The organism is Kineococcus sp. TRM81007 (assembly GCF_022669155.1).
Taxonomy (GTDB): Bacteria; Actinomycetota; Actinomycetes; order Actinomycetales; family Kineococcaceae; genus Kineococcus.
The window spans coordinates 1-56,483 of the sequence record NZ_JALBVB010000059.1; the positions used below are offsets into that span (position 1 = coordinate 1).

Genomic DNA, 56,483 nt, shown 5'->3' on the forward strand with positions numbered 1-56,483 from the left:
GGAGGTGATCAGCTTGACCACGTCGCCGATCTCGCGGGAGGACGCGCTCAGGCGCTCCAGGATCGCGGAGGCCTCCGAGGCGGAGGCCACCGCGGCGGAGGCGACCTGGGAGGCCTCGGCGGTGGAGGAGGCGATCTCGCGGATCGCGGCGGTCATCTCCTCACCGGCGGCGGCCACGGTGCCGATCGAGGTGGAGATCTCCTCGGTGGCCGCGGAGACGACCTGCGACTGGCTGGAGGACTGCACCGCCCCGGCCGAGAGGCCGTCGGCCACCGTGCTCAGCTCCTCGCTGGAGGCGGCCAGTGTCTGCGCCGAGGCGGTGATGCGGCGCACGGTGCCGGTCAGGTTCTCCATCGTGGTGTCCACTGCGCCGGCCAGCCGGCCGACCTCGTCGGTGTTGACGTAGTCCACCCGCTGGTCCAGGCGGCCGGTGGCCAGGCCCTGCACCACGGTGAGCGTCTTGGCCAGCGGACGCGCGATCGAGCGCGAGACGGCCACGGCCACCACCACGGCCACGGCGACCGCGAGGGCGCCGATCGTCAGCAGCAGCGTCACCGCGGCGTGGAAGTCGCTGTCGCTCTTCTCGGCGAGCTCCACGGCGGCCCGGGTCTCCGTCTGGCTGATCGCGTCCAGCTGGCCGGTGATCTGCTGGCTCAGGGGGGTGACCTCGGCGTCGCGGACCGCGATGTACGTCTGCGTGTCGTTGGCCTCGGCTGCGGTGACCAACCCCTCACGCACCGTGCGGTACTGCGCCAGCAGGTCCTCGACCACGCCGTGGTCCTCGGCGGTGGCCGCCGGGGAGGTGGCCAGGTAGGCCTGCCACGCCTGGTCGTAGGCCTCGTCGTCGCCGGCCATGATCTCCAGCTGCTCGGTGGTCTTCTCCGGCGTGGGAGCCAGCGCGGCGCTGGTGACGGACAGGCGCATCCGCAGGAAGGCGGCCTTGACCTCGCCCACGGTCTGCACCGACGCCATCCCCCTGGTCGAGATCGCATCCGTGTTCGCCTGCGAGCTGTCCAGGCGGCTGATGCCCACGCCGACCACGACGGCCAGCAGCAGGCAGACGACGCCGAACCCGGCGAACAGCTTGGAGGCCACGTTCAGGCCGCGAAGTCGAGTGAGCACACCACCTCATCGGCACCCCCAGCAAGGTGCTTGAGCGCACCACTCCTCCTGCCTGCCCCCGGCTCGGGCTTCACGGCCCCGGGGTCGGAGATCACCGCTCCAGAACCGGGCGTGCTGCGTGTGGACGGGCCGCCACGGCCAGCTCCACCCCCGATCGCGACCGGCAGCAGCCGGGACCACGCTCGTGCTCTGCGAAGCGCGAGCCTGCACCGGCCCGCCGAGTGCCTCGGCAGCTCACGCCGCCTCGCCAACGGTCGTTCCCGAGACGGCCGACCGCTCGGCACCAGCGCCCTGAGCGGTCGGGGGTCGGGGCATCCGGTTGAGCACTCACCCTGACGGGCGCTGCGGCAGCGACCCCGGCGGGCCGATGACCACAGCGCGGGGACGTCCACCGGTGCGGCCGGTGCCCCGCGGGGTGGACGGGCCGGCAGGCACCGCCCGGTGAGGTGGTGAGGTCCATGGCGGCTGGAGGAGACCGGCTGCGCACGCGGCGGTGGTCACGACCCGCACAGCTCGTGGAGCAGACGCGGTGGCTGTTCTTCCTGCTCGCGCTGCTGTCGGCGGCGCTGACGTTCCCGGCCTACGCGCGCAGCGCCGAGCCGGTCACCGCGCTGCTGGTCGCGGCGGCCACCGGGCTCCTGGCGCTCGCGTGGACGCACCGCTACGTCACCCGCCGCGCAGCGCTCGCCACCGACCTGGCCGAGGCGCTCCTCGTCGGCGCGACCGTCGCCCTGACCGCACCGCCCACGATGGTCCTCGGCGTCGCCTTCCCCGGCCTGTGGTTCCGCGCCGTCTACGGCAGCTCCCGGCGGGCGGTGCTGCACTGCACGCTGCTGGTCGCCGGCATGGTCGGCGGCCTGGCGCTGTGGGGTGCCGTCCCCGGCCACGACGGGCCCAGCAGGGGGGCGGAACTGCTCGGGTGCGTGCCGCTGATGTACGCGACCATGGCCGGTGCCCGGCACCTCTCGAACGCCCTGTTCGCCCGCGAGCAGGCCCAGCGGCGCGACGCGGCGCTGGCGGAGTTCGGCCGGGGCCTGCTCGGCGCCCTCGAACGCGAGGAGGTCGTCGCCGCTGCCACCCGCACCGCGGAGGCCGTGTGCGCGGCGACCCCCGGGCTGGTCAGCGTCCTGGTCCTCGACGGGCCCGACGGCACCCACGTCGTGCACGCCGCCGGCGCCTGGCGCGGACCGCTGCCGCAGGTGCTGACCGGTGGACGCCGCGCGCCTGGACGCCTTCACGGCCGGCGCCTGCCGGTGGGTCGCCGTCCCGCACCCCGCGCTCGCGGGTGGCTGGGTGCTGGCCGGAGCTCCCGACCGCGTCACCGCCGAGGGCGTCTCCGCGCTGCGCTCGATCCTGAACCAGTCGTCGCTGGCGCTGCGCAACCTCGACGCGCACCGCGCCCTCGCCGAGCAGGCCCGCACCGACGCCCTCACCGGCCTCGCCAACCGCGCCGCCTTCACCGAGGCCCTGGAGCGGGCGGCGGCCGACCCCGCCACCCGGTTCAGCGTCGTGTTCGTCGACCTCGACGACTTCAAGGTCGTCAACGACGGGCACGGCCACGCCGCCGGGGACGAGCTGCTGCGCTGCGTCGCACACCGCCTGCGGCAGGTGGTGCGCGAGGAGGACCTGTGCGCGCGCCTGGGCGGCGACGAGTTCGCGGTGCTCGTGCGGGGCCTGACCGGCACGGCCGCCACCGACCTGGCCGGGCGGCTCGTGGAGTCCGCGGTGCTGCCCGTGGACGTGCCGGGCGGGCGGGTGCGCGTCGGCGCCAGCGTGGGGGTGGCCCACCGCTCCCCCGGGGAGGACGCCGAGCAGGTCGTGCAGCACGCCGACGTCGCCATGTACGCGGCGAAGGCGGCCGGGAAGAACCGCGTCCGGGTCTTCGCCGCCTGACCCCCACCCCTCTCACCCCTCCCCGCCCCCTCCCCGCGGTGATCAGGGAAGTGGCACCACGCACGATCACGGTGGTCGAGGAAGTGGCAACTTCCTCGACCACCGCGGGAGGGGGGACGCTCGGGAGGGAGGGGCGGGAGGGTCAGGACTCCGGCTGCTGCTGGGACTCCGGCTGCTGCGCCCACCACGCCAGCAGCTCCTCGCGGGCCACCTCCTCGCCCAGCGGGCCGCGCTCCATCCGCAGCGACAGCAGGTGCTGGTACGCCCGCCCCACCGTGCGCGAGGGGCCGATGCCCAGCAGCTCCATGATCGCCGTGCCGTCCAGGTCGGGCCGGACCGCGTCCAGCTCCTCCTGCTCCCGCAGCCGCGCGATGCGCGCCTCCAGGTCGTCGTACGCGGCGGCCAGCCGGTTCGCCTTGCGCTGGTTGCGGGTCGTGCAGTCGCTGCGGGTCAGCTTGTGCAGGCGCGGCAGCAGCGGGCCCGCGTCGGTGACGTAGCGGCGCACCGCCGAGTCCGTCCACTCCCCGTCGCCGTAGCCGTGGAAGCGCAGGTGCAGCTCCGTCAGCCGCGCCACCGCCTTCACGGTGTCGTTGTCGAAGCGCAGCGCCTTCAGCCGCTTCGCGACCATCTTCGCGCCCACCACCTCGTGGTGGTGGAAGCTCACCCCGCCGCCCTCCTCGAACCGGCGCGTGCGCGGCTTGCCCACGTCGTGCAGCAGCGCCGCCAGCCGCAGCAGCAGGTCCGGGCCCGGCACGTCACCGTCCGGGCCGTCCTCCCGGTCGATCGCCTGCTGCAGCACCGTCAGCGAGTGCTCGTACACGTCCTTGTGGCGGTGGTGCTCGTCGATCTCCAGGCGCAGCGCCGGCAGCTCCGGCAGCACGTGGTCGGCCAGGCCCGTGTCCACCAGCAGCCGCAACCCCGCCAGCGGGTCGGCTGCCACCAGCAGCTTCTCCAGCTCCGTGCGCACCCGCTCCGCGGAGACGATGGTGATGCGGCCGGACATCGCCGTCATCGCCTCCAGCACGTCCGGGGCCACCCGCAGCCGCAGCTGCGCGGCGAAGCGCGCCGCCCGCATCATCCGCAGCGGGTCGTCCGAGAAGGACTGCTCGGCCGTGACGGGGGTGCGCAGCACGCCCGCCGCCAGGTCCGTCAGCCCGTCGTGCGGGTCCGCGAAGTCCAGCGACGGCAACCGCAGCGCCATCGCGTTCACCGTGAAGTCGCGCCGCGACAGGTCGCCCACGAGGTCGTCGCCGTAGGAGACCTCCGGCTTGCGGGAGTCCGGGTCGTAGCTCTCCGAGCGGTACGTCGTCACCTCCACCACGACGTCCACGCCGCCGGAGCGCTTGCGCGCGCCGATCGTGCCGAACTCGCGGCCCACCTCCCAGTGCGCGTCGCCCCAGCGCTTGAGGATCGCCACCGTGTCGTCGGGGCGCGCGTCCGTGGTGAAGTCCAGGTCCGCCGAGCGCCGGCCCAGGAACGCGTCGCGCACCGGGCCGCCCACCAGGGACAGCTCGTGACCGGCCTGCTCGAAGCGGCGGCCGAGGTCCACCAGCACCGGCATCACCGGTTCCAGGGCGCGCACCGCGCGGGCGCGCGCCTCGTCCAGCGCGCGCTCCAGGGCGGCGTCGGGTCCTGCGGGTCCAGCGGGAGGGAGCACGGGGTCCAAGGGTGCCAGAGCCGGGCGGCGCGCTGGATACAGTGAGGCGATGGTCAGACCTGCCCGGGAGCCGCGCCGCCGGCTGCCCACCGTGCAGGAGACCTCCTCCGGCGGGCTCGTCGTCGACGTCAGCACCGGTGAGCCGCGCGCCGCCGTCATCTGCCGCCTCAACCGCGCCGGGCGCCTGGAGTGGTGCCTGCCCAAGGGCCACCCGGAGGGCGCCGAGACCCTCGAGGAGGCCGCGGTGCGCGAGATCGAGGAGGAGACCGGCATCCGCGGCGTCGTCGTGGAGACCCTCGGCAGCATCGACTACTGGTTCTCCGCGGACGGCCGGCGCATCCACAAGACCGTGCACCTGTTCCTGCTCAAGGCCGTCGGGGGGCGCCTGACCGTCGAGAACGACCCCGACGCGGAGGCGGTGGACGTGGCGTGGGTGCCGTTCCGCGAGCTCGACGAGCGCCTCGCGTTCCCCAACGAGCGCCGCGCGGTGGAGGCCGCCACCCAGCGCCTCGGCGAACTGGCGTGAGCGGCCGCGACGCCCCCCACGGCCCCGGCCGACGCGCGGTGCTGGCCGGGCTGGCGGGCGCGGCCGCGCTCGCCGGCGCACCCGCACCGGCGGCCGCCACCACCACCCCCTCCCCGGCGGGTGCGGACGACGCCCTGCCGCTGCACGTCGCCGTCGTGGACGTCACCCCCACCACGTACGCCGCGGACGACCCCGCCCGTTCCCTGATCGCGGTGCGCGCCCGGGTGCGCAACGACGGCGGCGAGGCGCTGGAGGGCCTGCGCGCCCGGCTCGTGGCCCAGCGCTCCCCCGTCGTGGCGCGCTCCTCCCTGGACCGGTGGGAGTCCGCCGACGCCGACTCCTCCCTGGGCCGCGCCGTCGTCTCCTCCGACGACGCGGACGTGACCGCCGGCGGGCTGCGGCCCGGCGAGGAGGCGGAGGTCCTGCTGACCCTGGAGGCGTCCGAGCTCGGCGGCGGCGAGGGCGCCCACCCGGCTGCCGTGGAGGTCGTCACCGGCGACGGGGAACGGGCCGGGCTGGCCCGCACCTTCCTCGTCTCCACCCCGGCGGGGGTGCGCACCACGCTGCTGACGCTGCTGCTGCCGCTGGTGGCGGGCCGCGTGCGCGAGGCCGACGGGCTCGCCGAGGAGGTCGCCGGCCGGCTGGGGCGGCTGGTGGAGGCGTCCGGCGACCCGCGCACCTCCTGGGCGCTGGACCCCGCCGTGCTCGCCGACGTCTTCACCCCGCCGTTCAACGGCACCGAGGCCGGCGACGGCACCGCCGTCGGGGAGGCGGCGCCGCTGCCCCCCGCCGTCGAGGTCCCCGCGCAGGCGGCGGCCCTGCCCCCGGGCACCACCGACCCGGCCCGCACGATCGTCGCGCTGGCCACCTGGCGCGAGCGGCTGGCCGCGGCCGCCGCCGGGCGCTGCGTCGTCGCCCTGCCGCACGGCGACCCGGACCTGACCGCCCTGACGGCCGTCGCCGCCGGTGCGGAGCTGCTGGCGGAGGCGGGCGCGGCGGGCGTCGACGTGGCCACGTCCCTGGACGCCGCGACGGTGCTGACGGGCGTGTCCTGGCCGGTGGACGAGGACGCCGGCACCGAGGTGCTCACCCTGGCCGCGCGCGCCGGCGCCACGACCGTCGTCCTCGACGACGAGGCGCTGCCGACCCGGGACGAGCTGACCTACACCCCCACCGGCCGGGCCGACGTCGAGGCCGGGACGGGGGCGGGCACCACGCTGACCGGGCTGATCGCCGACAGCGCCCTGTCGCAGCTGCTGCAGCGCGCGGCCGTCCCGGCGAGCCCGGAGGTGGAGGACGTCGTGGACGACGAGGTCGCCGGCTCGCTCGTGCAGCGGGTCCTCGCCGAGGTCGCCACGATCACCCTGCAGCGGCCCAGCGACCCGCGCAGCCTGCTCGTCGTGGCGGCACGCTCCTTCGACCCGCGACCCGCCGTGGTGCAGCGCGTCGTGGCCGCGGTGGAGGCCTCGGGGTGGGCGTCCTGGCAGTCGCTGCCCGACCTGCTGGCCACGCCCGTGCCGGACGTGGAGCGGGCCGCCGCGCCCGAGCCGGACACCGTCTCGCTGCGGCCGGCGCTGCCCGGTGCGCACGTCGTCGCCGTGCGGGACGCGCTGGCCACCCTGGCCGAGCTGCGCGAGGCCCTGGACGGCACCGCGCCCGCCACCGGTGCCGCGCAGCGCTCGGCGCTGATGCTGCTGGCGGCGTCCTGGCGCGGGCACCTGCCGGAGCTGCGCTCCGCCCGCGCCGGCCTGCAGGAGGACGCCGCCGCGCTGCTGCGGGCGGTGCACGTGCTGCCCGGCAGCGTCCTCAACCTCGCCGCCACCCGCACAGAGCTGCCCGTCACGATCGTCAACGAGCTGTTCGCGCCGGTGCGGGTGGAGCTGGTCCTGCGCCCGCGCAGCCCCCGCGTGCAGCTGGAGGCGGTGCCCGCGCAGACCGTGCCGGCCCGCGGGCAGGTGCGCGTCGGGGTTCCCGTGCGGGCGCTGGCCAACGGCAGCGTCGTGGTGGAGGCGCAGCTGCGCACCCCCTCCGGGCTGCCGCTGGGCGAGCCGGTGGGGCTGGACGTCAACGTGCGCGCCGACCTGGAGGGCTGGCTGACCGGCCTGGTCGGCGGGGGCGCGGGTGCGCTGCTGGTGGTGGGCCTGGTGCGGGCGGTGCGGCGCGGGCGGCGGCGCGTGGACGCCGTCCCGCACGCGGACGTGAGCGGCGACACCGACGGCACCACCGACGGGCACGAGCCGCCCGGCGCGGCGGGCGACGGCGAGCGCCGGGAGCGGCCCTCAGCTCCGACCGGGCAGGGGTAGCCGCCGCAGCAGCGGCGCCACCAGGTCGGTCAGCTCGCGCACCCGCATGGCCCGGCACAGCGCGACGAACAGGCCCAGCAGCACCAGCCCGCCCACCACGACGACCGCGAGGGCGACGGCGCGCGAGTCGCCCAGCCGCGCGATCAGGAGCGCCAGCCCGTGCGCGGCGCCGCCGGCGAGCAGGCCGATGATCAGCGCCCGCACGAGGGTGCGCAGCACGAGGTGGCCGTCGATGCCGCCGCCGTCCAGGGAGCGCAGCCGGCGGCGCAGCAGCGCCAGGCCCAGCACGACGCCGACCACGTTGGACAGGCTCATCGCCAGGGCGATGCCCAGGACCGTCCACCGCGGCGGCAGCAGCAGCCAGCAGGCGAGGTCCCCGGCGGCCATGACGGCCGCGACGACGGCGGAGACGGTGAACGGGGTGCGGGCGTCCTCGTAGGCGTAGAACACGCGCTGCACCAGGTAGGTGACGCTGAAGGGCACGAGGCCGAGGGCCATCGCGGCGGCCACCCGGCCGACGAAGAAGCCGTCGTCGCCGAACAGGGCGATCCCGATCCACGGCCCCAGGGCGACCAGCGCCGCTGTGGCGAGCACGCCCGCCACCAGGACGGTGCGCGCGCCGGAGGAGAAGTCGCGCCGCACCGCGGCGGTGTCGCCGTGCGCGGCGGCGGAGCTGATGCGGGTGAACAGCGCCGTCACCAGGGAGACCGCCACCAGCGAGTGCGGCAGCATGAACAGCAGGTACGCGGGCGTGTAGGTGGCGTTGGTGGCGCCCTCCAGGTCGTTCACCGTCAGGTACTCGCCGGCGTCCGTCGCGATCTGCGTGGTGAGCACGAACACCAGCTGGCCGACCACGACGCCCGCAAACGTCCAGCCGGCGACGCGGCCGGCGGTGCCCAGGCCGGAACCGCGCAGGCCCCAGCGCGGCCGGTAGCGGAACCCGGAGCGGTGCAGCGGCCACAGCAGCACCAGCGCCTGCGCCACGATGCCCAGGGTGGCGCCGCCGGCGAGCACGGCGATGGACGTGGCGTCGAAGCGCTCCGCCGACCACGCCTGCGCGCCCGGGGCGACGAGCGCGAACACCAGCAGCGAGGCGATCGCGACGACGTTGTTGACGACCGGCGCCCACATGTACGGCCCGAAGCTGCCCTTGGCGTTGAGCACCTGCCCCAGCACCGTGTACAGGCCGTAGAAGAAGACCTGCGGCAGGCACCAGAACGCCATGAGCGTGGCCAGCGCCGTCCACTCCCCCGACCAGGACGGCGCGTAGAGGCGCACCACCAGCGGCGCGGCGAGCGTCAGCAGCACCGTGGCGCCCGCCATGACGGCCAGGGCGAGGGTGACGAGCCGGTTGACGTAGTCCTCGCCGCCGTCGGGGCGCTTCAGCGCCCGCACGATCTGCGGCACGAGCACCGCGTTGAGCACCCCGCCGGCCAGCAGCATGTAGAAGACGTTGGGCGCCTTGTTGGCGACGTCGAACGTCTGCGCGCCGACCTGCGTGCTGACGCCCAGGACCGCGCCCTGCACCGCGGTGCGCACGAACCCCAGCAGCCGCGACACCAGCGTCCCGGACGCCATGAGGGCGCTGGAACGGGCCAGCGACTCCGTCGACGCGTCGTGCGCCGGGGGGTCGGAGGGGGCGGCGGGCGCCGGGCGGCGTGTCGTGCTCACGCCCCGATGGTCGCCGATGCGGGCGCCCGGCGGGGACGCACCACCCGTCCGGGGGGTCCAGCGCTCCCGCCGCGGCGCCGACGCGCCCGCCGCGGCCACCGGCGACACCGCGCAGGACGCGATCACCGCCGCCCGCACCCGCCTCGGCCCGCCCTACGCGTGGGGCGCCACCGGCCCCGGCGGCTTCGACTGCTCCGGGCTGACGCAGTGGGCCTACCGGCAGGCCGGTACCGCGATCCCCCGCACCTCCCGTCAGCAGTACGCGGGACTGCCGAAGGTGCCGCTGGGCGCGCTGCGCCCCGGCGACCTGGTGTTCTACGCGAGCGGCTCGTCCCCCTCGAGCATCCACCACGTCGCGCTCCACCTCGGCGGTGGGCGGGTGCTGCACGCCCCCCACACCGGCGACGTCGTGCGCGAGGCCGGTGTGGCCGTGCCGGGCCTGTACGGCGCGGTCCGCCCGGCCGGGGCCTGACACCGCCCTAGCATGGTCCCGGCCCGCGGGGAGCGGGCCCGCTGGCGCACGCGCGGTGCGCCCGGGGCGGGGAGGGACCACTGGACGCGGCCGGCCGCAGCACCATCGCGGACCGCTACGTGCTGCGCCGTGAGCTGCCTCCCACCTCCGCCAGCACCGACCACGTCGGCTGGGACACCACGCTCGACCGGTGGGTGCGGGTGCGCACGATCGACGCCGCGGACCCGCGCGCCGCGGAGTTCCTCGACGCCGGCCGGCGCGCCGCGACCCTCAGCGACCCGCGCCTGCCCCGCGTCCTGGACGCCGGCACCGACCTGCACGAGACGGCGTCCGGCGAGCGGCGGGCCGTCGCCTTCGTGGTGGAGGAGGCCGTGCAGGGCTGGTCGATGGGCGACCTGCTGCGCGAGGGGACGCTGACGCCCGCCGCGGTGCGCGGGCTCGTCGGCGAGGCCGCCACCGCCCTGGACGCCGCCGCCCGCCGCGGCCTGCACCACACCCGCCTGACGCCCGAGTCGGTCGTCCTGGGCCCGGACGCGGTGGTGCGGGTCCTCGGCACCGGGGTGGAGGCCGCCCTGCAGGAGGACCCGCCCGCCGTCTCCCCCGCCCGCGCGGCGGCCCTGGCCAACCGCGCCGACGCCGTCGGCCTCGTCGCCCTGACCTACGCCGGCCTCAGCGGGCGCTGGCCGCGCGTGGACGACCTCCCGGGTGCCCCCGGCCTGCCGGAGGCACCCACCGCAGGAGGTCGCTGGGACCCGCCGGTGCCGCTGAAGGAGCTGCGCCCCGACGCCCCCAACGACCTCGACACCCTGTGCTCGGTCACGTTCGGCCCGCACGAGGACGGCCCGCGCGAACCGGCCGAGCTGGCCCTGCAGCTGGCGCCGTGGTCCCTGGACGACCTCGGCGACGCGCTGCACCGCATGCGCGGGGAACTGGCGACGGCGGAGGTCCGCGGCCGGCTGAGCAACCGCGACGAGGTGGTGCCCGAGGAGGAGCCGCCCGTCCCGTTCACCCGCCCCCGCTCCACCGGCAGGCCGCAGCAGGAGGACTCCCGCTTCGTGCTGGCCCTCGTCGGCGGTGTCGTGCTCCTCGGCCTCGTGCTGGCCATGTGGCAGCTGCGCGGGCTGAGCCCGGACGACGAGCCGTCCACCCCGCCCGCCGCCACCTCCCCAACCGCGACCGCCACGACGAGCGCACCACCGCCCGCACCCGCCCCGCCCCCGCCGCCCGCGCCGGCGCCGCTTCCGGTGGCGTCGGTCACCGCGGTGGACCCCCTCGGCGACGGCGAGGAGGGCACCGCCCCGGAACGGGTCACCGACGGCGACCCGGCCACCGCCTGGGACAGCGAGCGCTACGACACCCCCGACTTCGGCGGCCTCAAGGACGGGGTGGGGGTGCTGCTGGACCTCGGCGCCGAGGTGGACGTGACGTCCGTGCAGCTGACCGCCAGCGGCGAGGGCGGGACCGTGGAGCTGCGCACCGCGACCGGCGGCGAGGACCCCCTGGCCGGGTCCACCGTCGTCGCGCAGGCCCCCGCCGGGGGTGAGCAGACCCTCGCGCCCGCCGAGCCCGTGCGCACCCGGTGGCTGCTGCTGTGGTTCACGCAGGCACCCACCACTGACGGGGAGAACCGCGTCTCCCTCGGCGAGGTGCAGGTCCAGGGAACGCCCGCGGCGCCGTGAGCGAGGCGCCGCGGGACCCCCGCACCGACGCGGAGCTGGTCGCCGCCCACGTCGCCGGCGACCCCGACGCGTTCGGGGAGGTCGTGCGCCGCCACCGCGACCGGCTGTGGGCGGTGGCGCTGCGCACCACCGGCGACCGCGAGGAGGCCGCCGACGCCGTGCAGGACGCCCTGGTGTCCGCGCTGCGCGCCGCGGGGCGCTTCCGCGGCGAGTCCGCGGTGACGACGTGGCTGCACCGCATCGTCGTCAACGCCTGCCTGGACCGCGCCCGCCGCCGCGCGGCCCGCCCCGCCCGCCCCCTGGAGGAGGAGACCGGCGCGGGCGGTGACGGGGACCGCACCGGCGCGGCGCTCGCCGTCGCCGCCGACCGCACCGGCTCCGTGGACGCGCACCTGGACGTCACGCGAGCCCTGGCCCTGCTGCCGGAGGCGCAGCGCGCCGCGCTGGTGCTGGTGGACATGTACGACGTGCCCGTCGCGGAGGCCGCGCAGGTCCTCGACGTGGCCGTCGGCACCGTGAAGTCGCGCTGCTCGCGGGGGCGCACCGCGCTGGCGGCGCTGCTGCGCGGCGACACCCCGGACGGGAACCCGTGAGGGCCGCCGCGCGTCACAGCCACGGTCCACGACGGGTGAGCGCAGGGGGTGCCAGGTGACGCAGGCCGCCGGTCCGGCTGGTGAGCCGGACGGAGGGCGGGACGGCGAGGAGCCCCCGTCCGGGGACGCGCTGCCCCCGCAGGAGGCGCGCGTGCGGGAGCTGCTGCGCGCCGCGGCCGGTGCGGACGGCCCGATGCCCGCCGACGTGACCGCCCGCGTCGACGCCGCGCTGGCCCGCGCCCGCGCCGAGCTGGACGAGGCCGGCGGTGCCGCTCCCGGTGCCGCTCCCGGTGCCCGGGTCGCGTCCCTGGCCGGGCACCGCTCGCACCCGGCGCGCTGGCGGCGCGGTCTCGCCGTGGCCGTCGCCGCCGGCGTGGTCGCGGCCGGGGTGGGCGCGGTGCTGCAGCTCGACCCGGGCGGGGGCGCGGGCTCCAGCACGTCGGCCGGCTCCGCAGCCGACTCCGCCGCCGAGTCCGGGGCCGCTGCCGCCGCGGCGGTGGACGTGCCCGTGCTGCGCAGCGGGGCCGACTACGCCGCCGACGCCGCCGTCGCCGCGGTCGGCGCCTCACTGACCGGACCGGCCACCGGGACCCGCGACGGGACGGGCGGCACGGGCCCCGCCGAGACCCCCGGCGGCGGCGGAGACGCCCCCGACGCCCTGCCCGGTGTCGACGCCGAGCGGAACCTGAAGAGCTCCGCGCTGCCCCCCACCGGAACGCCCGACGAGTCGCAGCGCCCCGCCGCCGAGCAGGCCCTGGCCTGCGCGCGCGCCGCCGGGGTGGACGCCGCCTCCGTCGCGGCCGTGCAGGTCGCCGCGTGGCGCTCGCAGCCGGCCGCCCTCGTCGTGGAGCGGCCCACCGCCGGCGAGGCGGGCGAGGTCGTCGTCGTGGCCCTGGGCTGCACGCCCGGGGACGAACCGCTGAACCGCGTGGAGCTGCCCGCCGTCCAGGCCCCTGCCTCCCCCTGAGCACCCCGCCGGGGCGCCGGGCACCGGGGAACACCCCCGCCCTACGATCGGTTGAGGCCAGCACGCGACCGGCGCACCGGTCGCCCCCCGCGTCAAGGAAGCAGGTCCCTCGGTGAGCCCCTCGGTGGACGACGTCCGCAACGTCATCGTCATCGGTTCCGGCCCGGCCGGGTACACGGCGGCCCTCTACGCCGCGCGCGCCGAGCTCGCGCCGCTGGTCTTCGAGGGTTCCGTCACCGCCGGTGGTGCCCTGATGAACACCACCGAGGTGGACAACTTCCCCGGCTTCCCCGAGGGGATCATGGGCCCGGACCTCATGGACAACATGCGCGCCCAGGCGGAGCGCTTCGGTGCGGAGCTGGTCACCGACGACGTCGTGGACGTGCGCCTGTCCGGCGAGGTCAAGGAGGTCGTCACCGGCAGCGGGAAGACGTTCCGCACCCACGCCGTGGTCCTCGCCCTCGGCTCCGCGTACCGCGAGCTCGGCCTGCCCGACGAGAAGCGCCTGTCCGGCCGGGGCGTGAGCTGGTGCGCCACCTGCGACGGGTTCTTCTTCCGCGACCAGGACATCGTGGTCGTCGGCGGCGGCGACTCCGCCGTGGAGGAGGCCACCTTCCTGACGCGCTTCGCCCGGTCGGTGACGATCGTGCACCGCCGCGACGAGCTGCGCGCCTCGAAGATCATGGCCCGCCGCGCGCACGAGGACCCGAAGATCCGCTTCGCCTGGAACTCCGAGGTCGCCGCCATCCACGGCGAGGACAAGGTCAGCGGCCTGACGCTGCGCGACACCGTCACCGGTGCCGAGCGCGAGCTGGAGGCCACCGGCCTGTTCATCGCCATCGGCCACGAGCCGCGCACCGCCCTCGTCAAGGGGCAGGTCGACCTCGACGAGAACGGCTTCGTGCTCGTGGAGGGCCGCAGCACGAGGACGAACGTGCCGGGCGTGTTCGCCGCCGGCGACGTCGTGGACCACACCTACATGCAGGCCATCACCGCCGCCGGCATGGGCTGCTCCGCCGCCCTGGACGCCGAGCGGTTCCTCGCAGCCCGCGGTGACGTCGAGCAGCACGTCGACCCGCCGCGCGAGGAGACCGAGGTGCCGGTCGGGGCGTCCGCCGGCACCGTCGAGCGGCCGCAGCCGCGCCAGCGCTGACCCACCCACCCACCCCCGGAACACCACCGGGCACCGCCACAACCAGGAGGCCGCTCGTGAGCGCCACCACCGCCGTCACCGACGACACCTTCGAGGCCGAGGTCCTGAACTCGGACAAGCCCGTCCTCGTGGACTTCTGGGCGCCGTGGTGCGGCCCGTGCCGCCGCGTCGCGCCCGTGCTGGAGGAGATCGCCGCCGAGCACGGCGACAAGATCACCATCGTGAAGCTCAACACCGACGAGAACCCGCGCACCGCCGCGAAGTACGGCGTGACGTCCATCCCGCTGATGAACGTCTACTCCGGCGGCGAGGTCGTCAAGAGCATCCTGGGCGCCCGGCCGAAGCCGGACATCCTCGCCGAGCTCTCCGACGTCATCGGCTGACGCGACCGGCACCACCCGGCCGGGCCCCNCACCGCCTCGCGGTGCCGGGGCCCGCTGCGTCCGCGCGGTGCTCAGCCGGTCGCCACGAGCTCGACCAGCTCGGCGCCCGGGTGGGTGCGCGCGAAGCTGCTCAGGAGCCAGCGGTCGGTGAACAACGCCCACCGCGTGCCGTCGCGCAGCTGCGCGACCTCCGCCCCGCGGAAGCCCTGCACCAGCGGTTCGGTGGCGGCGTCCACGACCCGGACCACCGTGTACGGCAGGTCCTCGAAGAGCAGCGGGGCGTGGAAGTCGTGCGTCATGCGGTGCTGGACGACGTCGAACTGCAGGTCGCCGACGGCCGCCAGGACCGGTTCGCCGTCCCCGCGCAGCGCGGAGGTGAGCACGTGCACGACACCCTCGGCGTCCAGCTCGGCCAGGCCCTGCCGGAACTGCTTGCCGCGGCCCAGGTCCTGCGGGCGCACCACGCGGAACCGCTCGGGCGCGAAGACGGGCAGCGGCGGGAAGGCCACCGGCGCCCCCTCGTGCAGGGTGTCGCCGACGTGGACGTGCTTGGCGTTGACCAGGCCGATCACGTCGCCGGGCCACGCCTCGTCGACCGTGCTGCGGTCCGCGCCGAAGACCGTCTGCACGTGCTTGAGGACGAGGGGGCGGCCGGTGCGCTCGTCGTGCACGGTCATGCCCCGCTCGAAGCGGCCGGAGCGCACGCGGGCGAAGGCGAGCCGGTCGCGGTGGGCGGGGTTCATGCCGGTCTGCGTCTTGAAGACCTGGGCGGTGAAACCCGCCGTGACGGGCAGGGCGCGCCCGTCGCGCAGCGGGTGCTCGTGCGGGGCGGGGGCGAGGTCGACGAGGGCGTCGAGGACCTGCCGCACCCCGGTGTTCGCCACGGCGGCGGTGAAGAAGACGGGGGTGGTGCGCCCGGCGAGGAAGGAGGCCTGGTCGTGCTCGGCCCCGGTGGCGCGCAACAGCTCGTCCTCCTCCAGCGCCTGCGGCCAGGCGTCGGGTTCGACCTCGGCAGCGGCCGCGGCCGGGTGGCGCTCCTCCTCGGCGAGCGTCGCGCCACCGGGTGCGCGGGTGTAGCGCACGTACTCGCCGGTGCGCCGCTCCAGCAGGCCGCGGAAGTCGCCGGCGATGCCCACCGGCCAGGTCACCGGCGTCGGCTGCATCCCGGTGACCTGCTCGACCTCGTCGAGCAGCTCCAGCGCCTCGCGGCCGGGGCGGTCCCACTTGTTGACCACCGTGATGACCGGCAGGCCGCGGTGGCGGCAGACGCCGAAGAGCTTGCGGGTCTGCGCCTCCATCCCGCGCCCGGCGTCGATCAGCATGATGACGGCGTCGACCGCGGTCAGCGCCCGGTAGGTGTCCTCCGAGAAGTCGGCGTGCCCGGGGGTGTCCACGACGTTGACGACGTGGCCGCGGTGGTGCAGCGGCAGCACGGCAGAGGAGATGGAGATGCCGCGGTCCTTCTCCATGCCCTGCCAGTCGCTGACGACCCCCGCGCGGCCGGCCTTGCCGTGCACGTGCCCAGCCGTGCGCACCGCGTTGGCGTGCAGGGCCAGGGCCTCGGTCAGCGTCGACTTGCCGGCGTCCGGGTGGCTGATGACCGCGGTGGTGCGCCGGCGCGCGGCCTCGCGGGTCACCTCGTCGGCCCGGGCGGTGCCGCCGGCTTCTGGACCGGCTGCCACGGTGCTCACGGTGACCTCCTCGACCTCCTCGCGGGACGGGGCCCCACGGGACGGGGAACCTCCGGGCACCGACCTTAACGCCGCGCCGGGGCCCGCTCCGCCGCGCGCAGCGTCCGCCGCCCCGTCCCCGGGGTGCCGACCGCGGCGGCGTCCCCCACGATGAGCGGATGTGCGACGTCACACCCGCCGTCCAGCGGACCCTCGCCCCGCACGCGGAGTCCGCGCGCCAGGCGCGTCGCTTCCTGGAGGAGAACGACTGCCCGGTGCACCACTCCCGGGTCCTCGACGAGGCGGAGCTGCTGACCACCGAGCTCGTCACCAACGCCGTGGCCCACGGCGGTCCACCCATCACCCTGCGCGTGACCTGCGACGGGACACCGGGGATGGCCGTGGCGGTCAGCGACGGCAGCTCCGAGCCCCCGGTCGCGCGCGAGGCCTCCCCGGAGGCCACCTCGGGGCGCGGGGTCGCCCTGGTGGACCTGCTCAGCGACGCGTGGGGCGTGGAGACCGCGGACACCGGCAAGGAGGTCTGGTTCCGCCTGTCGCCGTGAACGCCCCGCCGCGGGGTGCAGCACCGGCGCCCGGGGTCGTCAACCGGGCGCGACGCCGCTGAGCACCGGCACCCGCACGCTGCCCAGCAACCGCTCCAGCGCCGCCTCGACGTCCTCGCGCCAGCTGATGGCGCTCTTCAGCTCCAGCCGCAGCCGCGGGTAGCGGTGGTGCGGGCGCACGACCGTGAACCCCACGGACTCCAGCAGGTGCGCGGGCAGCACGCACGGCTCGGACGTGTCGTGCGCGCAGCCGTCGTCGCCGTCGCCGCCGGGCACCAGGTGGGTGCCGCCGAACGCCTCCACCGCCTTCGCGCCGCGCTGGGTGAGGTCCTTCGCCGCGCCCTGCAGCAGCATCCGGGCCAGCCCTTGCCCGCGGAACGCCGGGTCGATCCAGCCGGTCATCAGCAGCACCGCGTCCGCGCTCACCGGTGACGTGGCGAACCCCGTCTGCCGCGGCACGTACGACGGCGGAGCGTACGTGACGAACCCTGCCGCCTGGTCGTCGACGTAGACGAGCCGCCCGCACGGGCCCCACTCCAGCAGCACCGTGGAGATCCAGACCTCCTTCTCGAAGTCCGGGTACCCGGCCTCCGCGGCGCGCTGGGCGGCCACGGTGTCCAGTTCCCAGAACACGCACCGGCGCGACGCCTTCGGCAGGTCGGCGACCGTGTCGAGCATCAACGGCGCCATGCGACGACCCACCGGAGCCGCTCCCTCCGTCTTCCCCGCCCGTCCCGGGCATCCTAGGTGGCAGTGCGGCCGGGGCGCGACGAGCGGGCAGGCTCGAGCGCAGGGAACCGCCGCACCGCCGGCACAGCGGTGTCCTCCGCTCCCGGCCGGTTGCCGGAGGACACCGCCCGGCAGGTGCCCGCAGCGGCGCGCGCCGCGCGGGTCAGGACGCCGGGGAGCGGCCGGAGGAGTCGAGGAGCCGCAGGATGCGGTCCAGGTCCTCCACGCCGGCGAAGTCCACCGTGAGCCGGCCCCGGGTGCGTCCCATGCTGATGCGCACGCGGGTGTCGAGACGATCGGCGAGCCGGGAGGCGCGCGACTCCAGCTCCGGCTGCGGCTCGGCGGGGTTCCGGCGGCGTGGCGCGGTGGTGGCGTCGCCGACCGCGATGATCTCCTCGACGGCCCGCACGGACAGCCCCTCGGCGACGATGCGCTGCGCCAGCCGCTCCATCGCCCCACCGTCCTCCAGGGCCAGCAGCGCCCGGGCGTGGCCGGCGCTGAGGACGCCGGCGGCCACGCGCCGCTGCACGAGCGGCGGCAGCTTCATCAGCCGCAGGGTGTTGCTGATCTGCGGCCGCGAGCGGCCGATGCGGGAGGCGAGCTCCTCGTGGGTGCAGCCGAAGTCGTCGAGGAGCTGCTGGTACGCGGCGGCCTCCTCCAGCGGGTTGAGCTGGCTGCGGTGCAGGTTCTCCAGCAGCGCGTCGCGCAGCAGGTCGTCGTCGGCGGTCTCGCGGACGATGGCGGGGACCGTGCCGAGGCCCGCCTCGGTGGCCGCCCGCCAGCGCCGCTCGCCCATGACGAGCTCGAAGCGCGGTGCTCCGTCGTCGTCCGTGCCCACCGGGCGCACGACGATCGGCTGCAGCACGCCGATCTCGCTGACGGAGTGGACGAGCTCCGCCAGCTCGTCCTCGTCGAAGACGCTGCGCGGCTGCCGCGGGTTCGGCACGATCGCCGTGATCGGCACCTCGGCGAAGCGGGCCCCGGGCACCGGCACCAGTCCGTCGTCGTGCTCGTCGGCCGGGGCGCTCGCCGGCTCCTGCGCGGGGGGTTCGGCGGGAGGGTCGACGGGTGCGCCGGAGGGGTCCTGGTCGGGTCCCACGACCTCGTCCGGCTCCGGCGCGGGCGGCGACTGCTCAGCACCACCCTCGGGGGCCTCGCCGACCGTCCCGGGAACCGGCGTCGCGGCGGGTTCCCCGGCCACGGCCGGTTCGTCCACGTCGGCGGGCGTGTCGGCTGTCCGCGCCGCGGGGTGCTCCTCCACCGTCTCGACCGGCTCCGCCGTCTCCGCCGGCACGTCGGTGGGGGCGGTGAGCTCCCCCGGCTCCTCCAGCGGCCGGGGCGCCCGTGCGGTCGACTGGTCGAAGAACAGGTCCACCGGGCGCGCACCGGGCCGCATCACGGGCGGTGGTGCAGCAGCCCCGCCGCGAGCTGCGGCCGGAGCTGTCGCACCGTTGGGGATCAGCGCACCCAGACCACGTCCGAGTCCACGCCGCTTCTCGCTCACGCTCCACCCTCCTTCGACGCGACACCGCGCCGGTTCCCCGTTCCATCACTCCACCGCGACCACGGGTCGACCCGTGGCGGCGCGACGGTCGCCGTCACCTGCCCGGCCGCGGGTTCGCCCTCCACCAGCAGTTCCCCGCGGTGGGCGATCTCCCGGGCGGCCTCCAGGTAGGCCAGTGCCCCGGACGAGAGCGGGTCGTACGTCATCACCGTCTGCCCGTGGCTCGGCGCCTCCGAGATGCGCACCGATCGGGGCACCAGGGCCCGCAAGACCTGGCCGCCGAAGTGCTGGCGCACCTCCTCGACCACCTGTGCTGCCAGCCGAGTCCGGCCGTCGTACATGGTGAGCAGGATCGTGGACACGGTGAGGTCGGGGTTGAGGTGCTCCTGGATGAGCTCGATGTTCGCCAGGAGCTGGCTCAGGCCCTCCAGCGCGTAGTACTCGCACTGGATGGGGATGAGCACCTCGGGAGCCGCCACGAAGGCGTTGATGGTCAGCAGCCCCAGGCTCGGCGGGCAGTCGATGAGGACGTAGTCCACGCGCCCCTGACCGCTGCGCTCGACGTCCTTCAGGTACTTGGCCAGCGCCCGTTGCAACCGGGACTCACGCGCCACCATGGAGACCAGCTCGATCTCGGCACCCGCGAGGTCCACGGTCGCCGGGGCGCACCAGAGGTCCGGCGCCTCCTCGCAGCGCTGCACCACCTCGGCCAGGGCCTTCCCCTCCACGAGCACCTCGTAGACGCCGGGGACCTCGGAGTGGTGCTCGATCCCGAGCGCCGTCGAGGCGTTGCCCTGCGGGTCCAGGTCCAGCACGAGCACCTTCAAGCCCGCGGCGGACAGGGCGGAGGCGAGGTTGACGGCCGTCGTCGTCTTCCCCACGCCCCCCTTCTGGTTGGCGATGGTCAGGACGCGAGTCTCCGCCGGTCGGGGGAAGCGCTCCGCAACCAGGGCGCGCTGCGTTTCACGTGGAACGAGTTGGTCGCCGTCGCCGAGGTCCTGCACCCTTCCGACGATTTCCAGAGCCGGCGCATCAGGCTCGGTTTCACGTGAAACGCCGGTAGCGGCGTCCTCCGCCCCCTCATCGGGGGTGACCGGAGATGCGGCGGAATCACTCTCCGCGTCGCCGGGAGCAGTCGCAGGAGCCGCGGCCGCGGCTGCGGCTGCGGCTGCGGGAGCCTGCTCGCCGGGGAGCTCGCTCGTCGTCTCCGAGGTGGCCGCGGGCGTTTCACGTGAAACCTCCGAGGGGCTGGGGTCGGCCTCTCGGCCCAACCACCCCAGTCCCCGCGAGGAGGCCGTTCGAAGAGTGCCGAACCAACCCAAGTGCGTCACGCCTTCTTCCTTCCCGTGGTTCGCGACGTCCGCGGACGGCGATGACCAGTGCCAGTCGGTGTGGAGCGCGAGGGGCGCCGACGCAGCGGCTGGCTGCCGCGCGCCACCCGGACGACCGTCGTGCCGTCCTCCCCGGGGGGACCGCAGTGGACGACCTCCGGCGTGCTCGTGATGCCGAGCCCCGCGAGCACGTCGGCTGCGGCGGCGATCTCCTCAGTGGCAGTGCGGCCCTTGATGGCCAGCAGGTGCCCGCCGGGGCGGCACAAGGGGAGCGTCCAGGTGTAGAGGCTCGTGAGGGGAGCGACCGCCCGGGCGGTGACGACACCGCCGGAGAACTCCCCCGCGACGTCCTGCGCCTTCCCGCGGGCCACCGCCACCTGATCGCCCAGGCCGGTCAGGGCGATGGCCTCACGCAGGAAGGTGTAGCGCCGCTCGAGCGGTTCGATGAGCTGAACCCGCAGGTCGGGCCGCGCCAGAGCCAGGGGGATGCCCGGGAGCCCGGCGCCGGACCCGATGTCCACCACGGTCTCATCGGCGTCGATGAGTTCCCCGAGGTGGGCGCAGTTCAGGACGTGCCGCTCCCAGAGGCGAGGCACCTCCCGCGGCCCGATGAGCCCTCGCTCCACCCCGGCCGTGGCCAGGAAGTCGCGGTACGCGGTGGCGGCGCTCAGGCGCTCACCGAAGACGTCCGCTGCGGCCGGGGGAACGACAGAGGGCGATGGCGTTTCACGTGAAACGCCATCGCCCTCGGGAACCTCGTCAAGCACGCGGCCACCCTATCCGGCGGCCGGTGCTCCACCGGTCAGTCTGCGGTGCTCTCCGCCGTGTCGGTCTCCGGCGCCAGGACCACGACGTGCCGCTGCGGCTCTTGACCCTCCGACTCGCTCGTCAGGCCCTCGTCCGCGACCGCGTCGTGGACCACCTTGCGCTCGAAGGCGGACATCGGCTCCAGGTGTTCCGCCTCACCGTTCGCCCGGACCCGGGCGCACACCTCCTTCGCGAGCGCCACGAGCGCGGTGCGCTTGCCGGCGCGGTGTCCCGCGACGTCGAGCAGCAGCCGCGTGCGGTCACCGGTCTGCGCCTGCACGGCGAGGCGCGTGAGCTCCTGGAGCGCCTCCAAGACCTCACCGTCCGCCCCTACCAGGCGGGTCAACGCCGGGGTGCCCGCCTGGTCGGCCACGACGGCCACCGAGGCCCGGCCGTTCTCGATGTCGATGTCGATGTCGCCGTCCAGGTCGGCGATGTCGAGCAGCTCCTCGAGGTAGTCGGCGGCGATGTCGCCCTCCTCCTCGAGCCGCTTCGCCGCGCTGCCGGCCCGCTGCGCGGGGCGCTCGCTCGCCGTGGTCGTCGAGTCCTCGGTACCCGCGTCCGCAGCCGTCTGCGGGTCCGTCTCCACCGCGCCGGTCGTGCCGTCCACTCGTGGTCCTCCTCGGTCGTTCGTGCTCGGTCTGTCGGCTCAGCGGTTGCCGGGGCGCTGCGTGCTGCGCGAGCCGCTGGGGCGGCGCTTCTCGCGGCTCCCGCCCCGCTTGGGCTGCTGGCGCTGGCGGCGCACCGGTGCGGCTGCGGTGGTGGGGTGGTCCGCAGCGGGAGTGCCGGCCTCGGTGGCGGGCAGGACCTGCCCGCGGCGGGCGGCCCGGCGCGCGCGACGCTCCTGCAGCTGCTTCTCGGCCACGGAGCCGGGGTTCGGCATGCGGCGGATCACGAAGAACTGCTGGCCCATGGACCACACGTTCGTCGTCAGCCAGTACAGGAGGACACCGATGGGGAAGTTGACGCCGGAGACGGCGAAGATGATCGGCAGGATGTAGAGCATCAGCTTCTGCTGCTGCGCGAACGGGTTGCCCTCCATCGACGCCGAGGAGGTGTTCTTCGCCATCAGCTGCTTCTGCGTGACGAACTGCGACAGCGACATCAGGACGATCATCACCGCGGTGAGGATGATCGTGCTCCACTCGCCGTCCTGCCCCCAGGACTGCAGGAAGATGTCGGACAGCTGCGAGCCGAAGATCGTCGCGTTGTCGGCCTGCTCCACGAGCTCGGCGTTGAGCGGGCCGACGGCCTCGCCCTTGCCGATGCCGTTGAGGGTGTGGAACAGCGCGAAGAAGATCGGCGACTGCAGCAGGATCGGCAGGCAGCTCGCCATCGGGTTGGTGCCCGAGGTGCGGTACAGGGCCATCATCTCCTGCTGCATCGCCTGGCGGCTGGCAGGATCGGTCTTGCCCTTGTACTTCTGCTGGATCTTGCGCATCTCCGGCTGGATGACCTGCATCCCGCGCATCGCCTTGATCTGCTTGACGAACAGCGGGATCAGCAGGACGCGGATGACGACGACCAGGCCCACGATGGACAGCGACCACGCTGCGCCGCCGGCCGGATCGAGCCCGATCGCGGTGAGCAGGTCGTGGAAGCGCACCATGATCCAGGCGACGACCCACTGGATGGGGTACAAGAGGTCGTAGAAGAACTCGATCATGCTGCGGCTTGTCCTCTCGAGACGGGCTGGGCCCTCATCGGTGCTGTCCCCGCCCGGAGGGGCCCCTGGGCGGAACGGGATCGACGCCACCAGGGTTCCACGGGTGGCAGCGCAGGAGCCTGCGTACGGTCAACCAGGTGCCGACGAGCGCCCCGCGGGTGCGCAGCGCCTCGACGGCGTAGGAGGAGCAGGACGGGTAGAACCGGCACGTCGGCCCCAGCGCGGGGGAGAGCGTGACCTGGTAGACCCGCACGACGGCGACCAGCAGCAGCGCCGGCCAGCGCACGGGGTGCCACCAGGGCCGCGGCACGGGATCGCCCACGGCGGTCACCGGCCGGTCAGCCCGAGGCGACGCAGCCCCCGGTCGACGTCCGCGGCGAGGTCGGCCGAGGAGGAGCCCGCGGCTGCGGGCAGCGCCCGGACGACGAGGAGCCCCCCCTCGGCGGGCAGGAGGGGGAGCCGGTCGGCGGCGAGGTGCCGCAGCCGACGCTGGGTGCGGTGGCGCACCACCGAGTTGCCCACGGCTTTGGACACGACGAAGCCCACCCTCGTGGGGTGGGCTTCGTCGGTCTGCACCCAGTGCAGCACCAGGCGACGAGTGCCGGTGCGCGCACCCTGGCGCAGGGCGGCGGTGAAGTCGCCCTTGGACCTCAGGCGGCGCGCTGTGGGCAGCACCGGGTGCCGCGAGCGGGTGAGCTGCTCAGGCGGACAGCTGCGCGCGGCCCTTGGCGCGGCGCGCGGAGAGGATGGCGCGACCGGCGCGGGTGCGCATGCGCAGGCGGAAGCCGTGCGTCTTGGCCCGCCGACGGTTGTTCGGCTGGAAGGTGCGCTTGCTCACGTCAGTTCTCCATGCTCGGAAGGGCCGGGGCTCCGCCGTCGGCCTCGACCGGTGGCGGCCGAGGTTCGGCGCACCGGAGGTGCCGCGGAGCACAATCCCCAGCAGGGTACGGTGACGGCCCCACCCCGGTCAAAGCGCGCCCGCCGCAGGGGGCCGGGCGGCGCACCACCCGTGCAGGTGACCGCCGGGGGACCGCCACTTGAACGGCGGCCACCCGCGTTGTTACGGTCCCGTCCGACTGCCGACGACCCCGCCCGTGCCGGCGCTGAGATGGGGTGCTTCGTCCTACCCGGCCGTCGTGCACAGTGTGTGGACGAAGGTGTGGACGAAGCCCGTCGAACCGACCGGGCACGACGGGAGATGGCTCGAGTGGAGACCGACCGGGGCAACTTCCCCGACGTCTGGGAGCGCGCGGTCGCGCAGCTCGACGAGGGCGGCGTCACCCCGCACCAGCGCGCGTTCGTGCGGCTGACCCGGCCCCTGGGGCTGCTGGACGGCACGGCCCTGCTGGCGGTGCCCAACGACCTCACCAAGGAGGTCATCGAGCAGAAGGTCCGCGAGCCGCTGACGCGCGCGCTGAGCGAGCAGCTGGGCTTCCCGGTGCGCCTGGCCGTCACGGTCGACGCCTCCATCGGTCAGACCCTCGCCCCGGAGCTGACCGGTGAGCACCGGGGCAGCGCCTCGGGGGAGGGCGTGAGCAGCCTGGAGCGCGAGCGGGGCGCGTCCGCGACCGCCCTGGAGGTCGAGCTGGACGGCGGGCCACCCGTGCCGGGCCCGGCGGGGCCGGCGGACGAGGTGTCGCTGGACGACTCCGACCCGGACCTGCTGTTCACCGGCTTCAAGGTGGACCGGGCAGCGGGCACGGGCCGGCAGGCCTCGCGGGCCCGCCCGGGCGCGAGGACCGAGAACTCCCGGCTGAACCCGAAGTACATCTTCGAGACCTTCGTCATCGGGGCCAGCAACCGCTTCGCGCACGCCGCGGCGGTGGCGGTGGCCGAGGCACCGGCGAAGGCGTACAACCCGCTGTTCATCTACGGCGAGTCGGGGCTGGGCAAGACCCACCTGCTGCACGCGATCGGGCACTACGCGCAGAACCTGTACCCGGGCGTGCAGGTGCGGTACGTGAACTCCGAGGAGTTCACCAACGACTTCATCAACTCCATCCGCGACGACAAGGCCCAGGCGTTCCAGCGCCGGTACCGCGACGTCGACGTGCTCCTGATCGACGACATCCAGTTCCTGTCGAACAAGGTGCAGACGCAGGAGGAGTTCTTCCACACCTTCAACACGCTGCACAACGCGAGCAAGCAGGTCGTGATCACCTCCGACCTGCCGCCGAAGCAGCTGTCGGGCTTCGAGGAGCGCATGCGCAGCCGCTTCGAGTGGGGCCTGATCACGGACGTGCAGCCCCCGGACCTCGAGACGCGCATCGCGATCCTGCGCAAGAAGGCGATCGGGGAGCGGCTGGAGGTCCCCGACGACGTCAACGAGTACATCGCCTCGAAGATCTCCTCGAACATCCGGGAGCTGGAGGGCGCGCTCATCCGGGTGACGGCGTTCGCGAGCCTGAACCGGCAGCCGGTGGACATGCAGCTGGCGGAGATCGTGCTGCGCGACCTGATCCCGAACGACGAGACGCCGGAGATCACGGCGGCGGCGATCATGGGGCAGACGGCGTCGTACTTCAACGTGACGCTGGAGGACCTCTGCGGCACGTCGCGCTCGCGCACGCTGGTGACGGCCCGGCAGATCGCGATGTACCTGTGCCGGGAGCTCACCGAGCTGTCGCTGCCGAAGATCGGCCAGCACTTCGGCGGCCGCGACCACACGACGGTCATGCACGCCGAGCGCAAGATCAAGCAGCAGATGGCCGAGCGGCGCAGCACGTTCAACCAGGTCACCGAGCTGACCAACCGGATCAAGAAGCAGGCCGGCGCCTGACCCGTCGCACGGACGCCCCCGCGCGGGGCTGACCGGCCGCCGTCCCCAGTAAGGCCCGACTCGTCCACAGGTCGTCCCCACCCTTGTGCACCCCCGTGGAGCCCCCGCACCGTCCGGTGCGGGGGCTCTCTGCGTCCGGAGTCGTGCAGAACGTCCGGAAATCGGTTTCTCCCCAGGCGCCTCCACACTCGCCCACCGGTGCGAGGTGGTTGTCCACCGCTGTCCACACGCTGGGGACATCCCTGTGGACAGCGATGTCCCCAGTCGTGGACAACCCGGTGGACAGCCCGTGGACGCCGCAGCGGAGGGCTGGGGACGCCTGGGGACGCCGCCCCGGCCGTCCACCGCCCTGTGGATGACCGAGGCCCGTCGTCCGCAGGTGCTCCACACGCCTGGAAGGGGTGTGGAAGCCCGCTGACCTGCGCAGACGTCTCGTCGTCCACAGCCTGCACAAGGGCGACGACTACGGCGGATCCCTCTCCAGATGGATCCGTCAACCCACGAGAGGTGTGGACACGGGCTGGGGACGGTCTCCTCCGGAGGACCTGGAGGAGACCGGGAAGACCTGTGGGTGGCGGTGGACGGGCGGTGGACACCGCCTGCACCGGCTCCGGGCGTCTCCACTACTGTCGGGAACCGCCCGCGGTGCGGGCTGGTTCGGACGAGGTGGACTCGGCGGGAGGCGGTGCCTGGTGGAGCTGCAGGTCGAACGCGACGTGCTGGCCGACGCCGTCGCCTGGGCGGCCCGGGCCCTGCCCTCGCGCCCGCCCGTGCCGGTGCTGGCCGGCGTCCTCCTGGAGGCGGGTGACGACGGCTCGCTGCAGCTGTCGACCTTCGACTACGAGGTGTCCGCCCGCGTCGAGGTGCCCGCGGAGGTGCGCACGGCCGGCAAGGTCCTCGTCTCCGGGCGCCTGCTGGCGGACATCTCGCGCAGCCTGCCGAACCGCCCCGTGACCCTGACGACGGAGGGTTCCAAGGTCGTCGTCACGTGCGGCGCCAGCCGCTTCACGCTGCTGACGATGTCCGTCGACGAGTACCCCTCGCTGCCCGCGATGCCCGCGGAGTCGGGCACCGTCCCGGGCTCGGAGTTCACCGAGGCCGTCGCGCAGGTGACGATCGCCGCCAGCCGCGACGAGACGCTGCCGATCCTCACGGGCGTGCGCCTGGAGATCGAGGGCGGCCGGCTGACGCTGCTGGCCACCGACCGCTACCGGCTGGCGGTGCGCGAGCTGCGCTGGAACCCCAGCACCCCCGACTTCTCCACGGCCGCGCTGGTGCGGGCCCGCACCCTCTCCGACGTCGCGCGGTCGCTGGGCAGCACGAGCACCCTGCGCGTGGCCCTGGCGGACGGCGGCAGCGACCTCATCGGCTTCTCCGCGGAGGGCCGGCAGTCCACGTCGCTGCTGGTGGACGGCGAGTACCCGAAGGTGCGGGCGCTGTTCCCCGCCGAGTCGCCCACGCACGCGGTGGTGTCCACCTCCGCTCTCGTGGAGGCCGTCAAGCGCGTGGCCCTCGTCGCCGAGCGCAACACGCCCGTGCGCTTGCGCTTCGAGGACGGCGTGCTGTCCTTGGAGGCGGGACAGGGTGAGGACGCGCAGGCGACGGAGGCCCTCGAGGCCTCGCTCGTGGGCGAGTCCATCTCGATCGCCTTCAACCCGCAGTTCCTCCTGGACGGGCTGGGGGCCCTGTCGGCGCCCTACGCCCGCCTGTCGTTCACCCAGTCCACCCGCCCGGCCGTGATCACCGGCCAGGCGGAGGCGGACGGGGAGGACGACGACAGCTACCGGTACCTGCTGATGCCGGTCCGCCTCGCCGGCTGAGCCGGCACGCACTCAGGCCCCGGACAGCCGGGGCGGGAAGGGTCGCCAGATGCACATCGGACTCGTCGGTCTCGGGAAGATGGGCGGCAACATGCGCGCCCGCCTGCGCGAGAAGGGCATCGAGGTCACGGGGTACGACCCCAACCCGGACGTCACCGACGTCGCGTCGCTGGCCGCGCTGGTGGATGCCCTGCCCTCGCCGAAGGTCGTGTGGGTGATGGTCCCCTCGGGCAAGATCACGCGCGACACGGTCGCGAGCCTCGCGCCCCTGCTGGGCGACGGAGACCTCGTCATCGACGGCGGCAACTCCAAGTGGACCGACGACACGGTCAACTCCGAACTGCTCGCCGAGCGCGGCACCGGGTACGTGGACTGCGGCGTCTCCGGCGGCGTGTGGGGCCGGGAGAACGGCTACGGCCTCATGGCCGGCGGCGCGAAGAAGCACGTGGAGATCGCCATGCCGGTCTTCGACGCGCTGCGCCCGGAGGGCCCCCGCGAGGAGGGCTTCGTGCACGCCGGCGGCGTCGGCGCGGGCCACTACGCGAAGATGGTCCACAACGGCATCGAGTACGGCCTCATGCACGCCTACGCCGAGGGCTACGAGCTGCTCGAGGCGAAGGGGATCATCAGCGACGTCCCCGCGGTCTTCAAGGCGTGGACGCGCGGCACCGTGGTGCGCTCCTGGCTGCTGGACCTGATGGTCAAGGCCCTGGAGGAGGACCCGAAGCTGGACAAGCTGCGCGGCTACGCGCAGGACTCCGGCGAGGGCCGCTGGACCCTGGAGCAGGCCATCGAGAACGCCGTGCCGATGCCGGTGCTGGCCGGGGCGCTCTTCGCGCGCTTCGCCTCCCGCCAGGAGGACTCCCCGTCGATCAAGGCGGTGGCCGCGCTGCGCAACCAGTTCGGCGGGCACGCGGTGACCGACGCCGGACCCACCTCGGGTTCCGGTTCGACGCACTGACGCCGCGCGCGTGCACGTCGCGCACCTCTCCCTCGCGGACTTCCGGTCCTACCCGGCCCTGGAGCTGGACCTGCGGCCGGGCACGACCACGTTCGTGGGCCTGAACGGCCAGGGCAAGACGAACCTCGTCGAGGCGGTCGGGTACGTCGCCACGCTCGGCAGCCACCGGGTGGCCGGGGACGCGCCGCTGGTGCGGCAGGGGGCGGAGCGTGCGGTCGTGCGCGCGCAGCTGGTGCGCGGGGAGCGCCGGGCGCTGGTCGAGCTGGAGATCACGCCCGGCCGCGCCAACCGGGCGCGCCTGAACGGCGCCCCGGTGCGCCGACCGCGCGAAGTGCTCGGGGTGCTGCGCACGGTGCTGTTCGCGCCGGAGGACCTCGCCCTCGTCAAGGGCGACCCGGACGGGCGGCGCCGCTACCTGGACGACCTGCTGGTCACCCGCTGGCCCCGGCTGGCGGGGGTGCGGGCCGACTACGAGCGGGTGGTGCGCCAGCGCACGGCGCTGCTGAAGTCCGCCGGCGCCGCGCTGCGCTCGGGGCGGGCGGACACCTCCACGCTCGACGTGTGGGACGAGCACCTGGCGAGCGTCGGCGCGGAGCTGCTGGCGGCGCGCCTGGCGCTGCTGGGCGACCTCCGCGACCCGGCGGGTGAGGCGTACCGCACCGTCAGCCGCGGGCAGGGGGAGCTGGAGCTGGGGTACCGCTCGGCCCTGCCGGTGCTGGCGGACCTCGCCACCGGAGCCGTGGACGTGGCGGCCGGGCCCTCGCGCGAGGACCTGCGCCTCGCGCTGCTGGCCGCGACGGGCGAGCAGCGCAAGGCGGAGCTGGACCGCGGGGTGTGCCTGGTGGGCCCGCACCGCGACGACCTGGTGCTCACCCTGGGCGGCATGCCCGCCAAGGGGTACGCCAGCCACGGCGAGAGCTGGTCGGTGGCCCTCGGGCTGCGGCTGGCGAGCTACGGGCTGCTGCGCCGCGACGACGAGCACACCGACCCGGGCGGGCCGGTGCTGGTGCTGGACGACGTGTTCGCGGAGCTGGACGCGGGGCGCCGCGAGCGGCTGGCGGAGGTGGTGGCCGGCGCCGAGCAGGTGCTGGTGACGGCCGCTGTGCCCGAGGACGTGCCGGACGCGCTGCGCGGCTCGGGCGCGGACCGGGTGCTGGTGACGACGGGCAGCGCCGTCCGTGGCGACTGAGCCGCCGCGGCCGCCGGGCGGCGACCCGGGCGACGCGGGTGACGCCGGCACCGGTGCGGAGCGCGCCGGTGGCGCGGACGCCGCCGGCGCCGACGGGGCGGTGGTGCTGCCGGAGCCGTCGGCGAGCGGTCAGGGCGGGGACGACCCCACCGGCGCGGACCTGGCGCGCACGGCGCTGGGGCGGGCGCGGGCGGCGGCCGCGGCCAAGGGCCTGCGCCCCGGGCGCGCGGGGCAGCAGCCCGGCGGGCGCGGGCGGGGCGGCGACCGGGCCGGCGGCCCGCGGCGCGGGGACCCGTCGGCGCGCTCGGGCGCGTGGCCGGACGCCCGTGACCCGCAGGCCCTGGGCTCGACCCTGGACCGGCTGGTGGGGGAGCGCGGCTGGGAGCAGCCGGTGGCGGTGGGCGGCGCCTTCGGGCGCTGGGACGCCGTGGTGGGCCCGGAGCTGGCGGGGCACTGCGCCCCGGAGAGCCTGAAGGACGGGACCCTGGTGGTGCGGGCGGAGTCCACGGCGTGGGCGACGCAGGTGCGGCTGCTGACGAGCGTGCTGGTGCGCCGGCTCGACGAGGAGCTGGGGCACGGTGTCGTCGTGAAGGTGGTGGTGCGCGGGCCGCAGGGGCCGTCGTGGCGGCGCGGCAACCGGTCGGCGCCGGGTGGGCGCGGGCCCCGCGACACCTACGGCTGAGCCGCTGCCGGAGCCCGGCCCGTGGACGCGCGCGAGCCGCGGAACGGCCGCTGCGCCGCCGGGGGTGTCGGCGCGTAGGTCCCCCCGCACCCGGGGGGCTCGAGCGCGAGAGGCGCCCCTGGCGCCTCGCTGAGGTGATCGCCGGCCCCGGGAGGGGTAGAATGGCGGCGAACCTGGCGGTCGTGAGGGCCTCTGGCGGAACGGGCCCCCGCGCCCGCCCGCCCGCGGGCCCGCGCCGCTCGACGCGGAGGGAGAGCACGCGCCCGTGCCAGACGAAGAGACGACCGACCCCGACCAGCAGCCCGCGCCGGAGGAGGCCCCCTCGCTCGCGGACGCGGTCACGCCGGACGGCACCCCGTCCTCGGACTACGGCGCCGACGCGATCACCGTGCTAGAGGGCCTGGAGGCGGTCCGCAAGCGCCCCGGCATGTACATCGGCTCCACTGGGGAGCGCGGCCTGCACCACCTGGTGTACGAGGTGGTCGACAACTCCGTGGACGAGGCCCTGGCGGGGCACTGCGACACCATCGGCGTGACGATGACCGCCGACGGCGGCGTGCGCGTGTCCGACAACGGCCGCGGCATCCCGGTGGACGTCATGCCGGGTGAGGGCCGCCCGGCCGTGGAGGTCGTGCTGACCGTGCTGCACGCCGGCGGCAAGTTCGGCGGCGGCGGGTACTCCGTCTCCGGCGGCCTGCACGGCGTGGGCATCTCCGTCGTCAACGCGCTGTCGTCGCGGCTGGACGTGGAGGTGCGCCGGCAGGGGCACGTGTGGCGGCAGTCGTACCGCGGCGGCGTGCCGGTCGCGCCGCTGGTCAAGGGCGAGGAGACCGACGTCACCGGCACCACGGTGACGTTCTGGCCCAGCGCGGAGACGTTCGAGACGACGACGTTCGACTTCGAGACGCTGCGCACCCGCTTCCAGCAGATGGCCTTCCTCAACAAGGGCCTGACCATCTCGCTGCGCGACGAGCGCGCCACGGCGGACGACGACGCGGAGGCGGAGGCGGAGGCCACCGATGCCGCGCCGCTGCGGGAGGTGACGTACCGCTACGACGGCGGCCTGGTCGACTACGTGAAGCACGTCAACTCGCAGAAGAAGAACGACGCGCTGCACGACTCGGTCATCTCCATCGAGGCGGAGGACCCGGCGCAGGGCATCTCCGTGGAGATCGCCATGCAGTGGACGACGTCCTACTCGGAGGCGGTGTTCACCTACGCGAACACCATCAACACCACCGAGGGCGGCACCCACGAGACGGGCTTCCGCACCGCGCTGAGCAACCTCGTGCCGGACTACGCGCGCGAGCAGAAGCTCATCAAGGAGAAGGACACCATCGAGGGCTCGGACATCCGCGAGGGCCTGACGGCCGTCATCTCGGTGAAGCTGTCCGAGCCGCAGTTCGAGGGGCAGACGAAGACGAAGCTGGGCAACACGTTCGCCCGCACCTTCGTGCAGGCGCAGGTGCGCGAGCACCTGGGCCACTGGTTCGCCTCCAACCCGGCCGAGGCGAAGGCGATCGTGCGCAAGGCGCACTCGGCGTCGGTGGCGCGGCTGGCGGCGCGCAAGGCCCGCGAGGCCAGCCGCAAGTCCCTGCTGGAGCGCAACTCGCTGCCCGGCAAGCTGAAGGACTGCCAGTCCAACAACCCCGCCGAGTGCGAGGTGTTCATCGTCGAGGGCGACTCCGCGGGCGGTTCGGCCACCCGCGGGCGCAACCCGCGCACCCAGGCCATCCTGCCGATCCGCGGCAAGATCCTGAACGTCGAGAAGGCGCGGCTGGACCGGGCGATGGGCAACCAGGAGGTCCAGGCCCTCATCACCGCGTTCGGCACGGGCATCGGCGACGAGATCAACCTCGACAAGCTCCGCTACCACAAGATCATCATCATGGCGGACGCCGACGTCGACGGGCAGCACATCCGCACGCTGCTGCTGACGCTGCTGTTCCGGTACATGAGCCCGCTGGTGGAGAACGGCCACGTCTACCTGGCGCAGCCGCCGCTGTACCGCATCAAGTGGCAGGGCGGGGCGGCGCACGAGTTCGCCTACTCCGACCGCGAGCGCGACGCACTCATCGCGGCCGGCCGCGCCGCGGGCAAGAAGCTGCCCAAGGAGAACGCCACCCAGCGCTACAAGGGGCTGGGCGAGATGAACTGGGACGAGCTGTCGGAGACGACGATGGACCCGGCCCACCGCACGCTGCTGCAGGTGACGCTCGAGGACGCCGCCGCGGCCGACGCGATGTTCTCGGTCCTCATGGGCGAGGACGTGGAGTCCCGCCGCACCTTCATCCAGCGCAACGCCCGCGACGTCCGGTTCCTCGACGTCTGAGGCGGTGGTTCCACGTGGAACGGGCCGGCCCGGCCCCACGTGCACGCACCGCCGCCCGGCGCCGACGACCTGAGAGGAAGACCCCTTCGTGAGCGAGAGCACCATCGAGCCGCCCACCGGCGACCGCGTGGAGCAGGTGGACCTGCAGCTGGAGATGCAGCGGTCCTACCTGGACTACGCGATGAGCGTCATCGTCTCGCGCGCCCTGCCGGACGTGCGCGACGGCCTGAAGCCGGTGCACCGGCGCGTGCTGTACGCGATGTTCGACGGCGGGTACCGCCCGGACCGCGGCTACTCCAAGTGCGCCCGCGTCGTCGGGGACGTCATGGGCCACTACCACCCGCACGGCGACGTCTCCATCTACGACGCCCTCGTGCGCCTGGCGCAGGACTGGTCGCTGCGCTACCCGCTGGTGGACGGGCAGGGCAACTTCGGCTCGCCCGGCAACGACCCGGCCGCCGCGCCCCGCTACACCGAGTGCCGCATGGCGCCGCTGGCCATGGAGATGGTCCGCGACATCGACGAGGAGACCGTCGACTTCTCGCCGAACTACGACGGGCACACCGACGAGCCGGACGTCCTGCCCAGCCGGTTCCCGAACCTGCTGGTCAACGGCTCCGCCGGCATCGCGGTCGGCATGGCGACGAACATCCCCCCGCACAACCTGCGCGAGGTCGCCGACGGCGTCTCCTGGCTGCTGGAGCACCCGGAAGCCTCCGACGAGGAGCAGCTCGCCGCGGTGCTGCAGCGGGTCAAGGGCCCCGACTTCCCCACCGGCGCGCAGATCCTCGGCCACCGCGGCATCGGCGACGCCTACCGCACCGGCCGCGGCTCGATCACGATGCGCGCCGTCGTGGAGGTCGAGGAGATCCAGGGCCGCACCTGCCTGGTGATCACCGAGCTGCCCTACCAGGTCAACCCGGACAACCTGGCCGAGAACATCGCCAACCTCGTGCGCGACGGCCGGCTGACCGGCATCGCGGACGTGCGCGACGAGACGTCCGGCAAGACGGGCCAGCGCCTCGTGGTCGTGCTGCGCCGCGACGCCGTGGCGAAGGTGGTGCTGAACAACCTCTACAAGCACACCCAGCTGCAGCAGAACTTCGGCGCGAACATGCTCGCGCTGGTGGACGGGGTGCCGCGCACCCTGCCGATCCACGCGTTCCTCAAGCACTGGATCACCCACCAGCTCGACGTCATCGTCCGCCGCACCCGCTTCCGGCTGCGCAAGGCGGAGGAGCGCGCGCACATCCTGCGGGCGCTGCTGAAGGCGCTCGACGCCCTCGACGAGGTCATCGCCCTGATCCGCGCCTCCGCCACGGTGGAGGCCGCGCGCGACGGGCTGATGCAGCTGCTCGACATCGACGAGGTGCAGGCGCGCGCCATCCTGGAGATGCAGCTGCGCCGGCTCGCCGCGCTGGAGCGCCAGCGCATCACCGACGAGCACGACGAGCTCATGCGCCAGATCGAGGACTACAACGACATCCTCGCCCGCCCCGAGCGGCAGCGGCGCATCGTCGGCGACGAGCTCGGCGAGCTGGTCGAGAAGTACGGCGACGAGCGCAAGACGCAGGTGCTGCCCTTCGAGGGCGACATGAGCGTCGAGGACCTCATCCCCGTCGAGGACGTCGTGGTCACCGTCACCCGCGGCGGCTACGCCAAGCGCACCCGCACGGACCTCTACCGCGCGCAGCGCCGCGGCGGTCGCGGCGTGCGCGGGGCGTCCCTGCGCGAGGACGACGTGGTGGAGCACTTCTTCACCACCACGACCCACCACTGGCTGCTGTTCTTCACGAACCTGGGGCGGGTGTACCGCGCCAAGGGCTACGAGCTGCCCGAGGGCGGCCGCGACGGGCGCGGTCAGCACGTGGCGAACCTGCTGGCCTTCCAGCCGGGTGAGCGCATCGTCGCGGTCCTGGACGTCGAGGACTACGAGCAGGCGCCGTACCTGGTGCTCGCCACCCGCGGCGGCATCGTCAAGAAGACGCGGCTGAGCGAGTACGACTCCAACCGCTCCGGCGGCCTCATCGCCATCAACCTGCGCCAGCGGCCCGGTGCCGAGGGCGAGGAGGTCGACGACGAGCTGTTCGGCGCCGCCCTGGTGGGGGAGGGGGAGGACCTCTTCCTCGTCTCCCGCAAGGGGATGAGCGTGCGCTTCGGCGCCGACGACGACACGCTGCGGCCGATGGGCCGGGCCACCTCGGGCGTGACCGGCATGAAGTTCCGCGGCGACGACGAGCTGCTGGCGATGGCGGTCGCGCGCGACGACCTCGACGTGTTCGTGGTCACGGAGCTCGGCTACGCCAAGCGCACGGCGATCGCCGAGTACCGCCGGCAGGGTCGCGGCGGGCTGGGCATCAAGGTCGCCAAGCTCGCCGAGGCGCGCGGTGACCTCGTGGGGGCGCTGACCGTCTCCGAGGACGACGAGGTGCTCGTCGTCATGGCCGGCGGGCGCGTGGTGCGCTCGCGGGTGGACGAGGTGCCCGCGAAGGGCCGCGACACCATGGGCGTGACGTTCGCGCGGCCGGAGACGGGGGACCGGATCATCGCGGTGGCCCGCAACGCCGAGCGCGTCCTCGACGAGGAGGTCGCCGACGAGGAGGCCGCGGACGCGACCGTCGAGGGCCTGGACGACCCGCTGCAGGACGCCGCGGGAGCCGGGGACGACCAGTCCGCGGCGCTCGGTGCGGACGAGGCTCCGTCGCCCGCAGACACTGCGGTGCACCCGGGTCATGACGTACGGTCTGACGGATCGGCCGACGGGGGCACCGCGGTCGACACCGACACCGATCCCGGAGGTGCTTCGTGAGTCCCGCCGAACGCACGGCCTCCTCGCCCGGCACCACGGGGGCGGGGACGCCGAAGGCCAGCCCAGCGGCGAAGGCGGGTGGGGCGGCGCAGACCCGTCCGGCCGCGCGCACGGGCCCGGCCCAGGCGGTCGAGGTGCCGCGCCGGGTGCGGTTGACGCTGGCGCGGGTGGACCCGTGGTCGGTGACGAAGCTGTCGTTCCTGCTGTCGGTGGCGGTGGGCATCGCGCTCGTGGTCGCCACGGCCGTGGTGTGGAGCGTCCTGGACGGCATGGGGGTGTTCACCGACGTCAACGGCCTGCTGCGCGACGTCGTCGGCGGTGAGGTGGACGTGGACCTGCTGGACTACCTGGGCTTCGGCAAGGTGCTCTCGCTGGCCACGGTCATCGCGGTCGTGGACGTGGTGCTGCTGACGGCGCTGTCCACGATCGTGGCTTTCCTCTACAACGTGTCGGCCGCCCTGGTGGGCGGTCTGCACGTGACGCTGTCGGACGACTGACCGGCCGGCTGCCGGCGCGGCGGCCGTGGTCGGTGGCACTCCCGGCGATCCGGTAGAGTGGGGTCCGCCGCGTCCGCTGCGGCTCCGGGCCTATAGCTCAGTCGGTTAGAGCGCTTCCCTGATAAGGAAGAGGTCGGAGGTTCAAGTCCTCCTAGGCCCACCTCCGGAGAACCCCGCACCGATCTGGTGCGGGGTTCTCCGCGTCCCGGGGCGGCCCATCGACACGCTGGGCTTCACATCACTCGCTGTAGGCTCCTGGTGACTTCAGGGAGGGTCATGGCGACGGCGGCACAGGTCAAGGCGCTGGTGGAGAGCCACAGCCTGGGCGACGACGCCCGGTTCCGCTCCGTGGTGCTGCAGATCGCCGAGGCCGCCACCCGCACCGGGCGCACCCGCCACGCCGAGGAGGTGCGCGCCCTCCTGGACGCCGGCCGCACCGGTGCGCACCGGTCTGCCGGCGCACCGGGCGCCGTCGCAGCCCGCCCCGTCCCCGTCGCCCAGCCCCGCGGGGAGCTCGCCCAGGTCCTGACCGTCCAGCAGCCCCCCACCCGGCTGGCCGACGTGGCGCTGGGCGGGGAGGTCATGGGCCGCCTGCACCGCGTCCTGGCCGAGCAGCGCCGCGCCGAGGCGCTGCTCGCTCGCGGCTTCGACCCCGTGCGCAGGCTCCTGCTCACCGGCCCGCCCGGCACCGGCAAGTCCCTCACCGCCGAGGCGCTCGCCGGGGAGCTGCTGCTGCCCCTGTTCTCCGTCCGCCTCGACGCCCTCGCCGATGCGCCCGCCGACGACTCGGCCGCCCGGCTGCGCCTGGTCTTCGACCTGGTCGCCCAGACCCGCGGCGTGTACCTCTTCGACGACCTCGACGCCCTGGCCGAGCCGACCGCTCCGGAGCGCGGCGCCGGGCTGCGCGACGTGCTGCGGGCCTTCACCGCCCTGCTCGAGCAGGACACCTCCACGAGCGTGCTCGTCGCCACGACCTGCCGCCCGCAGCTCCTGGAGCGCTGGGTGCTGCGCCGCTTCGACGCCCTGCTGGACTACCCGCTGCCCACCACCGGGGTCGTGCACGAGGTGGTGCTGCGGCGCCTGCGCGGTTTCGACCTGAGCGCCGTGGAGTGGCCCCGGGTGGCGTCCACGGCCAGCGGGATGAGCCACGAGGAGGTCTCCGCCGCCGCTGAGTCCGCCGCCAAGCAGTCGATCCTGCAGGGCGACCGGCACGTCGAGACGACCGCCCTGCTGGCCGCCCTGCGCGAGCGCAGGCAGATGCTGAAGATGGCCCCGTGAGCGCTGCGGCGTTCACCGTCCTGGTCGTGTGCACCGCCAACGTCCACCGCTCCCCGATGGCCGCCGCGCTGCTGCGCCACCGCCTCGACGAGCGCTTCGGCGCGCGCGCGGCGCGCGTGCGGGTGGTCAGCGCCGGCACGCGCGCCCTGACCGGGCACGGCGTGGACCCCACCACCGCGCGGGTCCTGGCGGAGGTCACCGGCACCGCGCCGGCCGGGACCACCGCCCGTCAGCTCGACGAGCACCTGGTGCACGAGGCCGACGCGGTGCTGGTGATGACCCGTGAGCACCGCGCCGCCGTGGTGGACCTGCTGCCGGCGGCCCAGCGCCGCACGTTCACCCTGCCCGAGCTCGCCCGCATCGCCGCCGCCCTGCCGCGCTGCGGGCCCGGCCGCGCCGATGCCGACCCCGCCGCCGGCTGGCGCGCCCTGCTGGCCGCGGCCCCCGCGCTGCGCGGGCCCACCGCTCCCGCCGACCCCGGCGCCGACGACGTCGCCGACGTGCACCTGCGCCCCGAGGCCGAGCACCGCAGCACCGCTCAGCGCCTGGCCGCGGCCGTCGAGGACGTGCTCGACGCCGTCGCCGCCCCGCCGCGCGCGGCGGCTCAGCGCTCCGTGAGCAGCGGCTCCGCGTCGGTCGCGGTCTCCGGCTGGTAGCCGTACCCGTAGTCGTACGGGTAGGCGTACTCCGAGCGCCGCGCCGGCACCATCGACAGGACGGCCCCGAGCACCCGCGCGTCGACCGCCCGCAGCCGCTCCAGGGCCCGGGTCATGTGGTCGCGCGTCGTGCGACCGTGCCGGACGACGACGATCGCCCCGTCCGACTGCCGGGCCAGCACCGCCGCGTCGGCCACCGGCAGCAGCGGCGGGCTGTCCACGATCACCAGGTCCGCGCGCTCGCGCAGCCGCTCCAGCAGGTCGGCCATGTGCCGCGAGCCCAGGAGCGCGGAGGGGTTCATCGGGATCGGCCCGCTGGCCAGCACCGACAGGCCCGAGTCGCCGTAGGGCTGCAGCACGTCGTCCACGTCGGCGCGGCCGGCGAGCACGGTCGTCAGGCCCGCGCTGCGGTCCACGCCCAGGTACTCCGCCACCTTCGGCAGCCGCAGGTCGGCCTCGACGAGGATCGTGCGCACCCCCGCCAGCGCCGTCGTCAGCGCCAGGTTCACCGCCAGGGTGCTCTTGCCCTCCCCGGGCAGCGCTGAGGTGACCACCACGACCCGCGGGGGGTGGTCCACGTCGGCGAACTGCAGGTTCGTGCGGATCTGCCGCAGCGCCTCCGACTGGGGCGTGCGCGCGTGCTCCACGACCAGCTCCGGCTTCTCGCCGGACTCCCCGAGCAGGGTGGTGCCCAGCACCGGGGTGCCCATGCCGGTGATGACGGCCGTCGTCTTCACGGTGGTGTCCAGCACCTCCCGCAGCACCGCCAGGCCCGTCCCCGCGCTCACCCCGAACAGCAGGCCCAGCGCGAGGTTGCGCGACAAGCTGGGGGCGATCGGCTCCTCGCGGACCTCCGCGGGACGCAGCACGCTGACGCGCACGGGGCTGACCACGTCCGGGGAGGGCCGCTCCAGCTCCGCGACGGCCGTGCCGAAGTGCTTCGCGACCGAATCGGCGATCCGCGCGGCACGTTCCGCGGAGGGGTCCTCCACGGTGACCTCGATGAGGACGGTGCCCAGCGGGGCGTCGGAGCCGATGCGCGTGGCGAGGGCGCGGGCCGTGGTGTCCAGGTCCAGCTCAGCGATCACGGGCTGCAGCACCTTCGGGCTGGTGAGCACGCCCGTGTAGGACTGCACCCGCTGCTGGGTGAACATGCCGCCCTGCATGAGGGCCACGGCGCCGCCGCCGTCGTGCATGGAGACGAACAGCAGGGAGTCCGCCCGGTACAGCGGGGTGCTCAGCGCCGTCGACCCGCCTCCCGCCCCCAGTCCGACCAGCACCGCGAGCGCCAGCAGCACCCAGTGCTTGCGCAGCGCGCGCAGGTAGTCGACCAGCTCCATCGGGCGGTGCTCCTCGGTGCTCCTGGGGCTCGGGTGGTGGTTCGGGGCGCCCGCAGGGGCGGACGAGCACCCATCGGCCGCGCGGCGGGCCACCTGAACCGGGCTCCGTCCCGGGTTCGACTCAAGTCGACACGCCGTCCGGCCGACGGAAACGGAGGGAACCCCCAGCCTGTGGTAACGGCCCGATGCACCAGGAGCAACGACGTGACGCTGACCGGAGAGCCGACGGCGGGAGCCCGCCCACCGGTCCCGGGACAGTCGTGCCCGGTGCCGGGCGCCGCCCGCCGCCCGCGCTCGCGGCTGACCGCGCTGCTGGTGGCCGTGGACGCCGGCTGCGTGCTGGTCGTCCTGCTCGCGGACCTGTTCCTGCCCGGCCTCGCCGACGGGCTGCGGCACCCGGGTCTGGCCGTGTTCGGCGTGTCCCTACTGGCCGTGCACGGCTTCACCGGCCTGTACCGGCCCCGGCTGGAACCCAGTGCCCTGGACGACCTGCCGCTGCTGCTGGCCGCGGCCGTCGCCGCGCTGGGGGCGACCTCCCTCGCCGACGTGGTGCTGGGGGCCGGGTCCGTGGACGAGCCGCTGCTGTGGTTCGCGGCCGCCCAGACCGCGCTCGTCGTCGCTGCCCGCGCCGGCGCGTACGTGCTCGTGCAGGCGGTGCGCCGCAGCGGACGGGTGCAGCGGCGCACCCTCGTCGTCGGCTGCGGCGGGCTGGGGGCGCAGCTGGCGGGTGTCCTGGCGCGCCGCGAGCACGGCCTGCTGCCCGTCGGCTTCGTGGACGACGAACCGCGCCTGCCCCCGTGCTCCCGGCCGCTGCCGGTGTTCGGCCGGATCGCCGACCTGCCGCGCCTGGTCCACGAGCACGAGGCCTCCGTCGTGATCATCGGGTACTCCAACGTGCCCGAGCCCGTCGTCGTCGACGTCCTGCGCGCCTGCCACGGACTCGACGTGGAGATCTTCGCCGTGCCCCGCTTCTGGCAGGTCACCAGCACCTCCCGCACGATGCAGCTGCTGCGGGGGGTCCCGCTGGTGCGGCTGCGGCGTCCGGCGTTCCGGGCGCCGTCGTGGCGGTTCAAGCGGGTCGTGGACGTGGTGGCGTCCGCCGCGGGCCTGGTCCTGCTGAGCCCGTTGCTGGGGCTGTGCGCCCTCGCGGTGCGCCTGGACGGCGGGCCGGGCGTGCTGTTCCGCCAGGAGCGGGTGGGCCTGGCCGGGCGCCGCTTCGAGCTGCTGAAGTTCCGCAGCGTGCGCGCCACGGCGGAGGAGAGCGCCACCCGGTGGAGCGTCGCGGACGACGGCCTGCCCCCGCTGGGCCGCTGGATGCGCCGGCTGTCCCTGGACGAGCTGCCGCAGCTGTGGAACGTGCTGCGCGGCGACATGTCCCTGGTGGGCCCGAGGCCGGAGCGGCCGTACTTCGTGGAGCGCTTCGGCGCCGAGCACGACGAGTACCTGTGGCGCCACCGGGTGCCGTGCGGCATCACCGGCTGGGCCCAGGTCAACGGCCTGCGCGGGGACACCTCCATCGCCGACCGGGCCCGCTACGACAACCACTACGTCGAGAACTGGTCGCTGTGGCTGGACGTGAAGATCCTGCTGCGCACGGTCGTGCAGGTCGTCGCGGCCGCCGGCCGGTGAGCGCGTCCGGCCCTCTCGTCCTGGTGCTGGGCACCGCGGACTGGGACGCGGCCGTCGCCACCAACCAGCACCGGGCCGTGGCGGCGCTCGCACGCCGCTGGCCGGTCGTGTTCGCCGAGGGCACCGGCACGCGCCGGCTGCGCCCCGGCGACGCCCGCCGGGTGCTGCGGCGGCTGCTGCCGGGAGCGCTGCGCCCCGCCTCGTCCCGCGCGGCCCGGCCCGTCCCGCCCGGCGCGGCGGTCGTCGCGCCGCGGCTCGTCCCGCACCACGGGCCGGCGACCCGGGCGCTGAACGCCCACCTGCTGCACCGGCAGGTGCGGCGGTGGGCCGAGCACCCCGGCCCGCGGGTGCTGTGGACGTACACCCCGTTCGCGTACGACCTGCCCGGCCTCGCCGACGCGACCGTCTACCATCTGGTGGACCTGCTGCACGAGAACCCCGGCGTGCCCCGCGCGCGCCTCCTGGCCGCCGAGCGGGAGCTGGCCGGCGCGGCCGACCTGGCGATCGCCACGAGCGGCGCCGTGCGCGAGCACCTGCACCGGCAGGGCTTCTCCCCGCTGCGGCACCTGCCCAACGTCGCCGACGTGGAGCTGTTCGCGGCCGCCGCGGCGCAGCGGCGGGCACCGCGCGAACCGGTGGCCGTGTTCGCCGGGACGCTCGCCGCGCACAAGGTGGACCTGGAGCTGCTGGCGGCGCTGGCACGACGCCTGCGGGGCACCGCTCGCGTGCGCCTGGTCGGCCCCGTGGCGCCGGGCACGACGGCGCACCCGGCGTGGCGCGCGCTGCTGGCCGAGGGCGCCGAGGTGGTGGGACCGCTCGGCCCCCGGGAACTGGCGGCGGAGCTGGCCGCGGCCGTCGTCGGCCTGGTGCCGTACCGGCTGACCCCGCTCACGGAGGGCATCAGCCCGCTGAAGACGTACGAGTACCTCGCCGCCGGCTTGCCGGTGGTGAGCACGGCGCTGCCCGCGGTGCCCGAGGTGCCCGGTGCGGTGTGGACCGAGCGGGCCGCCGAGCCGTTCACCGGCCGGGTCCTGGACCTGCTGACGGCGCCCGCGGCCGAGCGGGCCGAGCGCGTGCTGCGCTGCGGGCGGGCGGCGGCCGGGCACGACTGGGCCTCGCGCGGTGAGGAGCTGCGCGGGCTGGTGGAAGTCCTGCTCACCCGCTGACACCCCGCGGCCGTCAGGAGCGCCGCAGCACCTGCGCGAGCGCGCGGCGCAGCGCCGGCACGCACGCCACGTGCAGCCCCCACACCACCAGGGCCGCCGCCGAGCCGAGCGCCAGGCCCGCCCACGTCCCCGGCACCACCGCCCCCACCAGCGCCGCCGCGAGCGCCACCAGCAGCGCCCCCGGCGCGCACAGCGCCGCGCACCGCACCAGCACCGCCCCCACCCCCAGCGTCCGGGCCGCCAGCGCGGTGGTGACCACGGCACCCGCCGACACCGCCAGGCCCAGCGCCACCGGCCCCAGCACCGTCGGCAGGGTCAGGTCCACGGCCAGCGTCACCGCCAGCCCGGCGGCGAGGGCGGTGACGGCCGCGCGGTTGCGATCGCGCGCGTTCAGCGCCTTCACCAGCACGTACGACAGCGCCTGCGCCCAGAACCCGACGGCGAAGCCGGTGAGCACCTGCCCGGAGGTCGCCACCGCCGCCGCGTCGAACGCGCCGCGCCCGTACAGCACGTGCACGACCCCGGCGGCGTCCACCGCCAGCACCGCCGACAGCGGCACCACCACGACGAGCACCGCCGGCACCAGCCGTTCCAGGCGCTCGCGGGCGTCCGGCGCGCTCAGCTCCGGCAGCACCGCCAGGCCCGCCAGGCCGAGCGGCACCGCCAGCAGGTTCACCCCGGTGGTGGCGACGAAGCGGGCGTAGTCGACGGCGGCGACGACCCCGTCGCCCAGCAGGGACGCGACCACCCGCTCGACCACCACCGACGACTGCAGCACCAGCGGCAGCAGCAGCAGGGGACGCACCCGCCGCCACAGCTGCACCAGCGCGTCCCGGGCTGCGCGGCGCTCCCACCGGGGCGGGGGCAGCAGCCCGCGGCGGTGCAGCGAGAAGTGCGCCCAGGCGTGCAGGGCGACGTACGCGGCGGGGAACCCCCACGCCAGCGCCACGGGCGTCGACAGCCACCACGCCACCGCCAGCCCCGCGACCATCCCCGTGTTCTGGGCGGTGGGCCGGGCGCTGGAGAGCCGGAACGAGCCGTGCGAGGCCTCCAGGTAGCTGAGCAGCGCGAACTGCAGGTAGCTGGGCAGGCCCAGGGCCATCACCCGCAGGAACGTCGCCGCGGTGGCGGCCGTGCCGTCGTCCAGCCCGGGTGCCAGCAGGTCCACGACCGGGCCGGCGAGCAGCAGCAGGGCGGCGGTGACGGCGAGCGCCAGCACCAGCAGCACCGCGCGCAGCGCGTGGAACAGCGCGGCGGCCCGCGCGGGGTCGTGCCGGCGCAGACGGGCGTGCACCGGCAGGAACCCGGCGCTGAGGGCGTCGGCGGTGACGAGGTCGACGGGCACCAGGGTGGCGGTCTGGGCGACGCGGGCGGCCACGGCGGGCGCGCCGGTGCCGTAGGCGGCCGCCAGCAGCACCTCCCGCACGAGGCCGAGGAGCTTGCCGGCCAGGCCGCCCCAGAAGAGGCGCTGCACGGCGGAGCGCATCACTCGCCCCGCAGCGCCCGCTCGTACTCGCGCGCCACCCGCCGCAGCTCGCAACGGGCCGGCAGCAGGCTCCCCCCGGTGCGGCCGCGGTCGAGGACGTCCCCGGCCGCCGCCGCCAACGCCCGCTCGTCGGCCACGTCGACGCGCGTCACGGCGCCGCCGGCGTCCTCCGTGCCGGCGGTGCCCAGGGGGACCAGCGCCGGGGTGCCGCAGGCCAGGGACTCCAGCACCGTCATCGTCAGGCCCACCTCGCGCCAGGCGGAGGTCAGCAGGGAGGCGTCGGCCGCGGCGCACAGCGACGCCAGCCGCTCCCGCGGCACGGAGCCGGTGAAGCGGACCCGCCCGCCCACGCCGAGGTCCGCGGCCAGCGCGCGCAACCGCCCCTCGTCGCCGCCGCCGCCGGCGACGAGCAGGTGCGGGTCCAGGTCGGGGCGGGTGCGCGTCAGCGACCGCAACCCCCGCAGCGCCCGGTCCACCCGCTTCTGCGGGTGCAGCCGGCCCGCGACGATCAGCAGGCGCGCCGGGGCGGGAACGCCCAGCTCGCGCCGGACCGCGGCCGCGGCCGCCGGGTCGGGGCGGAAGACCGCCGTGTCGACGCCGTTGGCGACGGTGCGCACCGGCGGCATCCGCACCAGCCGCCCCAGCGGCGGGGAGGTCAGCGACGCCGCCACGGCCGGACCGACCGCCACCACCGCGTCGAAGCGGCGGTAGGTGCGGGCGTCGCGCAGCAGCGCCCGCGCGTTGCGGACGGCGGACAGCGCGGTGAGCGCGGACCCGCTGCGCAGCTTGGAGGTCAGCTCCGCCGCGGACGTGCCGTGGGCCTGCAGGACGAACCGGGGGCGGACCGCCCCGGCGGGGGCGGCCACGTCCACGCAGGAGAACGCCCCCGCGCTGACGGACAGGACGCCGGCGACGGGACCGGTGCGCAGCAGCTCCTCCAGCGCTCGGCGGGAGGCGGACCACCAGGTGCGCGAGTAGCGCCCCGGCGCCGTGCCCGGCAGCGCCCGCACGTCCACGCCGTCCAGCGTCCACGCCGCCGGACGGCCGGGCACCGCCGTGGTGAGCACGGTGACGGCGGAACCGCCGGCGGCCAGGGCTCGTGAGACGTCCCAGGCGACGGACTCCATGCCGCCGGCGCCGTGCAGCGGCAGCCCACGGGTCAGCACGACGAGGCGCCCGCTCACCGCGCACCCCCCGCGCGGGTGCGCAGGGCACCGTCCAGCAGGTCCTCCAGCAGGCGCGTCTGCCGGGCGACGTCGAAGGACCGCTCGACGTGGCGTCGCGCCGCCTCGCCGGTGCGGCGGGCCAGCGCCGAGTCGTCCAGCAACCGGGCCAGCGCTCCGGCGAGCGCGGACGGGTCGGCCTCGGGCACCAGCAGGCCGGTGACGCCGTCGACGACGGCGGAGGGGATGCCACCGTGCGCGGTGGCGACGACGGGCCTGCCCAGGGCTGCGGCCTCCAGCAGCACCTGCCCCAGGCCCTCCTGGTCGCCGGAGCGCGCCGTGACGCTCGGCAGGCACAGCACGCTCGCGGCGGCGACGTGCGCGAGGACGTCCGGGTTGCCCAGCACCCCGGTGAAGACGACGCGGCCGTCGACCCCCAGCTCGCGGGCGAGGCGTTCCAGCGACCCGCGCAGCGGGCCGTCGCCCACGCACACCAGCCGCACGTCGACGCCGCGCGCGGTCAGCAGGGCCACGGCGCGCAGGAGGTGCTCGGTGCCCTTCTTCTCCACCAGCCGGGCGACGTGCACGACGGTGCGGCCGTCCCCGGTGGGTGCCGCCGCGGGGACCTTGTCCAGGTCCAGGCCGAGGTGGTGCGTGACGGTGCGGTCGGCGGGGAAGCCGCGCGCCAGGAGCCGTGCGCGCAGGTGACCGGACACGGGCAGGAACAGGTCGCCGTGCCGCGCCAGCCGCGGCAGCCGGCGCACGTACGTCACCCAGGAGGCGCGTCGCGCGCGCAGCAGCGCCGTGCGGGTGCAGGTGGCGTCGAAGCCGTGGAACACGGTGGCCAACGGCAGCCCGGCGCGCTGCGCGCTGGGCAGCGCGTGCGCGCCCTCCACGCCGAAGTGCGCCAGGACCACGTCCGCGCGCACCTCGCGCAGCACCCGGGTCAGCGGCCAGGACAGCGCACCCGCGGCGTACCCGGCGGCGGCGGCGGGTCCCCACCGCTGCGCCAGGGTGACGACCGGCAAGCCGGGGTCGGCGTGCGCGGGCAGCGGGTCCCGGCCCACGAGGACCGGCTCGTAGCGGGTGAAGCGACGCGCCTGCTCCAGCACGAACGGCTCGGACGCCACCCCCAGCTGGTGGCGCAGCACCGCTACGCGGGGCACGCCGCCCCCAGCGCCGGCTTGCGCGCGGTCACGTCTGCGGCGGCGACGGCAGCGGGCGCCGCCGGGGTGGCGCCCTGCCGGACCGTGACGACGCCCAGCAGCAGCGCCAGCAGGACCATCGACTTGGCCTCCCCGTAGACCGCGGTGTTGTCACCCATGCCGTGCACCAGCACCCACGCCCACGCACCCAGCGCGAAGCCCGCGGTGCGCGCCAGGGGGGAGCCCGCGCGGCGCACGACCACGGCCAGCAACCGGTGCAGGACGGTGCCGGCCAGCAGCACCAGCACCAGCACACCGGCCAGCCCGGTGGACGCCCACGCGGCGATCAGCAGGTTGTGCGGCGGCAGCGCGTCCACGCCGAGGTGCGCGTACAGCTCCATCGTGCGCGCCCACCCGCCGTGCCCCAGCCCCAGCAGGAGGTGGTCCTGGAACATCCGCAGGGCCGCGTCCCAGATGGGGGCGCGGCTGGCGAGGCTCTCGGAGGACGCGTCCGCGTAGCCGGGCACGTACCGCTCCAGCAGGCGCGGCAGCAGCCAGGCGCCGCCGGCGACGACCACGGCGGCCTGCGGCAGGAACCAGCGCGCCGAGGGGCGGCCCAGCACGTGCACGGCCCGCACCCCCACCGGCAGCAGCAGCGCCAGCGCGGCGGCGGTCTTCGAGCCGGTCGCGAAGGTGGCCGACCAGGTCACCAGCGCGCCGAGCAGGTACCGGCGCCGGTGGCCGTCCACGCCCAGGGCCAGGAACGCGAACGTCGCGACCCCCAGGAACATGGAGGCCACGTTGGCGTTGATGAAGAACCCGCCGGCCTTGGCGGGGTCCATCACGTTGTTGGCGCCCTCGCCCCAGAACGCCGTCATGGCGTCCGGGCCGGCGACGGCGACGGCCAGCGGGGAGCGCAGGAACGCGGTCTCCAGCCCGGGCGACAGCCGGAAGACCCACACCAGCGCCGCCGCCACCAGCGCCCACGCGAGGACGACCTGCAACGACCCGCGCACGCCCCGGGGGTCCTCGCGCTCCACCCGCACGACGTGCAGGTACAGGAACGCGAAGGACGCCAGCCGTGCGGCCTCCAGCACGCCGACGAGCGGCTCGGGCGACCAGACGACGGCGGCGACCTGCACGACGGCCAGCGCCAGCACCGCCCGGACCACCGGGTCGCCCAGCGGCACGCCCTTGCGCTCCAGCAGCCAGCACAGCGCCGCGAGGACCACCCAGCACTGGCTCAGCGGCAGGGACAGCGCCCCCAGCGGACCGGCGAACACCTGGGGCACGGCGAGGAACGCGGCCACCAGCAGGCGGGTGCGGTCGCCGGCGGTGACGCACACGAGGCCGCCCGTGAGGGCGAGGGCGGCGCCCAGGAGGAGTTCCACGTCAGCGGCTCCCGACCGTCGCGCCGGTGTGGGCCGCGGCCCACGCGCGGACCTCCTCGCGGAAGCGCTGCAGCCCGAAGGCCGCCGCCCGCTCCCGGCACGCGTGCGGGGAGCACGCCTCGGCGCGCGCGAGCGCCTCGGCGTACGCGGCGGGGTGGTGCTCGGCCACGAGGGCGCCGGTGACGCCGTCCACGACGGTCTCGGCGGCGCCACCGCGGGCCAGGGCCACGACGGGCGTGCCGGAGGCCATGGCCTCCACCGGCACGATCCCGAAGTCCTCGAACGTGGGGAACACCAGGGCGCTCGCGCGCCGCAGCAGCTCGCGCACCTGCGCGTCGCCGGGCCGTTCCAGCACGACGACGGGCACGGACGCCGCGGCGGCCCGCTCGCGCAGGGCACCGGCCAGCGGGCCCGCGCCGGCGAGGACGGCGGGCCGCCCGAGCCGCTCGGCGACCTGCACCACCACCGCGTGGTTCTTGTAGGGCACCCAGCGGCCCAGGCCCAGCAGGTAGCCGGCGGGCAGGTCCAGCTCGTCGCGCTCGCCGGGGGCGTCGGCGAAGCGCTGCACGTCCACCGGGGGGTGGATGACGACGGCTTCGCGGCCCCAGCACCGCTCCACGCGGCGGGCCACCTCGGCGCTGTTGGCGGCCACGGCCGTCAGGCGCGCGGCCGAGCGGCGGTCCACGCCCGCCAGCAGCCGGCGCGCCGGCGCCAGCAGCGGCGAGGTGCCCCGCCCGTCCAGCTCGGGGTTCCACACGTACCGGGCGGGGGTGTGCACGTACGCCAGGTGCACGCCGCCGGGCGCGGTGAGGCGGTGGGCGGTGGCGAAGGCGTGGTGGGAGGTGACGACGAGGTCGTAGTCGCCGCGGCCGAGGGCCCGCCACGCCAGCGGCATCAGCGGCAGGGTGAGGGCGCGCCGTTCGCGGGTGGCGGCGCGGTCCAGCGCGGTGGTGCGCACGGGGCGGCCCTGCACGTCGAGGTGGGTCCCGGGCGCGCGGCTGAGGGCGTAGAGGTCGGCGTCGGGCCAGGTGCCGGCCAGCGCCTCGAACACCTGCTCGGCGCCGGCGCGCGCGGCGACCCACTCGTGCACGACGGCGGTGCGCGGGCCCGCGCCGGGGCGCGGTGCGCCTCGGGGGGCTCGGGGTGCCTGCTGCGGTGCCTTCATGGTCCTCTGCGTCGCCTCGGGTGGTCCGGCCCTCCCCGTCGGCACCGGCGGGGCGGACCTGAGCGGAACGCCACGACCGGGGGTGTGGGAGGGGGCCCGTGCTAGCCTTCGAGGCCGTTCGGCACGTCGTGGAGGTCATCCGTTGAAGAAGTTGCTGCTGGTGGCCGCCGTGGCGGGTGCGGCCCTCGCGTGGCGCCGCAAGGCGTCGGCGAAGGCCGAGCGGGACCTGTGGGCGGAAGCCACCGACACCGTGCGCTGAACGCGGTGCCCCCGGGGGCGTGGCGCAATTGGTAGCGCACCTGCTTTGCAAGCAGGGGGTTAGGGGTTCGAGTCCCCTCGCCTCCACCCGGGAAGCACGAAGGCCCCCACCCGCAGGGTGGGGGCCTTCGTCGTGCTCGGGACGCTCAGTCCTTCTTCTCGTCGTCCTCGACGGGCGCGGTGGCCTCCTCGAAGTTCCGCACGGCGTTCGAGGGCGGCTCGTCGGGGAGCTCCTCGGCGACCAGACCGGACGTGTCGCCCTGGCCGCCGGGGGCGCTGCCGGCGGCTGCGGTGCTCCCGGCCGCGGCGGGCTCGGGGCTGCTCGGGGAGCCGGGCACGGGGGCCGGGGTGGCGGTGGGGTTGTTCGTGGGTGCGGCGGGCGTCCACGCGGCACCCGGCGTGGCCCACGGGTCCTCCTGCTTGCGGCTGCGCACCGCGGAGAACACGGCTGCGCCGGCGCCGGTGAGCGCCAGCACCAGCAGCAGCTTGCGGCCCTTGCGGCCCTTCTTCGCCTTCTTCGCCGTGGCCTCGCCCTTGAGCACCGCCAGGGCGCCGGCGCCGCGCTCGCGGGCCACCTTGGTGGTGTTGAGGGCGCTGCCCGCGCCCTTGGCGGCGGCCGCGGTGGCCGCGCCCTTGGCCGCGGTGGTCGCGCCCTTCGCGGCGGTGGTCGCGCCCTTGGCGGCGGTGGTCGCGGCCGTGGTCGCCGCTGCGCCCTTGGCGGCGGCGCTGGTCGCGGCGGTGGTGGCGGCCGCGACGGCCGGCGTGGCGGCCGTCCTCGCGGTGTCGGCCGCCTCGTGCACGGCCTCCGCCAGGCGGGGCAGCAGCTCGGTGGTGAGCTTGTCGAGGGCGGTGTCCACGGCGGGGCCGACGCGCTGCGCGGCGCCCTCGACGTGCGGGGTGGCCCAGGTGCGGGCGGTCTCGACGTGGGGGGTGGCCCAGGTGCGGGCGCTGTCCACGTGGGGGGTGGCCCAGGTGCGGGCGACCTCGACGTGGGGGGTGGCCCAGGTGCGGGCGGTCTCGACGTGCGGGGTGGCCCAGGTGCGGGCGGTCTCGACGTGCGGGGTGGCCCACGTCCTGGCGCTGTCCACTGCGGGGGCGACCTTCTCGGTCAGGGCCTTCTCCGCGAGGGCCGTGCCCTGCTCGCGCACCTGCACCAGCTTGCCGGGCCGGTTCTTGGTCAGGGACATCCGTTCCTCCTCCGTCTGCGGTCGTCTCGCCGGGGCAACGCCTCGGGGCGCGGGTGGGTGCCCGGCCGGCGATCAGGACCCCCATCCCACCGCAGCGGCGCCGACCGCGCCACCGTGCGGTGGCTCGGGGACCCCGTGCGACGATGACCGCATGCGCGCGACCCTGCACACGAACCACGGCGACATCCGCATCGAGCTGTTCGAGAACCACGCTCCGAAGACGGTGGCGAACTTCGTCGGCCTCGCCGAGGGCACCAAGGAGTGGAAGGACCCGTCGACGGGGGAGACGAAGACGGAGCCGTTCTACGACGGGCTGACCTTCCACCGGATCATCGACGGCTTCATGATCCAGGGTGGGGACCCGCGCGGTGACGGCCGCGGCGGCCCCGGCTACCAGTTCGACGACGAGATCCACCCGGACCTGCGCTTCGACAAGAAGTACCTGCTGGCCATGGCGAACGCCGGGAAGGTCGCCGGCCACGGCACCAACGGCTCGCAGTTCTTCATCACGGTGGCGACCACCCCGCACCTCAACGGCCGGCACACGATCTTCGGCGAGGTCGCCGACGAGGAGAGCCGCCAGGTCGTGGAGGCCATCGCGAACGTGCCCACCGGGCCGGCCGACGCGCCCCGCGAGGCGGTCGTCATCACCGGTGTCGACGTCGAGCGCTGACGGGACCGCCCCGCGTGCGTTCCGCCGATCGCGGAACGCGCGAACGGCGACGGCCCCCGGTGCGTTGAGCGCAGCGTGAGCGACGCCGCGAACGAGACCTCCACCGGGCAGCCCGTCTGCCCCCGGCACCCCGACCGCGAGTCGTGGGTGCGCTGCCAGCGCTGCGAGCGGCCCGCGTGCCCCCAGTGCCAGCGCCCCGCCGCGGTCGGGGTGCAGTGCGTGGACTGCGTCGCCGAGGGCAACCGCGGCGTGCGGCAGGGCCGCACCGCGCTCGGCGGCTCGGTGCGGGTGCGCGACAGCCTGGTGACGAAGGTCGTCGTCGTCGTGTGCGTGGCGATGTTCGCCGCGCGCTACGTGCTGCCGGCGGACCTCTACTACTACCTGCCGCTCGTCAACGAGATCGGCTACGCGAACAGCTTCGACGCGGACACGTGGTGGCAGCCGCTGACGTCGGCGTTCCTGCACGCCTCGCTGCTGCACCTGCTGTTCAACACGTACGCGCTGTGGCTGACGGGGCACTACCTGGAGCCCCTGCTGGGGCGGGCGCGCTTCGCGGCCCTCTACCTGCTCTCCGCCCTGGGCGGGGCGGTGGGTGCGCTGCTGCTGCCGCTGACGGCCCACACGAGCCTGGTGGGCGCCTCGGGCGCCGTCTTCGGCCTGTTCGGGGCCCTGGTGGTCGTCAACCGGGACCTGGGCCGGCAGACCGGTCAGGTCGTGGCGCTGGTGGCGATCAACTTCGCGCTGGGGTTGTTCATCAGCGGCGTCTCGTGGCAGGCGCACCTGGGCGGCCTGGTGACGGGCCTGGTGGTGGCCACCCTGCTGGTGCGGTTGCGGCGGCGGGCGCGGGCCGTGCAGTGGGCGGCGGTGGCCGCGGTGGCGATCGCGGTGCTGGCCCTGCTGGTGCACGCGGGCAGCCGCTCCGTCCTCTGAGGAGTTGTCCACAGGGCGTCCGCACAGGTGTGCGAACAGGCGGTGATTGTCCACGCGCTGTGGGTGGGGGTGTGGACAGTCGTCCGCCCCCACCCACAGTCGTCCACAGCCTGTGGATGGAACGGTGGACAGGAACTGTGGACAGGAAGGGGCTCGTCCCCCGGCGATCCACAGCTCGTCCCCAGGTGGGTCGGGGATGAACGGTCCGCCAGCCGCACGGAGTGTTCACGACAGCACGGAGCGTCGATGCAGCGAGGACCCCGGAGTGCCGATCAGCGCTCCGGGGCCCTCGCGGTGAACGGCGGTCAGCGCCAGCGCGTCGTCATGGCGAAGCCCACGAGGACGAGCCCGAAGCCGGCCACCAGGTTCCAGTTGTCCCAGCCGGGCACCGGGTACTGCGCGCTCGAGAGGTAGAAGACGACGATCCACAGCAGCCCCAGGACCATGAGGGCGACCATGAGGAAGATCCACCAGCGCGGGGTGAGCCGGTTGCGGGCCTTGATCGCGCGGTCCGTGTCGTCGGCGGTGCTCCCACCGCGCCGGCGGCGGCGCCGGCCCGGTTCCGCCGCGCCCTCCGCGCCGGTGCCCTCCGCGGTCTCCTCGTCGCGCTTCCGCTCGTCGCGGGGCTCGGGCACGTCAACCTCCGGGTCGGGACGGGGCGTGCAGGAGCACGCTGATCGCCTGGTTAGCGTAGTAGGAGCAGACCTCGCGGACGGTCGCGCCACGGGTGCACCGCGTGAACGGGGTCGAGGAGGAGGGGACGTGCGCGCACCTCGGACGCGCACGGCGGTCCGTCGCACCGCCGTCGCCGGCGTCTTCGCGCTCGCCGGCCTGCTGTTCACCACCAGCGCCCTCACCTCCCGCGGCACCGACCTGCGCTCGGACACCGCCGACCTCGGCGCCCTCGTCGCCGAGCGGTCCCGGCTCAACGAGCAGCGCGCCGCGCGCGTGGGCGACCTGCGCGCCGAGGTCGCCGAGCTCACCCGGACCGCCGCGCCCGCCGTCGCCGCCGACCCGCTCGACGAGCCCGCCCTGGGCATCGCCTCCGGGGCGCTGGCCGCCACCGGACCCGGTGTCACGGTCGTCCTCGACGACGCCCCCGACACCGTCCGGCCCGCCGGCGCCTCGCCCGACGACCTGGTGGTGCACCAGCAGGACGTCGAGGCCGTCGTCAACGCGCTGTGGGCCGGCGGCGCGGAAGCGATGTCGATCATGGACCAGCGCGTCGTGTCCACCTCCGCCGTGCGCTGCGTGGGCAACGTGCTCGTCCTGCAGGGCCGCACCTACTCCCCGCCCTACCGCGTGTCCGCGATCGGCGACCCCGAGGCGCTGCGCGCCGCCCTCGGCGCCAGCGCGCAGGTCGCCGTCTACCGCCAGTACGTCGACGCCTACGGGCTGGGCTGGTCCGTCGAGGCGCACGACGAGGCCGACGGGCTGCTGCTGCCCGCCTTCGACGGCTCCACCGCCCTCGACGCCGCCCGGGTCCCCGCGTGATCCGCCGCGCCGTCGGCGTCACCGGCGAGCTGCTCGTCACCGCCGGGGTGCTCGTCCTGCTGTTCGTGGTGTGGCAGCTGCACTGGACGGACCTGACCAGCGAGCGCGCCCAGGCCGCCGCCGTCGACGCCCTGCAGGAGCGCTGGGACACCGCCCCCGCGCCCACCGCGAGGGCGGCGGCACCGACCGCGCCGGCGGCGCCCGCGGTCCCGGACGTGGACCAGACCCCGCCCACCGGTGACGCCTTCGCGATCACGTACGTGCCCCGCTTCGGCAGCGACTACGCCGTGCCCGTCGTGGAGGGCATCGGCGCCGAGGAGCTGGAGGACGGCATCGGCCACTACCCGGGCACCGCGATGCCCGGCGGGGTGGGCAACTTCGCGATCGCCGGGCACCGCGTCACCTACGGCAAGCCCTTCCACCGCGTCGCGGAGCTGCAGGAGGGGGACGCGGTCGTCGTCGCCACCGCCGACCGCTGGTACACGTACCGGGTGCGGCGCCACCGCATCGTCACCCCGCAGCAGGTGGAGATCATCGCGCCGGTGCCGGACCGGCCGGGTGAGCAGCCCACCGAGGCGTGGCTGACGATGACGGCCTGCCACCCGATGTACTCCGCGCGCGAGCGGTACATCGTGTACGCGCAGCTGGAGTCGTCGCAGGACCGCGCCGACGGGCCGCCGGCCTCGCTGGCCGCGGTCGGCTGAGGGGAGGGGACGTCGTGTACGCGTGGTGGTGGCGCACCCTGCCGGGCCCGTGGTGGGTGCGGCTGCTGCTGAGCCTGCTCGTGGCGGCGGCCGTGGTGCTGCTCTGCTTCACCGTCGTCTTCCCCGCCGTCGCCGACCACCTGGCCGTCAACGACGCCACCGTCGGCGGCTGAGCGCCCCGCCCGGCGGCGGTGGTGCGGCGCTGTGAAGACGTCGCGCACGCGCTGCGCGCACCCGGGGATCAGGACCACGCCGGTCCGGTGCGCGACGTACCGTGGTCGGATGCCCACGACCGACGGCTCCGTCCCGCCGCGCGCCGACGTGCCCGGTGCGGGCCGGCGCGCCCGGGGGCAGCACGCCAGCCACGCGCACACCGCGGCGCTGCGCGCCCTGCGGGTGGCCGTGGTGGCGCTCGTCGCGCTCGCGCTGACCGCGGGCGCCGGCGGCGTCTACGCCTACCAGCGCCTGCAGGGCAACATCACCGCCGAGGACGTCTCCGGCCTGCTGGGCACGCGCCCCGGCAAGGACGAGGACACCACCGCCGGCACATCGCCGGTGAACATCCTCGTCATGGGCAGCGACACCCGGGCCCTCGCCGACGGCACCGGGGGCGCCTACGGCGGCGAGGCCGCCGACCCGGGCGCCCGCTCCGACACCACCGTGCTGGTGCACCTCGCCGGCGACCGCGAGAGCGCCACCCTGGTGAGCATCCCGCGCGACTCGATGGTGGAGATCCCCGCCTGCACGGCCCCGGACGGCAGCACGATCGAGGCGCACGTGGGCATGTTCAACTCGGCGTTCACCGAGGGGGGACCGGCCTGCACGATCACCACGGTGGAGGCCCTCACCGGCGTGTACGTCGACCACTACGCCGTGGTGGACTTCAGCGGCTTCCGCTCCATGATCGACGCCCTCGGCGGGGTGACGATCTGCACGCCGGAGGACATCGACGACCGCAGGGCGAACCTGCACCTGGAGGCCGGCACCCACGAGGACGTGGACGGGGAGACGGCCCTGGCCTACGCGCGCGTGCGGTACATCGGCGACGGCTCCGACCTGTCCCGCATCGAGCGCCAGCAGGCCCTGATGTCCTCGATCGTGCAGGAGGTCACCAGCTCGCAGATCCTGCTGCGCCCGGACCGGCTGTACTCGTTCCTCGACGCGGCGACGAAGTCGGTGACCACCGACCCGGACCTGGCCAGCATCAGCGAGCTGGTGGACCTGGCGCAGAGCGTGCAGGGCATGCCCGCCGACGCGGTGCGCTTCGTGACCGTGCCCACCGAGCCGTACCCGCCGAACGACGCGCGCGTGCAGTGGACGGCGGCCGCGGAGGAGCTGTGGCAGCGCATCCGCACCGACACCGCCGGGCAGCCGTCGGCCGCACCCACCGCGACGGCGAGCACTGACCCGTCGGCGAGCTCGCAGCTGGTCGTCGCCCCGGGCGACGTGTCGGTGCGCGTGGTGAACACCGGTGCCCCGGCCGGCACGGCCGCGGCGGTCGCCGACGCGCTCGCGGAGGTGGGGTTCGCGGTCGCCGGGGTCGGTGACGGCGAGGCCAGCGACTCCTCGGTGCCGGTCCTGGTGCGCTACGGCCCGGACCGCGCGGACAGCGCGCAGACCGTGGCGGCCGCGTTCGGCGGGGCGGCGGCGCGCCCGGACGGCAGCCTGGGGCGCACCGTCGTGGTGGAGGTGTCCTCCGCGGACCACTCGGTCACCGACGTGCGGGCCCGCGTCACCGGCGCCACCGCCCCGCCGAGCGCCACCGCGGGCGCCGCGGCCTCCCCGGAGCCCACGATCACCGCCCGCGTCGCCACCGACGACATCTGCGCCTGACCCGATCGGGTGGTTCCCGGTCCACGTCCCCCTTCCGGGTGCCGATGTCCCTGGTGCGGTCGGGGTGGTTGAGCATGCAGCCACCCGACGCGGTCGGGCGCCGCAGTGGCGTGGCGGCGCGTTCGAGCGGGGGGCAGTGTCGTGGGTCGTGTGCGGGACATGAAGGTGGGGGCGAAGCTGTTCGCCGGTTTCGGGGTGGTCAGCCTGCTGCTGCTCGCCGTCGGCGTGGTCGGCGTGGTGCAGCTGCGCAGCGCGCAGGAGCGCCTGGAGGCGATGTACGCCGAGGGCGTGGTCTCCGTGCACGCCCTGGACATGACGCAGAACGAGTTCAACCTCGCCGCCAAGGACCTCTTGGACCTGGCCCTGCAGGTCGACGACGCCGGCCGCGCCAGGATCACCGAGAAGGCGGCGGAGCACGACGCCGCGCTGGACGAGGCGTGGAGCGAGTACCTGGGCACCAGCCCCTCGCAGCCGCGGGAGCAGCTGCGCGCCTTCGAGGCCCACCTGGCCGACTGGCGCGCCGCGCGTGAAGAGCTCGTCCCCCTGGCGGTGGCCGGGGACCTGGCCGCGTTCGCCGCCGCCCGCGCGGCGACGACGACGCCGGTGAACCGGGAGATCAACGTGGCCCTGGAGGCGATGGAGGAGCGCGAGGAGGCCGCGGCCGCCGACCGCTCCGCGCAGGGCCGGGAGGCGTACGCGGTGGCGCTGACCGAGATCACCGCCACGATCGCGCTGGCGCTGGTGCTCGCGGTCACCGTCGCCGTCCTGATCGCCCGCGGCATCTCCCGCCCGCTGGCGCGGGTGGTCGCGGTGGTGGAGGGCCTGGCCGAGGGCCGGCTGGACCAGCGCGTGGGCATCGACAGCCACGACGAGGTCGGCGTGATGGCGCAGGCGCTGGACCGCTCCACCGAGCGGCTGGGCGAGGTGATGGGCCAGGTGGTGGCCAACGCCGGCACCCTGGCCTCCTCCTCGGAGGAGCTCAACACGGTGGCCACGCAGCTGTCCTCCGGGGCGGAGGAGTCCGCGCAGCAGTCGCAGGTCGTCTCCGCCGCCACCGAGGAGATCAGCACGTCCATCGCCACCGTCGCCGCCGCGGGCGAGGAGATGAGCGCAGCCATCCGGGAGATCTCCTCCTCCACCGCCGAGGCCTCCCAGGTCGCCTCCGCGGCCGTGGCCTCCGCCGCCGACGCCTCCGCCATCCTGGAGCGCCTGAGCGCGTCCTCCCGC

At 75.2% G+C, this 56,483-nt stretch carries 51 protein-coding genes, 2 tRNA genes and 1 pseudogene; 32 read left to right on the forward strand and 22 right to left on the reverse strand.

Translation table 11 applies throughout. From position 1 onward, the window contains the following. The coding region (locus tag MN205_RS18800) for a methyl-accepting chemotaxis protein (protein WP_242129948.1) at positions 1-1,122 on the reverse strand (1,122 nt) is incomplete at its 3' end. A 497-nt stretch (positions 1,123-1,619) separates the two neighbouring features. After that, the gene (locus tag MN205_RS18805; RefSeq protein ID WP_242129949.1) at positions 1,620-2,288 is read right to left on the reverse strand and encodes a hypothetical protein; all 669 of its coding nucleotides are present in this window, start codon (positions 2,286-2,288) and stop codon (positions 1,620-1,622) included. Between the two features lie 43 nt (positions 2,289-2,331). On the opposite strand from MN205_RS18805, the gene MN205_RS18810 reads away from it, so the two are divergent. After that, on the forward strand, positions 2,332-3,015 hold the full coding sequence (locus MN205_RS18810; protein ID WP_242129950.1) for a GGDEF domain-containing protein: 684 nt from the start codon (positions 2,332-2,334) through the stop codon (positions 3,013-3,015). 142 nt (positions 3,016-3,157) lie between these two features. Here MN205_RS18810 and MN205_RS18815 read toward each other — a convergent pair whose 3' ends face one another. Continuing rightward, a complete protein-coding gene (locus tag MN205_RS18815) occupies positions 3,158-4,672 on the reverse strand; it encodes a CCA tRNA nucleotidyltransferase (RefSeq protein ID WP_242129952.1) in 1,515 nt (504 codons plus the stop codon). Between the two features lie 49 nt (positions 4,673-4,721). Here MN205_RS18815 and MN205_RS18820 point away from each other — a divergent pair, with 49 nt between their 5' ends. Together MN205_RS18820 and MN205_RS18825 are read left to right on the forward strand one after the other, a co-directional pair. Beyond that, positions 4,722-5,198, forward strand: a complete 477-nt coding sequence (locus MN205_RS18820) for an NUDIX hydrolase (protein ID WP_242129954.1) — start codon at positions 4,722-4,724, stop codon at positions 5,196-5,198. Then, positions 5,195-7,501, forward strand: a complete 2,307-nt coding sequence (locus tag MN205_RS18825) for a DUF6049 family protein (RefSeq protein WP_242129956.1) — start codon at positions 5,195-5,197, stop codon at positions 7,499-7,501. The genes MN205_RS18820 and MN205_RS18825 overlap by 4 nt, the downstream gene beginning before the upstream one ends. On the opposite strand, the gene murJ is transcribed toward MN205_RS18825, so the two are convergent. Further along, positions 7,478-9,172: a murein biosynthesis integral membrane protein MurJ gene (gene murJ / locus MN205_RS18830; RefSeq protein WP_242129957.1), complete on the reverse strand. Its 1,695-nt coding sequence runs from the start codon at positions 9,170-9,172 to the stop codon at positions 7,478-7,480. The genes MN205_RS18825 and murJ overlap by 24 nt on opposite strands. 16 nt (positions 9,173-9,188) lie before the next feature. Between murJ and MN205_RS18835 the strand changes: the two genes are divergently transcribed. The 6 genes from MN205_RS18835 to trxA all read left to right on the forward strand — a co-directional run bounded on the left by MN205_RS18835 (position 9,189) and on the right by trxA (position 14,419). Further along, the gene (locus MN205_RS18835; RefSeq protein ID WP_242129958.1) at positions 9,189-9,644 is read left to right on the forward strand and encodes a C40 family peptidase; all 456 of its coding nucleotides are present in this window, start codon (positions 9,189-9,191) and stop codon (positions 9,642-9,644) included. Between the two features lie 119 nt (positions 9,645-9,763). Next, entirely contained in the window at positions 9,764-11,323 is a 1,560-nt protein-coding gene (locus tag MN205_RS18840; protein WP_242129959.1) for a hypothetical protein, read from the forward strand. Continuing rightward, positions 11,320-11,916 carry an RNA polymerase sigma factor SigM gene (gene sigM, locus MN205_RS18845; protein ID WP_242129960.1) on the forward strand — a complete coding sequence of 199 codons (597 nt, stop codon included), beginning with the start codon at positions 11,320-11,322 and terminating at the stop codon, positions 11,914-11,916. Before MN205_RS18840 ends, sigM begins: the two co-directional genes overlap by 4 nt. A 151-nt stretch (positions 11,917-12,067) precedes the next feature. Further along, on the forward strand, positions 12,068-12,883 hold the full coding sequence (locus MN205_RS18850) for a hypothetical protein (protein WP_242129961.1): 816 nt from the start codon (positions 12,068-12,070) through the stop codon (positions 12,881-12,883). A 124-nt stretch (positions 12,884-13,007) separates the two neighbouring features. After that, positions 13,008-14,036 carry a thioredoxin-disulfide reductase gene (trxB, locus tag MN205_RS18855; RefSeq protein WP_374115989.1) on the forward strand — a complete coding sequence of 343 codons (1,029 nt, stop codon included), beginning with the start codon at positions 13,008-13,010 and terminating at the stop codon, positions 14,034-14,036. Between the two features lie 56 nt (positions 14,037-14,092). Further along, the gene (trxA, locus tag MN205_RS18860) at positions 14,093-14,419 is read left to right on the forward strand and encodes a thioredoxin (RefSeq protein WP_242129965.1); all 327 of its coding nucleotides are present in this window, start codon (positions 14,093-14,095) and stop codon (positions 14,417-14,419) included. Positions 14,420-14,490: 71 nt separating this feature from the next. On the opposite strand, the gene MN205_RS18865 is transcribed toward trxA, so the two are convergent. After that, positions 14,491-16,110, reverse strand: coding sequence for a peptide chain release factor 3 (locus MN205_RS18865; RefSeq protein ID WP_242129967.1), 1,620 nt, complete (start codon positions 16,108-16,110; stop codon positions 14,491-14,493). 158 nt (positions 16,111-16,268) lie between these two features. On the opposite strand from MN205_RS18865, the gene MN205_RS18870 reads away from it, so the two are divergent. Continuing rightward, positions 16,269-16,652: an ATP-binding protein gene (locus MN205_RS18870; protein WP_242129968.1), complete on the forward strand. Its 384-nt coding sequence runs from the start codon at positions 16,269-16,271 to the stop codon at positions 16,650-16,652. 39 nt (positions 16,653-16,691) lie between these two features. On the opposite strand, the gene MN205_RS18875 is transcribed toward MN205_RS18870, so the two are convergent. From MN205_RS18875 to rpmH, 9 genes are all read right to left on the reverse strand, one after another. After that, a complete protein-coding gene (locus MN205_RS18875) occupies positions 16,692-17,354 on the reverse strand; it encodes a GNAT family N-acetyltransferase (RefSeq protein WP_242729685.1) in 663 nt (220 codons plus the stop codon). Positions 17,355-17,544: 190 nt separating this feature from the next. Next, complete coding sequence (locus MN205_RS18880; protein WP_374115988.1) at positions 17,545-18,885, reverse strand: ParB/RepB/Spo0J family partition protein; 1,341 nt, start codon at positions 18,883-18,885, stop codon at positions 17,545-17,547. After that, positions 18,882-20,156: an AAA family ATPase gene (locus MN205_RS22375; RefSeq protein WP_374115990.1), complete on the reverse strand. Its 1,275-nt coding sequence runs from the start codon at positions 20,154-20,156 to the stop codon at positions 18,882-18,884. Before MN205_RS22375 ends, MN205_RS18880 begins: the two co-directional genes overlap by 4 nt. Positions 20,157-20,212: 56 nt before the next feature. Continuing rightward, positions 20,213-20,887 (reverse strand): 16S rRNA (guanine(527)-N(7))-methyltransferase RsmG, encoded by a 675-nt coding sequence (gene rsmG / locus MN205_RS18890; RefSeq protein ID WP_255820769.1) that lies wholly within the window; start codon positions 20,885-20,887, stop codon positions 20,213-20,215. Between the two features lie 131 nt (positions 20,888-21,018). Next, positions 21,019-21,492 carry a R3H domain-containing nucleic acid-binding protein gene (locus MN205_RS21020; RefSeq protein ID WP_308220312.1) on the reverse strand — a complete coding sequence of 158 codons (474 nt, stop codon included), beginning with the start codon at positions 21,490-21,492 and terminating at the stop codon, positions 21,019-21,021. A 180-nt stretch (positions 21,493-21,672) separates the two neighbouring features. Continuing rightward, positions 21,673-22,689 (reverse strand): membrane protein insertase YidC, encoded by a 1,017-nt coding sequence (gene yidC / locus MN205_RS18900; RefSeq protein ID WP_242129972.1) that lies wholly within the window; start codon positions 22,687-22,689, stop codon positions 21,673-21,675. Between the two features lie 34 nt (positions 22,690-22,723). Beyond that, a complete protein-coding gene (yidD, locus tag MN205_RS18905) occupies positions 22,724-23,011 on the reverse strand; it encodes a membrane protein insertion efficiency factor YidD (RefSeq protein ID WP_242129973.1) in 288 nt (95 codons plus the stop codon). Between the two features lie 5 nt (positions 23,012-23,016). Next, entirely contained in the window at positions 23,017-23,364 is a 348-nt protein-coding gene (gene rnpA / locus MN205_RS18910) for a ribonuclease P protein component (RefSeq protein ID WP_242129974.1), read from the reverse strand. A 25-nt stretch (positions 23,365-23,389) separates the two neighbouring features. Next, positions 23,390-23,527 (reverse strand): 50S ribosomal protein L34, encoded by a 138-nt coding sequence (rpmH, locus tag MN205_RS18915; RefSeq protein WP_166610470.1) that lies wholly within the window; start codon positions 23,525-23,527, stop codon positions 23,390-23,392. Between the two features lie 369 nt (positions 23,528-23,896). Here rpmH and dnaA point away from each other — a divergent pair, with 369 nt between their 5' ends. The 11 genes and pseudogenes from dnaA to MN205_RS18970 all read left to right on the forward strand — a co-directional run bounded on the left by dnaA (position 23,897) and on the right by MN205_RS18970 (position 37,692). Further along, positions 23,897-25,468, forward strand: coding sequence for a chromosomal replication initiator protein DnaA (gene dnaA / locus MN205_RS18920; protein ID WP_242129976.1), 1,572 nt, complete (start codon positions 23,897-23,899; stop codon positions 25,466-25,468). A gap of 692 nt (positions 25,469-26,160) precedes the next feature. Continuing rightward, positions 26,161-27,288 (forward strand): DNA polymerase III subunit beta, encoded by a 1,128-nt coding sequence (dnaN, locus tag MN205_RS18925; RefSeq protein ID WP_242129978.1) that lies wholly within the window; start codon positions 26,161-26,163, stop codon positions 27,286-27,288. Beyond that, positions 27,275-28,249 (forward strand): annotated as a pseudogene (gnd, locus tag MN205_RS18930) (phosphogluconate dehydrogenase (NAD(+)-dependent, decarboxylating)); the annotation flags it as partial. The gene dnaN and the pseudogene gnd, both read left to right, overlap by 14 nt. A gap of 10 nt (positions 28,250-28,259) precedes the next feature. Continuing rightward, positions 28,260-29,438, forward strand: a complete 1,179-nt coding sequence (recF, locus tag MN205_RS18935) for a DNA replication/repair protein RecF (RefSeq protein WP_242129980.1) — start codon at positions 28,260-28,262, stop codon at positions 29,436-29,438. Beyond that, a complete protein-coding gene (locus tag MN205_RS22135) occupies positions 29,428-30,120 on the forward strand; it encodes a DUF721 domain-containing protein (RefSeq protein ID WP_242129981.1) in 693 nt (230 codons plus the stop codon). Before recF ends, MN205_RS22135 begins: the two co-directional genes overlap by 11 nt. A 265-nt stretch (positions 30,121-30,385) precedes the next feature. Then, positions 30,386-32,452 (forward strand): DNA topoisomerase (ATP-hydrolyzing) subunit B, encoded by a 2,067-nt coding sequence (gyrB, locus tag MN205_RS18945; RefSeq protein ID WP_308220311.1) that lies wholly within the window; start codon positions 30,386-30,388, stop codon positions 32,450-32,452. 88 nt (positions 32,453-32,540) lie between these two features. Beyond that, positions 32,541-35,261 carry a DNA gyrase subunit A gene (gyrA, locus tag MN205_RS18950; protein WP_242129982.1) on the forward strand — a complete coding sequence of 907 codons (2,721 nt, stop codon included), beginning with the start codon at positions 32,541-32,543 and terminating at the stop codon, positions 35,259-35,261. After that, entirely contained in the window at positions 35,258-35,758 is a 501-nt protein-coding gene (locus tag MN205_RS18955) for a DUF3566 domain-containing protein (protein ID WP_242129983.1), read from the forward strand. Before gyrA ends, MN205_RS18955 begins: the two co-directional genes overlap by 4 nt. Positions 35,759-35,844: 86 nt before the next feature. Then, a tRNA-Ile gene (locus MN205_RS18960) sits at positions 35,845-35,918 on the forward strand. Between the two features lie 116 nt (positions 35,919-36,034). Further along, entirely contained in the window at positions 36,035-37,036 is a 1,002-nt protein-coding gene (locus tag MN205_RS18965) for an ATP-binding protein (RefSeq protein ID WP_242129984.1), read from the forward strand. Then, positions 37,033-37,692 (forward strand): hypothetical protein, encoded by a 660-nt coding sequence (locus tag MN205_RS18970; protein ID WP_242129985.1) that lies wholly within the window; start codon positions 37,033-37,035, stop codon positions 37,690-37,692. The genes MN205_RS18965 and MN205_RS18970 overlap by 4 nt, the downstream gene beginning before the upstream one ends. Here MN205_RS18970 and MN205_RS18975 read toward each other — a convergent pair. Further along, the gene (locus MN205_RS18975) at positions 37,641-39,032 is read right to left on the reverse strand and encodes a polysaccharide biosynthesis tyrosine autokinase (RefSeq protein WP_242129987.1); all 1,392 of its coding nucleotides are present in this window, start codon (positions 39,030-39,032) and stop codon (positions 37,641-37,643) included. The genes MN205_RS18970 and MN205_RS18975 overlap by 52 nt on opposite strands. A gap of 204 nt (positions 39,033-39,236) precedes the next feature. Between MN205_RS18975 and MN205_RS18980 the strand changes: the two genes are divergently transcribed. Together MN205_RS18980 and MN205_RS22140 are read left to right on the forward strand one after the other, a co-directional pair. Beyond that, the gene (locus MN205_RS18980; RefSeq protein ID WP_242129989.1) at positions 39,237-40,661 is read left to right on the forward strand and encodes a sugar transferase; all 1,425 of its coding nucleotides are present in this window, start codon (positions 39,237-39,239) and stop codon (positions 40,659-40,661) included. After that, positions 40,658-41,827 carry a glycosyltransferase gene (locus MN205_RS22140; protein ID WP_242129991.1) on the forward strand — a complete coding sequence of 390 codons (1,170 nt, stop codon included), beginning with the start codon at positions 40,658-40,660 and terminating at the stop codon, positions 41,825-41,827. The genes MN205_RS18980 and MN205_RS22140 overlap by 4 nt, the downstream gene beginning before the upstream one ends. Positions 41,828-41,840: 13 nt before the next feature. On the opposite strand, the gene MN205_RS18990 is transcribed toward MN205_RS22140, so the two are convergent. From MN205_RS18990 to MN205_RS19010, 5 genes are read right to left on the reverse strand one after another with little or no spacing between them, the layout of a single operon-like run. Beyond that, a complete protein-coding gene (locus MN205_RS18990) occupies positions 41,841-43,313 on the reverse strand; it encodes a lipid II flippase MurJ (RefSeq protein WP_242129992.1) in 1,473 nt (490 codons plus the stop codon). Further along, the gene (locus tag MN205_RS18995) at positions 43,313-44,497 is read right to left on the reverse strand and encodes a glycosyltransferase family 4 protein (protein ID WP_242129995.1); all 1,185 of its coding nucleotides are present in this window, start codon (positions 44,495-44,497) and stop codon (positions 43,313-43,315) included. Before MN205_RS18995 ends, MN205_RS18990 begins: the two co-directional genes overlap by 1 nt. After that, positions 44,494-45,642, reverse strand: a complete 1,149-nt coding sequence (locus tag MN205_RS19000; protein WP_242129997.1) for a glycosyltransferase — start codon at positions 45,640-45,642, stop codon at positions 44,494-44,496. Before MN205_RS19000 ends, MN205_RS18995 begins: the two co-directional genes overlap by 4 nt. After that, positions 45,630-47,012: an O-antigen ligase family protein gene (locus tag MN205_RS22145; RefSeq protein WP_242129998.1), complete on the reverse strand. Its 1,383-nt coding sequence runs from the start codon at positions 47,010-47,012 to the stop codon at positions 45,630-45,632. Before MN205_RS22145 ends, MN205_RS19000 begins: the two co-directional genes overlap by 13 nt. Before the next feature lies 1 nt (position 47,013). After that, on the reverse strand, positions 47,014-48,177 hold the full coding sequence (locus MN205_RS19010; protein WP_242130000.1) for a glycosyltransferase: 1,164 nt from the start codon (positions 48,175-48,177) through the stop codon (positions 47,014-47,016). A 142-nt stretch (positions 48,178-48,319) separates the two neighbouring features. On the opposite strand from MN205_RS19010, the gene MN205_RS19015 reads away from it, so the two are divergent. Both MN205_RS19015 and MN205_RS19020 read left to right on the forward strand, forming a co-directional pair. Further along, positions 48,320-48,436 carry a DLW-39 family protein gene (locus tag MN205_RS19015; RefSeq protein WP_242130002.1) on the forward strand — a complete coding sequence of 39 codons (117 nt, stop codon included), beginning with the start codon at positions 48,320-48,322 and terminating at the stop codon, positions 48,434-48,436. 13 nt (positions 48,437-48,449) lie between these two features. Further along, positions 48,450-48,522 (forward strand) — tRNA-Ala (locus tag MN205_RS19020). Positions 48,523-48,581: 59 nt separating this feature from the next. On the opposite strand, the gene MN205_RS19025 is transcribed toward MN205_RS19020, so the two are convergent. After that, on the reverse strand, positions 48,582-49,622 hold the full coding sequence (locus MN205_RS19025; protein WP_242130004.1) for a hypothetical protein: 1,041 nt from the start codon (positions 49,620-49,622) through the stop codon (positions 48,582-48,584). A gap of 151 nt (positions 49,623-49,773) precedes the next feature. Between MN205_RS19025 and MN205_RS19030 the strand changes: the two genes are divergently transcribed. After that, a complete protein-coding gene (locus tag MN205_RS19030; RefSeq protein ID WP_242130005.1) occupies positions 49,774-50,295 on the forward strand; it encodes a peptidylprolyl isomerase in 522 nt (173 codons plus the stop codon). Between the two features lie 75 nt (positions 50,296-50,370). Then, complete coding sequence (locus tag MN205_RS19035) at positions 50,371-51,225, forward strand: rhomboid family intramembrane serine protease (protein WP_242130006.1); 855 nt, start codon at positions 50,371-50,373, stop codon at positions 51,223-51,225. Between the two features lie 305 nt (positions 51,226-51,530). Here MN205_RS19035 and MN205_RS22150 read toward each other — a convergent pair whose 3' ends face one another. Beyond that, positions 51,531-51,860 carry a cell division protein CrgA gene (locus tag MN205_RS22150; protein WP_242130007.1) on the reverse strand — a complete coding sequence of 110 codons (330 nt, stop codon included), beginning with the start codon at positions 51,858-51,860 and terminating at the stop codon, positions 51,531-51,533. A gap of 127 nt (positions 51,861-51,987) precedes the next feature. Between MN205_RS22150 and MN205_RS22155 the strand changes: the two genes are divergently transcribed. The 5 genes from MN205_RS22155 to MN205_RS19065 form a co-directional block, all read left to right on the forward strand. Further along, positions 51,988-52,719 carry a DUF881 domain-containing protein gene (locus MN205_RS22155; RefSeq protein ID WP_242130008.1) on the forward strand — a complete coding sequence of 244 codons (732 nt, stop codon included), beginning with the start codon at positions 51,988-51,990 and terminating at the stop codon, positions 52,717-52,719. After that, the gene (locus MN205_RS19050) at positions 52,716-53,423 is read left to right on the forward strand and encodes a class E sortase (RefSeq protein ID WP_242130009.1); all 708 of its coding nucleotides are present in this window, start codon (positions 52,716-52,718) and stop codon (positions 53,421-53,423) included. Before MN205_RS22155 ends, MN205_RS19050 begins: the two co-directional genes overlap by 4 nt. Positions 53,424-53,437: 14 nt before the next feature. After that, on the forward strand, positions 53,438-53,596 hold the full coding sequence (locus MN205_RS19055; RefSeq protein ID WP_242130010.1) for a hypothetical protein: 159 nt from the start codon (positions 53,438-53,440) through the stop codon (positions 53,594-53,596). A 109-nt stretch (positions 53,597-53,705) separates the two neighbouring features. Beyond that, the gene (locus MN205_RS19060; protein ID WP_242130011.1) at positions 53,706-55,256 is read left to right on the forward strand and encodes an LCP family protein; all 1,551 of its coding nucleotides are present in this window, start codon (positions 53,706-53,708) and stop codon (positions 55,254-55,256) included. 159 nt (positions 55,257-55,415) lie between these two features. Further along, positions 55,416-56,483, forward strand: a 1,068-nt coding sequence (locus MN205_RS19065; protein WP_242130012.1) for a methyl-accepting chemotaxis protein, incomplete at its 3' end; no start/stop codon positions are given.

Excerpts from the sequence above, each read along its gene's own strand:
- MN205_RS19025 (WP_242130004.1), bottom strand. The coding sequence starts at position 49,622 with ATGTCCCTGACCAAGAACCGGCCCGGCAAGCTGGTGCAGGTGCGCGAG.
- MN205_RS18975 (WP_242129987.1), bottom strand. The coding sequence starts at position 39,032 with ATGGAGCTGGTCGACTACCTGCGCGCGCTGCGCAAGCACTGGGTGCTG.
- MN205_RS18835 (WP_242129958.1), top strand. The coding sequence starts at position 9,189 with ATGCGGGCGCCCGGCGGGGACGCACCACCCGTCCGGGGGGTCCAGCGC.
- MN205_RS18965 (WP_242129984.1), top strand. The coding sequence starts at position 36,035 with ATGGCGACGGCGGCACAGGTCAAGGCGCTGGTGGAGAGCCACAGCCTG.
- yidC (WP_242129972.1), bottom strand. The coding sequence starts at position 22,689 with ATGATCGAGTTCTTCTACGACCTCTTGTACCCCATCCAGTGGGTCGTC.
- MN205_RS18990 (WP_242129992.1), bottom strand. The coding sequence starts at position 43,313 with ATGCGCTCCGCCGTGCAGCGCCTCTTCTGGGGCGGCCTGGCCGGCAAG.
- MN205_RS18870 (WP_242129968.1), top strand. The coding sequence starts at position 16,269 with ATGTGCGACGTCACACCCGCCGTCCAGCGGACCCTCGCCCCGCACGCG.
- MN205_RS19060 (WP_242130011.1), top strand. The coding sequence starts at position 53,706 with ATGCCCACGACCGACGGCTCCGTCCCGCCGCGCGCCGACGTGCCCGGT.
- MN205_RS18820 (WP_242129954.1), top strand. The coding sequence starts at position 4,722 with ATGGTCAGACCTGCCCGGGAGCCGCGCCGCCGGCTGCCCACCGTGCAG.
- MN205_RS19010 (WP_242130000.1), bottom strand. The coding sequence starts at position 48,177 with ATGAAGGCACCGCAGCAGGCACCCCGAGCCCCCCGAGGCGCACCGCGC.
- MN205_RS19030 (WP_242130005.1), top strand. The coding sequence starts at position 49,774 with ATGCGCGCGACCCTGCACACGAACCACGGCGACATCCGCATCGAGCTG.